We start from the raw sequence: 56,541 nt of genomic DNA, 5'->3' as shown, positions 1-56,541 counted from the left end.
GCGGGGTAGGCCCGCAAAGGCGCTCGCCAACCGCGCATCCGTTTCGCCGTCCAGGCGTGTCAGGTCGAGCCTTTTCCGCAATTCCTCGAGGACCCGTCCGCCGTCGCTCCGTACGGAACGGACGTCATGTGCCATGTCGGCATAGGCGCCGCCATTTTGCCGTTCCAGAAATTCGGCAAGCGATTCGTAGAGGGCGTCGCGAACGGGAGCGAGTTCCGTCTCGCTATGCTCACCCTCGAGTTCGGTCAGGCGGCGGGCAAGCAGCCGCAGGCGGCGGATGCGATAACCCAGGTCGAAGCCACGAAGGAATGCCTTTGCCCCTTCACTGGGGCCGCCGGTGAAGCCAATCGCTTCGCCATTGCCGCTTCGCGCGGCCAACGTCCGCTCGACCATCGCGCGAAGCCGACTGCGCCTCGCGGTCCCGTCGTCGCCGGTGGCCTCCGCCAGCATGGTCGCAATCATATCGACGACGCCCGCGATCTTCAGATGACCATAAGCGGCATAGCTGAACCCAGCCTTCGCGGCGGCGGCCGCTTGCGCTCGCACCCGCCAGGAGGCGAGACGGGCGGCGGTCGGGCGATCGAGGAAGAAGGTGCCGCCGAACAGTTGTTCGATCTCCTGCTCGACATTCTCGCGGATCGCGGCGACGATCGCCTGCATCCGGTCGATCCGCCCGGACCGGGCGGCGATCGCTTCCAGATTGTCGCGGATAGGCTGTTGTCGGGGAAGTTCGCTGATCGCGCCGATGATCGTCTGGGAGAAGCCGGGATGACCGCCGCCGCCGGGAAGGCGGAAATGCATGCCCGGAAAAGGGTCGATATAGACGAAACGCCGATCGACCTGCCGACGCGCCGGGCGGCGGCCGAGTGCGTCGATAGCGGGACGAAAGGGCGCGTTGACCAGCACCGAACCATCGATCAGCACCGCCTTGTCCGCTGCTCCGGCGGCATGATGGCGTGGCAGCACCCGGCGCAGAAAGGCGTCCCGCTCGGGCCAGGACTGATCGCGTGCTTCGAGGACGCGGTCGAGTTCGGCCACAGTGAACGGCGGGAAGGCCCCCGGAAAACTGGAGGTCGCGCGCGCGGCAAAGACGAGTTCGGGGACGGCCGCCAGCTTGCCGTCTCCGCTGTCGGTAAAGTCGACCACCATGCGATGCTCGGTCTCCACCACCTCGCCGGGCGAATGCAGCCGGAGCCGCTGCGGCTGGCCGGTAAAATCGGTAACGGTGACGAACAGGTCGAGCGGCTGGCCGGGCGGCAGAAGCCGCTTGCCCGCTGGCGCTGCGGCCATCCGGTCGAACGCCTCCAGCAACCGACCGGTAAAGTCGTCGGCGGCAAAGGGCGGCTCGAACCAGCGTGAGCGGATGAGATGGCCCAGCTTGCGGCGAACCTCCTCGCGGGTTTCCTCGTCCAGCCCCTCGATCTTGTCCCCGCTGCGCCCGGCGGCCATCCAGGCGATGGGGAGCGCCCACATCTTGGAAAAGCGCGACGTCGGCGCGGCATCCGGTGCGATCAGCGACTCGATGTCGGCTGCTTCCAGCCACAAATCGGTCAGGGGGTCGAGCGACTGGCCGGTGGACAATGCCTGCCCCAGAAAAATTCCGTTGATGCCACCCGCGCTTGCGCCCGCGATAATGTCGGCCAGGATGCGAACCCGCACGCCGCCGCGCGCTGCCATTTCGTCAAGCAATTCATGATAGACCGCATCGACGGCGGAGGCGGGTGGATCCCCCTCATGCGAGGCTCGGCTGGCGCGTACCACGCGCCAGATCTCCTTGGTGATGCCGTGCATGTAGACGGCCAGGCTGATCCCGCCATAACAGACCAGCGCCAGCCGCAACTCCTTTTCCCGCATCAGCGCGGTCCGATCCTCGCCCAGATGGGCAGGTGATCCGATGCCTTTCGAGAGGTCGGGCTGGCATGAACCCCGCATTCGGCAATGCGGAGATCGGGGGACACCATGATCCGGTCCAGCCGTCCGATCGGGCGACGCGCATGGAAGCTCGGACCGGTATCGGCCATGGTGAAGTCACGGCAGAAATCGCGCAGGCAGCCCGAACCGCGGGTCCACTCGTTCAGGTCACCCATCATCACCGTGGGGTGGCGATGCAGGCAACTCGCCAAATGGGACAGGATCGCCGCCGCCTGGCGTCGCCGCCATAGCCCGGACAGGTCCAGATGCATGCCGACGACGCGGATCACGCCGCCTGCGGTCCGCAAATCGGCCATCACGGCCCCGCGCGGCTCCAACGACGGAAGGTGGATCGCCTCGAAGTCGAGTATCTGGGTCGATTTGCGGACGAGGATCGTATTGCCGTGCCAGCCCAGGGACCTGGCCTTCATACCATAGACGATCGGCTTCCAGTCGCTGTGATCGTCGAGCATGTGAAGGGGAATCACACCCTCCCGGTCACCGAAGCGACGATCCGCTTCCTGGAGCGCAATAACGTCGGCATCGACTTCGCGCAGGACATCGAGGATGCGGTCGGGATTGCGGCGTCGATCGGCGCCGATCCCCTTCCGGATATTATAGCTGGCGACCTTGATCATTCCGCGAATGTAACGCACCCCAACGGCTTTGGTGCCACATGGATCAAGCGCGACCGGCGGGAAATGGTGCCGGTTGAGGGGCTCGAACCCCCGACCCCCTGATTACAAATCAGGTGCACTACCAACTGTGCTAAACCGGCATTGCCGTCCCCATGCGTCAAGATACGCCGAAGGTCCAGCCCTCCGTTCGCGCGATCAGCGGAGAAAGCCCGGCTGGGTGCCATAGATCATCGCGAACGGCCATCTTGCGTAGCCAAGCCGAGGTCAGGATCGCATCGGTGCTATGATCGTCGTAGCGGTCGAGGGGCCGATGCCGCTCGCTCCCCAAGGTCATAAGGGCGTCGTCCAGAGCTTCGGCGCTCCTGATCTTGCTTCGCCCGCGCGGTCGCCCGGCGTCGCGCGCGGCGATCGAGGTATAGATTTCGACGACCAGCGCTCCAGTGGAGGGGATGGGATCGAACGGCCAGATCGCGACATGGCTATCGATCCGCCGAAGCAGGCGCATCCCAGCGAAACTGGCCTTGGCGACCTGCGACGCGCCGATCGCATCATAGACGGTCGACGGTTTGCGACCGCCATCCGGCGCGATCTCGCATGCGCGCCAGTGAAGGAAGTCGGCCTTTCGCCCATCCGCAACCCCGAAATAGAAATGCCGCCCGCGCCGGGCCTCCAGAAAGCTGCGAGCGCCAAGGTCGGGATCGTCGCTGCTCTTATCGACATAATCCCATAGCGCGCGCGCATCCACGGTCGGCCGGTCGCCGGGCAGATGCGCACCACGGGAGACGAAAGGGGCGGAAAAGCTGAAATCGAAACCGATCAACAGCGGCTCGGCGGCGCGTTCCAGCAACCAGGCCGCGACGCCTTCACGCGACCAGGCTCGACCAGGCGGCATGACGAGTTCGGGCGGCGCCTGGCCACTCCCGCACATCGCCATGCGGATACCCGGATGGGACGTGCCATGCGCGCCGGACCAGTCGATCGCGACGAAGCCGGTAAAGCGGTCAGGCGCGATGGCTGTCTTCTCCATCCTGTTGGCGCAAAGCGCGCCGCCGCTCTTCCCACCATGCCATCCGTTCGGCGATGCGCTTTTCCAGCCCTCGCCCGGACGGCTCGTAAAAATTCTGGGGCGGCAGTTCGTCCGGCCAATAGTTGGCCCCCGAAAAGCCGCCGTCCGCATCGTGATCATATTGATAGTTCGCACCATAGCCGATCTGCTTCATCAGCTTGGTCGGGGCATTCAGGATATTGGTCGGCGGCATCAGCGATCCCGTTTCCTTAGCCGACCGCCAAGCCCGTTTCTGGGCCATGTATGCGGCATTCGATTTGGGCGCGGTTGCGAGATAGAGACAGGCCTGGACGATCGCCAATTCACCCTCCGGTGAGCCGAGAAAGTCATAGGCGTCCTTCGCGGCAAGGCATTGGCTCAAGGCCTGTGGATCGGCGAGCCCGATGTCCTCGACGGCGGCGCGTGTCAGCCGGCGCAGCACATAGAGCGGTTCCTCGCCCGCCGTCAGCATCCGCGCCAGGTAGTAAAGCGCGGCTTGCGGGTCCGACCCCCGGATCGACTTGTGAAGCGCAGAAATGAGGTTGTAATGCCCCTCCCGATCCTTGTCATAGACCGCGACCCGTCGCTGTAGGAACGCCGACAGTCCGGCGGCGTCGAGCGGTTCGGGTAGATCGACCGCAAACAGCGTCTCAGCCTGATTGAGTAGGAACCGTCCATCGCCATCAGCGCTGGCGAGCAAGGCTTCACGCGCCGCCGACTGGAGGGGTAGGGGGCGGGCCATCTCCGTCTCCGCCCTCGTCAGCAATTGCTCCAGCGCAGATTGACCGAGACGGTGCAGGATCAGGACCTGCGCACGGCTGAGCAACGCGGCGTTGAGTTCGAAGGAGGGATTCTCGGTTGTCGCGCCGACCAGCGTTACGGTGCCGTCCTCGACAAAGGGCAGAAACCCATCCTGTTGCGCGCGGTTGAAACGGTGAATCTCGTCTACGAACAACAGGGTGCGCTGTCCCAGTCGGGCATGGTCGCGAGCTTCGGCAAAGACCTTTTTCAAGTCCGCCACACCCGAAAACACAGCCGAAATCGACGAGAACCGCAAGCCTACTGCTGCGGCCAGAAGGCGGGCGATCGTGGTCTTTCCGGTGCCTGGTGGTCCCCACAGGATCATCGACGATAGACGCTGTGCCGCGACCATCCGTCCGATTGCTCCTTCCGGCCCGGTGAGATGATCCTGCCCAACGACATCGCTTAACTGGTTCGGCCGAAGCCGATCCGCCAGCGGCGCGTCCGGCGATAGGGGAGGAGCGACAGGGGCGGGGTCCATACCCGCAAAGAGATCGGCCATGCCCATCATGTAGGAGATCGAAGCTCGATCGTCACCAACCCGTCTTAAGATATATCTCAATCTATCTTGACTTAGGCCCTCTGCGATATATCTTGATGCTATCGCAATAGGAGATTTCATGCGACATCATCATTTGGGCCGGATGCACGGCCACAGGCATTCGGGATCGTCCGGCTTCGGCTGGGACGACCTAGACGTTGGGATGCAGGGTCCGCGCGGAGGGCGACGAGGCCCGTTTGGCGGCGACTGGTTTGCAGGCGGAGAACGTCCCGGCGGCGGGCGTCGCTCTCGGATGTTTGACGGAAGCGAGCTTCGCCTCGTCCTGCTCAAGCTGATCGCCGACGAGGCCCGGCATGGGTATGATCTGATCCGCGAGATCGAGGCCATGACCGGCGGCGCCTATGCACCGAGCCCGGGCGTCATCTATCCGACCATGACCCTTCTCGACGAGATGGGCTTCATCGCGGAGCAGCATTCCGAAGGGTCCAAGAAACGGTTCGCCGCGACTGACGAGGGCCGCGCGCACCTGACGGAGAATAGCGAACGGGTCGAGGCCCTGATCGCCCGTCTGCGGGCGTTGGGCGAGCATCGGGATCGCATCGACGCCGCGCCGATCCGCCGTGCGATGGGCAGTCTGAAGGTCGCCCTCGGCCAACGCTTCGCCCGGAGTGATCTGTCGCAGGAGAGTCTGCACGACATCGCCGCGATGATCGATGAACTTGCCCAGAAAGTGGAGCGCCTGAAATGAACCAGTCCGTCGCCCGCGTGCCGACCCACTCGGCCAGCCGCTATCTTCAGCAACTCGCCAAACATTGGTCGCACAAAATGGAGGTGGATTTTACACCGGAGGATGGGACGATCCTGTTTCCCAACGGCTCCAAGCTGGAAATGCGTGCCGACAGCGACACGCTCGACATCGTGCTGACGGTGCCGGAAGCTGAGGACATCGAGCGGGTGCGCGAAGTCGTTTCGAGCCATCTCGACCGCTTCGCCTTTCGCGAAGCACCGCTGACCTTCGACTGGCGCGAGGCTTAGGTCAGGAGTTTCCGGTAAAGAGCGCGCGATACGCCTCGAGCACCGCGTCGTTTACCTTGTCCCAGCGGTAATCGGCGACGCGGGCATGTCCCGCCTCGCTGAACCGGCGGCGCAACGCGGCATCGCTGGCAATCCGCTCCAGTGCGTCGGCATAGCCGCGAATGTCCCGTGCGCCGACCAGATAGCCCGTTTCCCCATTCACCACGAGATCCATCGCGCCCGTCGCATGGGCCGCGACCACGGGAACGCCCGCCGCCATCGCCTCTGTCGTGACATTGCCGAATGTTTCGGTGACGCTGGGGTTGAAGAAGATGTCCATCGACGCGACCGCCCGGCCCAGATCGTTGCCGGTCTGATAGCCCGCGAAGATCGCATCCGGGGTCGCCTTGGCGAACCAGTCCTGAGCGGGGCCCTTGCCGACCACCAGCACCTTGTGCGGAACCCCGCGCCGACGAAGCTCGGCCAGCGCATCCGCAAAGACGTCGAGGCCCTTTTCCTTGACCAGCCTTCCCAAAAAGCCGATCGCAACCTCGTCGTCCGCGATCCCCAGCGCACGCCGCCATTCGACACTGCGACGCGAGGGGCGGAACCGGTCATGGTCGATCCCGCGTGACCAAATACCCATGGGTGGCGTCACGCCCCATCCACGAAGTAGCGCGATCATGCTGGGGCTGGGGGCCACGACACGGTCGAACTTGTTATAGAAGCGCGTCAGCAACCGGATGATGGCGGGCTCGAGGAAGCCCAGCCCGTAATAGGCGGGATAGGTCTCGAACCGCGTATGGACCGAGGCGATCGACGCGACCCCATTTTCCCGCGCCCAGCGAACCGCGGCATGGCCCAGAAATTCCGGAGCGGAGACATGGACGATATTGGGCGCGAACGCTTCCAGATCGGCCCGGACCTTGGCCGGTAGCCCGCGCGCCAGCTTATAATCGGCCCGGAAGGGCAGCGGGATCGCGGGCACATCGACCAGGTCGCCGACAGGTGGGAATGCGGGCGTGGAAGAGGTCGGCGAATAGACGCGCACCGCCACTCCGCGATCGAGCAAATGCCCGACGAGCCGGTTCAGCGTCTGGTTCGCGCCGTCGCGCGTATAATTATAGTTGCCGCTGAACAGGGCGACGCGAAACGGGTCTGGGGTCATGGCGGTCGGCCCATAGCGGGCATGGCGCTCAAAAACTATCCCACTGCCTGTCCATGAACGATGTTCCATTTTCGTTCCACGGCTATTAGATGCACGTCATGGCCAAGGTTCAAAAGCGCTATGTCTGCCAATCCTGCGGATCGGTTTCCTCTCGCTGGCAGGGGCAATGCCCCGATTGCTCCGAATGGAACACGATGTTGGAAGAAGCGCCGGTGCAGGTCACGCCCTTTGCCGCGAAGCATAATCTTCAGGGCGGCGGCCGTGCGATCCAACTGGTCGGGCTGGATGCGGATATTCCGCTGCCCGATCGGATGGCCACGGGGATAGCCGAACTCGATCGTGCGCTGGGCGGAGGCTTTGTCGAGGGATCGGCAACACTGATCGGCGGCGATCCGGGCATCGGCAAATCGACGTTGCTGCTCCAGGCGGCGGCGAAGCTGGCGATGGCGGGAAAGCCTGTCGCCTATGTGTCGGGCGAAGAGGCGGCGGATCAGGTCCGGCTGCGCGCCCGGCGGCTGGGGCTGGGGCAAGCGCCGGTCCGGTTGGCGGCGGCGACATCGGTTCGCGACATCCTGACCACGCTATCGATCGGCACGCCGCCTGCGCTGCTTATCATCGATTCCATCCAGACGATGCACTCGGACCTGATCGAGGGTGCGCCCGGCACCGTCAGTCAGGTCCGAGCGTCGGGTCAGGAACTGATCCGCTTTGCGAAGGAACGTGGAACCGCCGTCGTGCTGGTCGGCCACGTTACCAAGGACGGATCGATCGCCGGTCCTCGGGTGCTGGAACATATGGTGGACACGGTCCTCGCCTTCGAGGGTGAGCGTAGCCATCAATATCGTATCCTGCGTGCGATCAAGAACCGTTTCGGCGGCACCGACGAGATCGGCGTGTTCGCCATGCAGACCGAGGGTTTGACCGAGGTCGGCAACCCGTCCTCTCTGTTCCTGACCAACCGGGAAGAGGGGGTGACCGGAGCCACCGTCTTCCCCGCGCTCGAGGGCACAAGGCCCGTGCTGGTGGAAATCCAGGCGCTGACCGTCCGGCTCGCATCGGGCGCGACACCGCGACGCGCGGTCGTGGGGTGGGACAATGGTCGCCTCGCCATGATCCTGGCAGTGCTGGAGGCGAGATGCGGGCTGAGCTTCTCCTCTGCGGAAGTCTATCTGAACATTGCGGGCGGCTATCGCGTGCAGGACCCCGCCGCCGATATGGCGGTGGCGGCGGCGCTGATATCCGCCCTGTCGGAGCGTCCAGTGCCGGCCGATGCGATCGTCTTCGGCGAGATCGCGTTGTCGGGTGAAATCCGCTCCGTCGCGCATGGGCCGCTGCGCTTGAAGGAGGCGGGCAAGCTCGGCTTCGAAAAGGCGATGGTCCCGCGCGCAATGGCTGGGGACGAAGGGGGGCTACGAATGACCGGGTTTCGGACCTTGGCCGAGTTCGTTGACCATATGCTGGGGCGGGGGTAGCGAAGAGGGGCGCGTGCCGCCATGTCCGTCCCTCGCCTGATGGCGAACATGGCCGCTCGTCATGCTTGGGATAAGGTATTGGACATAAAGCATTGACCGCCCTCGATATACTTGTCCTCATTGCGGTTTTCGGAGCAGCCATTCAGGGCTTCCTGCGTGGCTTCGTGACCGAGGTTCTGGCGCTATTCGCCTGGATCGCGATCGTCGCGGCGCTCAAATTATTCCATATTCCTTTGGCGCAAGCGCTGACGGGGGTCGTCGGGACGGTCTCGGGCGCGGCCGTTCTTGCCTTTGCCCTGATCGTCGCCGTTACCTATCTCGGCGGCCGCATGGTCGCCCGCGCGATCGGCAGCCGGACGCGGACCTCAATCCTCGGGCCGGTCGACCGGGCGCTCGGCTTCGGCTTCGGCGCGCTCAAGGGGCTGATCTTGGCCAGCCTCGTCTTCCTCGTGGTCGCGCTGATGATCGACACGGTCGGCGGCGGCCCGGCGCGGCGGCCCGAATGGATGGTGAAGAGCCGGACCTACAAGCTGCTCAACGCAACCAGTGCGGGCATTGCCGATTTTGTCGATCGTCGCCGTCGCGGCCTGCCGGTGTTCGGCGCGCCGACCCCCTCCACGGACAGCGGCCCCGCCAATGCCAGCGAGACCCCATCATGAACGCTCCCCTCTATAATGCCGAAATCCTGCGTCTCACCACGGCCATTCCCCATGATCGGCGTCTGGCCGACCCGATGGGCAGCATCGAGCGACGCTCACCCATTTGTGGTAGCCGGGTGACGGTCGACGTCAATCTGGATGCGGACGGGCGGGTGAGCGAGGTCGGGATGCTCGTCCGGGCCTGTGCCTTGGGCCAAGCGTCGGCGGCGTTGCTGTCGAACCATATCATTGGGCGTGACGCTCGCGAATTGGCGGCAGCGCGCGACGCTCTGGCCGGCTGGCTGGCGGGCACGCGGGGCGAAGCGCCCGAATGGCCCGGTCTGGATGTCTTCGCACCGGCTCTGACCTATAGCGCTCGTCACCCCTCGATCCGCCTTGCATTCGAGGCCGCGGCCGAGGCCGTCGACGAAGCCGCCGCAAAGGCCTGCGCCGATGCACGGTGAAATCTCGCTGTTGCGGGACGGGGCGATCCTGCTCGGCTTCGGACTGGCTTTTGTCCTCGTCTTCCGTCGGCTGGGCCTGGGCGCGACGCTGGGCTATCTCGTCGCGGGTGCGGCGGTGGGCCCCCATGTGCTGGGGCTGGTCGGCGACGCCGAGTCGAAGCTGGGTATCGCCGAGATCGGTATTACGCTTCTGCTGTTCATCGTCGGGCTGGAACTCAATCCGGCCCGGCTTTGGCGCATGAAGCATGAGATTTTCGGCCTAGGCTTGCTCCAGGTCGCGGCTTGCGGCCTGGCGATCAGCGGTATCGTGCTGCTTGCGCACTTCTCGATGGAGGCTGCCCTGGCGCTCGGCCTGCCGCTGGCCTTGTCTTCGACGGCGCAGGTGCTGCCGATGCTGCAATCCTCGGGCCGGTTGCGCACGCCCTTTGGCGAGCGGGCCTTTTCGATCCTGCTGTTTCAAGATCTTTCGATCGTCCCGCTGATCACCATCGTCGCCGCCATGTCGCGCAATCCCGCAGATCATGCCGGGCCGCCGGGATGGATCCTGGCGCTGGAGACGGTGGGAGCGATCGTCGGTCTGATCGTGGCGGGGCGGTTCCTCCTGAGGCCGCTGTTCCGCCTGATTGGCAATATGGGCGAGCGGGAGATGTTCGTCTTCGCCGGGCTGTTCACGGTCATTGCCAGTGCGGCAGTGATGGAGTTGCTGGGCCTATCCACCGCGCTGGGCGCTTTCATCGCGGGAGTAATGCTGGCCGATAGTCCGTATCGCCACGAGCTCGAGGCCGATGTGGAGCCGTTCCGCTCGATCCTGCTCGGCCTGTTCTTCCTGGCGGTGGGCATGATGCTCAACCTGCCGGCGATCATTGAGCGGCCGGTCTTCGTGGCGGTAATGGCGCTGGCCCTGATCGCGACCAAGACGCTGGTCATCTTTTTGATCGGGCTGGCCTTTCGGATGAACTGGCGCTCTGCCTTCGCTCTGGGTCTGCTGATGAGCCAGGGCGGTGAGTTCGGCTTCGTGCTGTTCGCGCAAGCGCAGGCGGGCTATCTGGTCGCACCGGAGGCGGCGAGCCTGTTCGGGGCGATCATCACCTTGTCCATGGCGACCACGCCGTTCCTGATGCGCGCGACCCGCCGTATTCGCGAAGAGCCGGTCATCATGCGCGGCGAAAAGCGGGAAGGGCCCGTCACCGACGGCGCCAACGCCCTGATCGTCGGCTATGGCCGCTTCGGCCAGACGGTGGCGCAGATGCTGATCGCCAGCGACATTCCGGTGACCCTGATCGACCGCGACATCGAGATGATCGACATCGCCGCCGAGTTCGGGGCGAAAGTCTATTATGGCGACGGTACCCGTCTGGACCTGTTACGACAGGCCGGCGCGGCGGAGGCGGAACTGATCCTGTTCTGCCTGGATGAAGACCAGATTTCGTTGGAGCTGCTGGAAAGCGTCCATGCGGCCTTTCCCAAGGCCTCGCTTTTCGTGCGTGCCTATGATCGCCGTGCGGTCTTGAGGTTAAAGGGCGGTCCGGCGTCCTATGTCGTCCGAGAGGTCCTCGAATCCGCGGTGAAGATGGCGCGGCTGGCGTTGGGAAGCCTGCAGATCGACGGCGCAGAGATCGATCGCGTCGAGACCATGTACCGTTCGCGAGACAAGGAACGACTGGCGGCGCAGGCGGCGTCCGGCGATCTGCGTGCCGCCAATGATCGGATCATCACGCAGGACGAACGAAAGGGCTGACCATGGGGTTGCTGGGAGTATTGGCGGCGCTGTCGGGTGCGATCGCGATCATGGCGGGGGCATTCGGCGCACACCGGGCGGAGGGGGTCGCGGTCGAGTGGTTGCGGACCGGCGGGCAGTATCAACTGATCCATGCCGTCGCCGCGCTCGTCGCGCTTCGGCTGGATACGCGCGGTGTGGCCTGGGCTTTCGTCATCGGTGCCGCCATTTTCGCGGGCACGCTTTACGCCATGGCGCTTGGTGCACCCCGTTGGCTGGGGGCGGTGACGCCGTTGGGCGGCACCATCCTGATCCTCGGCTGGCTGTGGCTGGCATGGACGCTTCGCGGCTGAGCGAAGCAAGCCGGGCTTCACCTGCACGAAGCGATGTTCTAGGGACCGGGTATGGCCGATCCATTCTATATCACCACCGCAATCCACTATCCCAATGGCCGTCCGCATATCGGCCATGCCTATGAAATGGTCGCGGCGGATGTCATCGCGCGTTTTCAGCGTCAGGCAGGGCGTGACGTGCTGTTCCAGACAGGAACCGACGAGCACGGCCTGAAAATGGCGCAGGCGGCGCGCGCGCGCGGCATTTCGACGCGCGAGTTCGCGAACGAAATGTCCAGCCATTTTCATGTGATGGCCGATCGTCTTGATATCTCGTACGATCGCTTCATCCGCACGGTCGACGCCGATCATTATGCGGCGAGCCAAGCGATCTGGAAGGCGATGCAGGACAAGGGTGACCTGTATCTCGACCGGTACGAAGGATGGTATTCGGTCCGCGACGAAGCTTTCTACGACGAGGCTGAACTGACGACCGGCGAAGACGGCACCAAGCTGTCGCCGCAAGGAACGCCGGTGGAATGGACGGCCGAGGAGACCTGGTTCTTCCGCCTGTCGAAATATCAGCAGCCTTTGCTCGACCTGTATCGCGACAATCCCGACTTCATCCGTCCGGAAAGCCGGCGGAACGAAGTGATGCGCTTTGTCGAGGGCGGGCTATCCGACCTGTCCGTCTCGCGCACGAGCTTCGACTGGGGCGTGCCGGTTCCCGACAGTCCTGGCCATGTCATGTATGTCTGGGTCGATGCGCTGACCAACTATCTGACCGGTACCGGTTATCCGAATAAGGACAGCGAATTGGCGCGCTTCTGGCCAGCCAATCTGCACCTGATCGGCAAGGACATCGTGCGCTTTCACACGGTCTATTGGCCCGCATTCCTGATGTCGGCGGACTTGCCCTTGCCGCAATCGGTCTTCGGCCACGGCTTCCTGCTGCACCGGGGCGAGAAGATGTCGAAGTCGGTCGGCAATGTCGTCGATCCGATGGGTCTGGCGGATGCGTTCGGCGTAGATGCCCTGCGTTACTTCTTCCTGCGCGAAGTCAGCTTCGGCCAGGACGGCTCCTATTCCGCAGAGGCGATCGTGACCCGCGTCAATGCGGAACTGGCGAACAGCTTCGGCAATCTGGCCCAACGGACATTGTCGTTCATTGCGAAGAACTTGGAGGGTGCTCTTCCCGAGCCGGGGCGCAGCGACCCCGCGGATGCGGTGTTGATCGAGGAAGTCGTGGTCGCCTGTGCCGGTTTGAAGTCGGCGTTCGAGGACCTGATGCTGAGCCAGGGGATCGAAGCCTGGATGCGCGGCGTCTATGCCTGCAACCAGTATATCGACCTGCAGGCACCGTGGTCGTTGCGCAAGACCGATCCCGAGCGGATGCATGCGGTATTGGGCACGCTGGTGCGCGCCATCCGAATGCTGGCGATCGCGATCTTGCCGGTCACGCCGCGTGGGGCAGGGCTCGTGCTCGATACGCTGGGCGTCGACGAGCGCGATCATGCCGCCATCGATGATGACGGCTGGTATGCGCGGCGAGCGGCGAGCGGCATCGCACTCTCGCCCCCTACGCCGGCTTTCCCGCGTCTGGAAATTCCCGCCGAGGCGGAAGCCTGATGCTCGCCGACAGTCACTGCCACCTCAATTACAAGGGACTGGTTGAGGACCAGGCTGCGATCTTGAGCCGCGCCCGGGACCGTGGGGTCACCGCGATGCTGAACATCTCGACGCGCGAAAGCGAATGGGATGCGGTGATCGCCACCGCCGAGCGCGAAGCAGATGTCTGGGCCACGATCGGCATTCACCCGCACGAAGCCGATGCGCATAGCCATGTCGACACCGCCAAGCTGGTCGAGCGAGCCGCGCATCCCCGCGTCGTCGGCATCGGCGAAAGCGGGCTGGACTATTATTACGACCATAGCGACCGCGAACGCCAACAGGCGAGCTTTCGCGCACATATCGCCGCCTGTCGGGAAACAGGCCTGCCGCTGGTGGTGCATACGCGTGATGCCGAGGAAGATACGGCTGCGATCCTTGCCGACGAGATGGGGAAGGGGGCCTTTCCCGGCGTCATCCACTGTTTCACCGCCAGTGGAGATTTTGCCGATAAGGCCCTGTCATTAGGCTTTTATATATCCATTTCGGGTATCGTGACATTCAAGAATGCCAAGGAGCTGCAGGCGACGGCGGCAAGGTTGCCGCTGGACCGATTGCTGGTCGAGACGGACGCGCCCTTCCTCGCGCCCGTGCCGCATCGTGGCAAAACCGGCGAGCCGTCTTTCGTGGCGGACACCGCCGCTTTTCTGGCTGACCTGCGAGGGGAATCGCTGGACGCACTGACCCGTGCGACCGCCGAGAATTTTCACCGTCTGTTCGCCAAGACCCTCGCGTGAAGATCCGGATCCTGGGCTGCGGAACCTCGTCGGGCGTTCCCCGGATCGGTAATGACTGGGGCCTGTGCGATCCGAGCGATCCGCGAAATAGACGGATGCGTTGCTCCGCCCTGATCGAGCATGCGGGGACCCGCATTCTCATCGATACGGGGCCCGATATGCGTGAACAATTGCTCGCGGCGAATATCGGTACGGTCGATGCGATCATCTGGACGCATGATCATGCCGACCATTGCCACGGCATCGACGATGTACGGCAGATTTATCACGCACTCGGACATCCCGTAGCCGGTTATGCGCGGCCGCGTACCGCGGAGGCGCTGGAACGTCGCTTCGGATATGTGTTTCAGGGCAAGACCGGCTATCCGCCGACCGCGACGATGACCACGTTGGGAGACGAACTCGTCATCGGGGACATCCGCATCCGATCGGTTGACCAGCCGCATGGGCGGCTATTTTCCGCCGGCCTACGCTTTGATTGCGGTGATAAAAGTGTCGGCTATGCCACGGATTTTCATGATTTAACACCGGAGATGGCTGAGCTGTATCGCGGCGTGGATTTGTGGATGGTCGACGCGCTTCGCCGCTATCCGCATCCGGCCCACGCCGATCTCCCGGCCGTTCTGACTTGGATCGAAGAGTTAGGGCCCCGAGAAAGCGTGCTGATCCATATGGATCAGTCGATGGATTATACCACTTTGTGTCAAGAACTCCCCAATGGCGTTCGGCCGGGCTATGACGGGATGGAAGTCGCGCCATGAGCGGCGATCAGGCCATGGACTTCCTCTATTATGGCCTGATCCTGTTGCTGCCGCTCAGCGCCTTGGTCGCGCGACGCATCCCGATCGGTCGGACGCTGCGCATGGGGCTGATCTGGGTTGGTATTTTCGGCGTCGCATTTCTCGTCATCGCGCAACGCGATCGGCTCGTGAGAATGATGCCAGCCAATGCGGCGCCAGACGGAACGGTCAGGATCGCGATCGGCGCCGACGGACATTTCTGGGTGGATGTCCGCATCAATGGCGTTGAGCGCCACATGCTGGTCGACAGCGGCGCGACGACGACCGCTTTGTCCGAGGCGACGGCCAAAGCCGCCGGGCTCGACTTGGGCGAAAGCCCGTTCGCCAGCATGGTGGAAACGGCCAATGGCAGAGTCATCGCCGACCATGTCACCGTCCAACATCTCGCCATCGGACCGATTACCTTGAACGATGTGGGGGCAATCGTATCGCCCAGTTTCGGTGATCAGGATGTGATCGGGATGAACGTCCTGCGTCGGCTTCGATCTTGGAAGGTGGAGCAAGGGGTGCTCATCCTCAACGCTCCTAAGCGACGTAGTTTTACATAATATATATTATCGAATGCAAGGAGCATGGATGGTGGACCGCCTTCTGACGATCATGAAACGCCTGCGCGATCCCCAGTCGGGTTGCGAATGGGACGTTGCACAAAGCTTCGAAAGCATTGCGCCCTACACGATCGAAGAAGCCTTTGAGGTCGCGGATGCGATCGCACGTGGCGACATGGCGGACCTCAAGGACGAGTTGGGCGACCTCCTCCTTCAAGTGGTGTTCCATGCGCAAATCGCGGAAGACACGGGACAATTTTCATTTGCGGACGTCGTCAATGCGATCAGCGACAAGATGGAGCGCCGCCATCCACATATCTTCGGCGACGTGGCCGAGGGCGGCCATCACCTATGGGAGCAGATCAAGGCGGAGGAGCGTCAGGCCAAAGCGGCGGGCGGTACGCTGGACGGTGTTGCCTTGGGACTGCCGGCTCTGATGCGGGCAGAGAAACTGCAAAAGCGCGCTGGACGTGTCGGTTTCGACTGGCCCGATGCCGAAGGTCCCCGTGCAAAGATCGACGAGGAAATGCGGGAAATCGCCGAAGCCACGCCCGACACGATCGGGGAAGAGTTTGGCGACCTGCTGTTTGCGGTGGTTAATTGGGCGCGCCACTGCGGCGTCGATGCCGAGGCGGCACTGCAGGCGGGCAATCGCAAGTTCGAGCGCCGGTTCCGCGCCATGGAACAGGAAGCGGGTGAAGGCTTCGCGGCGCTCGATCTGGAAGGCAAGGAAGACCTATGGCAGCGCGTCAAGCGCCGCGACGGCTGAACCGGTCATAATCAGGCGGCGAGAGGCGGACATCATAAACCGCCTGCTCGCCTTCGATCGTCTGATCCAGTACCTCGCCGTGCGCATGTAGCCAGGCGGCCCCGGCCCCATCGCCCGCATCCAGCGTGACGCGGTAACGACGATGCCCGGAAGTCAGGGCCGCCGCCACCTGCTCGACCAGATCGTCGATGCCCTCCCCCGTCATGGCCGAAACCGCGACAATATTTGAACGGCGCTCTGCCTCGACGAGCAGATCGTCGCGGAGATCGCCTTCAACAAGGTCGATCTTGTTCCAGGCCTCAAAACGCGGCGTTTCGGGATCGACGCCGATTTCGGTCAGCACCGCTTCGACATCCGCCCGCTGCGCCTCGCTATCCGGATGTGCGATGTCGCGGACATGGATCAGCAGGTCAGCGGATACGACCTCTTCCAGCGTCGCCTTGAACGCGGCGACGAGCTGGGTCGGCAGGTCGGATACGAAACCGACCGTGTCGGACAGGATCGCCTTATCGATCCCCGGCAGGCTGATCTGTCGCAATGTGGGATCCAGAGTTGCGAACAGTAGATCCTTCGCCATGACGTCAGCGCCCGTCAGGCGATTGAACAGCGTCGATTTTCCGGCATTTGTGTAGCCTACCAGCGCAATCACTGGCCATGGCGCGCGTTGCCGTCGGTCACGGTGAAGGCCGCGCGTCCGGCTTACCTGATCGAGTTCGCGCCGTAACCGCGCCATGCGGTCGCGGATCATCCGACGGTCGGCTTCGATCTGCGTTTCGCCAGGACCGCCCAGGAAACCGAAGCCACCCCGCTGACGCTCCAAGTGGGTCCAACTGCGAACCAGACGGCCCGCCTGATAGTCCAGATGCGCCAGTTCGACCTGGAGCCGCCCCTCCGCCGTCGCCGCACGCTCGCCAAAAATTTCCAAGATCAAACCGGTCCGGTCGATGACCTTGGCCTCAAGCGCGGTCTCCAGATTGCGCTGCTGTACGGGGGTGAGCGCGCCGTCGAAAACGACAAGCTGTGCCTCTTCCATCCGCACCTGTTGCGCGACCTGTTCGACTTGGCCGCTACCGATCAGGGTCGCGGGCTTAGGCGCGCGGACGCGTAGCGCGATACGCTCCACCACATCCAGACCGATCGCCATGGCGAGCCCCGCCGTCTCATCGAGGCGTGCATCGGCGTCCCGCGCCGCGTCGCCCTGATCCGGCAGGACGATGACGGTGCGGGCGCCACGCGTGAATTCACCGCGATCGCGATCGAAACCGGTGCTCAATCCTCGGCCGATCCTGCCTGCTCTTCGGCCAGGTTCAGCGGACGTGCCGGCTGAATGGTCGAAACGGCATGTTTGTAGACGAGTTGCGCCATACCTTCACGCTGGAGCAGCATGCAGAACAGGTCAAAACCCGCAATCTGCCCCTGCAACATCACGCCATTGATCAGGAACATGGTGACGGGGTCTTCCGACTTCCGCACCGCGTTCAGGAAGATTTCCTGCAAAAGTGGGTTCTTGCGCTGCTGTTCGTTGACGCCGTCTACGATCGCGGCGACATCCAGAGGACCGGACGGCATGATGGTGGAAATGGCGTGCTTGTAGATCAGCTGCGACTGCCCATCCCGGCGTAGCAGCACGGAGAAGTTGTCGAACCAGGTTACGATGCCCTGGAGCTTCACACCCTTGACGAGGAACATGGTAACGGGCGCCTTGGAACGGCGCAGCGCGTTGAGAAAGAGGTCCTGGAGCGAACCCGTCTTGTCGGCCATGGTCGAGCCCTTGTTCTTGGCGGGTCCGTGCCCGCGAATAGCGCCGTTTCCCGGCGTCGGAACCGCGCCCGTGGACCGGGCGCGGCCAATATCTATGGTTTCGGCACCCATTCGTCCAGAGGCGATGGGGTGGGCATGTCGATCATTCGTCGCGCGTCTCGCTGATCCCCAGCAGCTTCAACTTGCGATGGAGCGCCGAGCGCTCCATACCGATGAAGCTCGCCGTACGGGAAATGTTGCCCGAAAAGCGGCGGATCTGGACGCGCAGATATTCGCGTTCCCAACTCTCCCGCGCCTCGCGCAACGGCGCCCCCATGATCGCGGTGGCGCCCCCACCCCCCATGTCGGCCCCCTCGCCCAGTACCTCGGCGGGCAGAAGGTCGAGGTCGATCCGGCCAACCCGGTCCCCTGGCGCCAGGATAATGGTACGCTCGACGACGTTACGTAGCTGACGGACATTGCCCGGCCAATCATAGGACTGCATCGCCACCATCGCGTCAGGTGCGATTTCGGGCGTGCGGACGCGACGTTCGGTGGCGTAGTGCGCCATGAAGTGCTCGACGAGCGGCGGGATATCCTCGCGCCGCTCGGAGAGCGAAGGGATGGTGACGGGCACGACGTTGAGGCGATAGTAGAGGTCCTCGCGGAACCGCCCCTCGGCGATCTCCTGAGTCAGGTCGCGTGCCGTGGCCGAGACGACGCGGACATCGACCTTGACGACGCGCGTTCCCCCGACACGGGTGAAGCTCTGGTCGGTCAGCACGCGCAGGATGCGGGCCTGGGTCGCGATCGGCATGTCGGCGATCTCGTCGAGGAACAGCGTGCCGCCATGCGCTTGTTCGAGCAGTCCGGTTCGGACGAGGTCCCCCCCCTCCTCCACCCCGAACAATTCCTCGTCAACGCGTTCGGGCGTCATCCGCGCCGCGCTGACGACGACGAACGGCGCACTGGATCGATTGCTCCAGCCATGCAGAAGCCGCGCCGCTACCTCTTTGCCGACCCCGGCCGCCCCCATGATCAGCACGCGGCTGCCGGTGGCGGCCACCCGCTTCAGGGTAGCGCGGATGCCATTGATGGCGCTGGACGAACCAGTCAGATCGGTCTCGCGTCCAGCGCTGGCCCGCAGCGAGGCGTTCTCCCGCCGCAACCGCTCCGTCTCGGTCGCGCGACCCACCATCAGCAGCAGGCGTTCGGCCTCAAACGGCTTTTCGATAAAGTCCGCAGCGCCCTTGCGGATCGCGGCCACGGCCGTGTCCAGATTGCCATGGCCCGAAATCACCAGAACGGGGATCGAGGGATCGCGACGCTTGATCTCGTCCAGCAGTTCGAGGCCGTCCAGCTTGGAGCCTTGCAGCCAAACGTCGAGCAGCACGAGAGACGGACGGCGAACCGCCACCGCCTCCAGCGCGGAATCGCTGTCCGCCGCGACGCGGGCGTCATAGCCCTCATCCTCCAGCACGCCCGCGACGAGTTCGCGGATATCGAGTTCGTCATCGACGACGAGAATGTCCAAAGCCATGATTCTTTACGTCCGAGTACGAGTCAAAGCGGTGAGCTGGCCCTCCCCAGCCAGTTCGGGTTCGGCGCCACCCTGATCCAGCGCCGCCAGGGCGCCGGCATCGAACATCATCGAAACGATGGTGCCGCCGGTAGGATTGTCGGAAAAGCCGATCGTGCCGGCATGTTCCTCGATGATCTTGTTGACGATGGCCAAGCCCAGCCCCGTGCCCCGCGCCCGCGTCGTCATATAGGGTTCGATGATCCGATCGCGCTCGGGCGGCAGGCCGACGCCATTGTCCGCGACGGTGATCGTTACCATGCCGCCCTGCTGCCCCACGGTCATCATGACGTGCCCGCCCTTCATCCCCTCGGGGCGCGCCTCGATCGCCTCGACCGCGTTCTTGACGATGTTGGTCAGTGCCTGGCTCATCTGGCGACGGTCGCACACCATCATCGGTGCAGGATCGTCCTGATCCATTTCGAAGCGGATTTCGGAGTGCGCGACTTCGTGGAGGAACATGGCCTGGGCGCAGATGTCGGCAATCGCCTCTTCGCGGAATACCGGCTTCGGCATCCGGGCGAAGGATGAGAATTCATCGACCATGCGGCGCAGGTCGCCGACCTGGCGGACGATCGTCTCGGTGAGGCGTCCGAATGTCTGATCCTCGGGATCGATGACCTTGCCATAGCGGCGCTGAAGCCGTTCGGCCGCCAACTGGATGGGCGTCAGCGGGTTCTTGATCTCATGCGCGATACGACGCGCCACGTCGGACCAGGCGGCCCGGCGCTGGTCGAGCAGTTGCTGGGTGATGTCATCGAAGGTCAGGATCGGTCCGTCGGCGGTTTGTGCAATACGAACCGCCAGAGTTCGCATGTCGCCGTGTAGCGCCACCTGAACCGTCGCCTCACGGCGGCCTTGATCAAGCAGCGCATCGAGTTCGGGCGCGACCTCGACCAGCCGGTGGCCGATCAGCCCGCCCGGCTCGGTGCCCAGCAACATGTCGGCGGAACTGTTGGCGATGCGGACCTGCCGATTGGCGCCGATGGCGACGACGCCCGCGGACACGCCTGCCATCACCGCCTCGATCAGCGCGCGACGATTGTCGAGCTGCGCGTTCGCGGTCACCAGCTCGGTATTTTGCTGCTCCAATTGTCCCGTCATCTGGTTGAAGGCATTCGCCAGCGTACCGACCTCGTCACGGGTCCGGGGGTCGGGGACGCGCGCGGTCAGGTCACCGCCTGCGATGCGTCGCGCCGCGTCGACCAATTCGCCCACCGGGCGCACCAGGCGATCGGCAACCGCCAGCGCGATCCAGACGGCAATTCCGACGATCAGCAGGGCGACGAAGAACAGGGCGATGTTGAACTTGAGCTGGAGCGACCGTGCTCGTCCTTGAAGCGCCCGATACCCCTCGACCACATCCTCGGCGGCGAAATGCTGTTTGCTGAGGAACGCGGCATTCACGCTGGTCCCGACATACAGCATGATACCGCTGCTGTCGGGCAAGGGGGTGACCACCCAGACGCGTTGTTCGTTGATGCCGACCTCTGGGCGGTTCGAACGGCCGGCCTGGCCCATCATTTCCGGCGTCACCAGCTCACGAAAGCTGGCGTCGGTCGGCTGATTGAAGAAGTCGTAGAATTTAAAGCCTTGTTTGGGATCATAGGAGAAGAGCACCGCTTCCTCCATGTCCCGCACGATGGTCTGCTGAACCAGATAGTCGTGAAAGTCGCGCCGATTTTCGCGTAGCACGGGAAGATTGCGGCCCAGGTCCTGAGACATGGCGCGCCCGGCGAAGACCCAGCGGTTGATGATCTGCTGCTGCGATTGGCGGGCAATGTCCATCGCGTCGCTGAACGCCTTGCGCGCCCGATCCGAGATCCAGAATTCGGCGGACGACTGGAACATCATCGACGCGGTGACGACCGTGAGCAGGATCGGGACGCTGGCAGTGAGCGAGAAGATGGCGACCAGCCGGACATGCAGCCTTCCGCCCCCGCCCACGGCGGACTCCGCCGCACGTCGCATCGCGACCCGCCGGCCGAGCAGCATCAGCAACAAGATTGCCGGAACCAGGTTAAGCGCCAGCAGCCCCGCGATGACCGGCGGCGCAATCAGTCCCTGCGCATCGTGCCGCTGTTCGATGAACCAATAGGTCCCTGCCGCGATCGCCACCGCGCCGATGATGATCGCGATCTCCATCACCGGCGTCACCGCGAAGCGGGATCGCGGTGGTTCGGCAGGAACAGCAGGCTTTAAGAACGCCAACATCGTTGCAATCGTACAACGTGAAGCGTGACCTGCAAGCCACAATTCGTAAAAATTTGGTTGGTCAGTCGCCAGCCTCATCGCCACCGCTGGCCATGATGTTCAGCGTGTCCAGGCGTTTGCGCAGCGTGTTGCGATTGATCCCCATCGCACGGGCGGTGCGCAACTGATTGCCGCCGTGTCGGGCGAGCATCGCCTCGATCAGCGGCCGTTCGACTTCGCCGATGACCCGGTCATAGAGCGAGCCGTCATCCAGGATCGCTGGTCGCTCTACCGCAAGTCGCGCCAGGTAACTACGCACCGCCGTGGCGAGATCGCCTTCGTTCGATCCTGCCGCACTGCTATGAGACGGGCGAGCCTCGCCCATCATGGCGCGGATCGCGTCGGCATCGATAACCTCGTCGCGCGCCAGCACGGCGAGGCGACGCATCATATTCTCCAACTCGCGAACATTGCCGGGCCAATCATGCGCTACCAGTGCATCGATCGCCTGCATGTCGATCCGCCGCTTGGGCAGACCTTGCAGCGCCGCATTCTCCAGGAAGTGGCGCGCGAGCAGTGGAATATCCTGCCGCCGTTCGCGCAGGGCCGGCAAGGCGATCGGCACGACGTTCAGGCGATAGAACAGGTCCTCACGAAACTGGCCGGATGTAACCTGCTGAGCGAGATCCCGGTTGGTCGCCGCAACGATGCGAACGTCGGTGCGGATCGTCCGGGCGCCGCCCACAGTGGTGAATTCGCCCGACTGAAGAACGCGCAAAAGCCGGGTCTGGGCCTCCATCGGCATGTCGCCGATCTCGTCGAGAAACAGCGTGCCGCCCGCCGCCTGCTCGAACCGCCCGGCATTGCGTTGTGCAGCGCCCGTGAATGCGCCGCGTTCGTGGCCGAACAGTTCGGCCTCGATCAATTCGCGTGGGATGGCGGCCATGTTGATCGCCACAAAAGGCGCGGCGCGGCGTGGGCCGAGATCATGGATCGCGCGGGCGACCAGTTCCTTGCCTGTCCCCGACTCGCCCGAGATCAGCACCGTGAGGTCGGTCGAAACAACACGAGCGATGACGCGGTAGACGCTCTGCATCGCTTGCGACCGGCCGATCAATGGCAGGGCGCGGTCATCGTCCGCCAGCCCGTCCTCCACCAGCACGCCCCCTCGCGCCAGCGCGCCCGCTACCGCATTGGTCAGTGCGTCCAGATCGAAGGGCTTGGGTAGATACTCATACGCACCGACCTCCGCTGCACGAACGGCGGTGGTCAGCGTATTCTGGGCCGACAGGATGATGATCGGCAACGCCGGAAACCGATCGGCGACGCTGCGGATATGGTCGATGCCGTCGCCATCGGGAAGGATGACGTCGGTGACCAGAATGTCCGGCGCGCCGCCCGCCAATACGCGGTCCAGCCGGGCCAGCGTCTCCACCGCCGTGACCTCATGGCCCGCGCGGCGCAGCGCTTGACCCACCACGGTACGGATGGCGGCATCGTCATCGACGACCAGAACATGGCTCATAGGACGGCCCTGGGAAGCAAAAGGCGCAGGACCGTCATTTCGGGAGAACCCTCTCTTGCATATTGAACCATTCCGCTCATGTCGCGAACCAGCTTGTCGACGAGCGCGAGGCCCAGGCCCTGCCCTTCATGCCGGCCAGACACAAAGGGGTCGAACAAATGGTCGGCGATGTCGGGTGGAGCGCCTGGTCCATTGTCGATCACACAAATCTCGATCGGCAATGGCAGGCGCTCCTGTCCGTCGCCGATGCTGACCGACATGCCATGCCGATAGGCGGTGGTGAGGATGATCCGAGGATTGCGAACTGCACGCACCGCTTCGCGGGCGTTTTTCAGCAGGTTGATGACGATCTGTAACAGAGCGTCGCGATTGATCCGCGCGGGCGGCAGAGAGGGATCGAACCGCTCCTCGATCTGGATACCCCTTGCGAAACCCGCCAGCGCGACGCTTCGCGCATGGGTCAGCAGCGGATAGATATTCTCCGATGCGAGCGGCAAGGGTCTGGTATCGCTGAAATCCTGCATGCGATCGATCAAGGCGGCGATCCGATCAACCTCGGTCGTGATCAGCGTGGTCAACTCACCGCCATTCAACAATTGTGCCGCGCCTCTGATCCCCGACAAGGGGTTCTTGATCTCATGCGCCAGCATCGCGGCCGCACCCACCGCCGCCCTTGCACCGGCCGAGCGCTCCGAGGAATGGGCCAGACGGCGCGACGGGCCTGCGCTGTGCAGCGTGATCGCGCGCCAGCCCGGATGATCGGGAATCTGGGCCTCGACGAAATCCACGCGGATCTTGGGGCCTCGTGGGGTGGCGATGACCGTGTCGTAGACGGCGAACCCATGCCCGTCGCGGCTGCGCGGTGCATCCGGCGGCGGCAGGATCGCAGCCAGCGGCTGTCCGACCATCAGGCGCTCGGACAGGTTGAGCAACTGTTCCGCCAGACCGTTCGCGTGGGCGATCCGATCCTCCGGATCGACGACCACGACCGCAACCGGCAATGCGGCGAACAGCGCCCCAAAGCCCGGCCTGCCGTGGCGCGTCGGCTCAGGCTGCGGCTGCAAGCTCGATCTGCGGCATATAGAAGTCGTACAGCATCGCCTTTACGCGATCCGCGCTGGCTTCCTGATTGACCTTGTTCCGGAATTCCGCCGAGCCATGGAGGCCGCGCGTGTACCAGCCGATATGCTTGCGGGCCATGTTGACGCCCGTCTCGGTCCCATAATGATCGAGCATCGCATCATAATGCTCGGTCACGGCGCGATATTGCTCGTCGAGCGGCGGGTCCTCGCGCCGTTCGCCCGTTGCGAACCAGTGCATGACCTGCCCGAGCAGCCAGGGCCGCCCATAGGCGCCACGCCCGATCATCACCCCGTCCGCACCCGACTGGTCCAGCGCCATGTCCGCATCGTCGATCGAGCAAATATCGCCATTGGCGATGACCGGGATCGAGACCGCATCCTTGACCTGGCGGATAAAGGCCCAATCCGCCTGCCCCTTGTACATTTGATTGCGGGTCCGGCCATGGACGGTGATCATCTTGACACCAATATCCTCGGCGATCCGCGACAGTTCCGGAGCATTCAGGCTGTCATGGCACCAGCCCATCCGCATCTTGAGCGTCACGGGCACATCGACCGCCTCCACCGTCGCTCGAATGATCTCCGAGGCCAATTTCAGGTCGCGCATCAAAGCCGAGCCCGCATCGCCGTTGACGACCTTGCGGACCGGGCAGCCCATGTTGATGTCGATGATCGCCGCGCCGCGATCCGCGTTCAGCTTCGCTGCTTCGCCCATCTCGCGCGGGGTGCAACCGACGAGCTGCATCGACACCGGCTCTTCCAAAGGGTGCCATGCGGCCTTCTGGATCGACTGGCGCGTTTCGCGGATGGCGGCTTGGCTCGCGATCATCTCGGTGACGTTCAGCCCGGATCCGTAACGGCGAACCAGGGTCCGAAACGGCATGTCGGTGACACCGGTCATCGGTGCCAGGACCACGGGACTGTCGATCGTCACCGGACCGACCTGAATGGGGGCGAGATTACGCATCATACTGCCTGAAAAATGAGCAGCCTGTACGCGAACACGGGCCAGGAGGCAAGGTTGGCGGGCGTGGCGAAAAGCGGCTAGACACCGGGCATGAGCGAAAATGAAAAGGTCGCGGCCCTGATCGTCGCGGCGGGGGGCGGCAGCCGCATGGGCGGTGGCGTCCCGAAGCAGTTCCGCGATCTGGGCGGTCGGCCCATGCTCGCCTGGAGCCAAGCGGCATTGGTCCGCCACCCGGCGGTCGACCTCGTTCTGACCATGGTCGCGCCGGACCAGATAGAGACGGTCCGAGACATGCTGCCGGATGCCTGGTTCGAGGTCGGTGGGGTCAGCCGTCGCGAGTCGGTGGCGAACGGACTTCGCCACCTGGCGGTAGCGGGCGTCACGAAGGTGCTGATCCATGACGCCGCGCGTCCCTTTCTGTCCGCCGACGTGATCGATCGCGTGCTCGCCGGTTTGGGAGCAGCGGACGGTGCCATGCCGGTCCTGCCGGTGGCCGATACGCTGGCGAGGACGGATGACCGGGCGGACGGCCTCTATCTTGGCGATGTAGTGCCCCGCGATGGCGTCGTTCGGGTCCAGACCCCTCAGGGGTTCCACCTGCAATCGGTCATCGCCGCCCATGCCGCCTGGCCTGCCGATGCGGAGGCGACCGATGATACCCAGATGGTGCGACGTCTTGGCGGACGCGTCGCTTTGGTGCAGGGCGATGCCATGCTCGAGAAAATCACCTATCCCGACGACCTTGCCGGAGCCGATATGCGACTGTCATGGGAGACCCGGACCGCGATGGGCTTTGACGTCCACCGGCTGGAAGATGGCGAGGAATTGTGGCTGGGCGGGGTGCTGATCCCCCATCATCAGGGGTTGTCAGGGCATAGCGATGCCGATGTCGCGCTTCACGCCCTGACCGATGCGTTGCTCGGCACGATCGCGGCGGGCGATATCGGGACGCATTTTCCGCCCAGCGATCCGCAATGGAAGGGTGCGGAGTCGGGCCAGTTCCTGCAACATGCTGCCAAGCTGATCGCCGAAAAGGGTGGGCGGATCGATTTCGTCGACCTGACCATCATCTGCGAAGCCCCCAAGATCGGCCCGCATCGCGTCGCCATGGTCGAGCGTATCGCGGGGCTTCTGAATATCGAGGAGGGCCGCGTTAGTCTGAAGGCGACGACGACGGAACGTCTGGGCTTCACCGGACGCGGCGAGGGAATCGCCACCCAGGCGGTCGCGACGGTGCGGCTGCCCAGCGGAGCGACGGCATGAGGCGCTTCGGCCTGATCGTCGCCCTTCTGGGCTTGGCCGCCCCGGAAGTGGCCGGCGCCCAGCAGCGCGCCTGCATCACCGCGCCGGAAGCCGAGGCGATGACCCTCGTCGCCATGCCCGACATATTGCGCGAGACCGGGCGCGTCTGCGCGGGCCGTCTGCCCGCCACCAGCCTGATCCGGGGTGGCGGCACGCTGATCTCGAAATATGAAGGGGCGGCCGATCAGGCTTGGCCGGCCGCGCGCGCGGCGATCGTCAAGCTGTCCGACCCGGCGATCGACACGTTGCTACAGTCGGACTATGCCCGGCCGCTGCTGACCTCGCTGCTCGTCCCGTTCATTGTCGGGCGGATTGGGCTGGAGGATTGCGGAACGATCGACCGGCTGGTGACCCAGCTTGCCCCCCTCCCACCGCGCAACATGGCCTCGGTCGTCGTGACCGCGCTTCAATATCTCAAGACGGAAAAGGCGCGAGGACGGCAGGTGGCCGTGCCCGACCTGCCGCTCTGCGCCAACGGAAACCGCTGATGGACGTGCTCCTGCCCCGTGAACTGGTCGAACTCGCCGATCGGGTCGTCACCGAAAACCGTGCAGCCGGTCGCCGAGTCGCGCTCGCCGAGAGTTGCACCGGGGGGCTCGTCTCGGCTGCCCTGACCGAAATTCCGGGCTCGTCCGATGTGGTCGAGGCGGGGTTCGTGACCTATTCGAACCAGGCCAAGATCGGTCTGCTCAAGGTCAATCCCGAAGTCATCGAGACGTTCGGCGCGGTATCGACCGCCACCGCATGGGCCATGGCACAGGGTGCGTTGGCCGCCAGCGAAGCGGATGTGGCGGTGGCGATCACCGGCGTGGCGGGTCCGGGTGGCGGGACGGCGAAGAAGCCGGTCGGGACCGTCGTCTTCGCTCAGGCGCTACGTGACGGCGATCCCGAGGATGTGAAGGCCGAACGCCATGAGTTTGGCGATATCGGCCGGGGTGCGATTCGGCTTCAGGCGGCGCTGTTGGCGCTGGAACTGCTATTGCCGTAAAGCTTGGCGGCGCGATCCTCGAACGCGCCGATCATGCGGCGGAGCGCGGTGCCGAACACCTGCCCCGCCAGCATCTCGAACACCCGGTTTTTGAACGCGAAGTCGACGGTGAAGTCGACGGCGCACCCCTGCCCCTCCGGGCGGAAGCGCCAGTTGTTGCGCAAATATTTCAGCGGTCCGTCGAGATAATCGACGTCGATCGCTTCCGGCCGCGTCTTGGTGACTCGGCTGGTGAAGGTCTCACGCAGTCCTTTGAAGCCGACGATCATGTCGGCCACCGTCTCGGTGTCCGAGTCCGAGCGCACGCGCATCGCCGACACCCAGGGCAGGAATTCCGGATAGCGCGCAACGTCGGCGACGAGATCAAACATCTGCTCCGGCGTATAGGGCAGATGCCGTGTTTCGCTATGCTTGGGCATCAGCGCGTGGCAGCCAGCTTCGCCTCGCGCGCCGACCGCAGCCGCTCGAAATCGTCGCCCGCATGGTAGCTGGAACGCGTCAGCGGCGAACTGGCCACCAGCAGAAAGCCCTTGGCCCGGGCGATCGAAGCATAGGCGTCAAATGCCTTGGGCGTTACGAACTCCGCGACCTTGGCATGGCGCGGCGTCGGCTGGAGATACTGGCCCATGGTCAGGAAATCGATGTCGGCGGAGCGCATGTCGTCCATCACCTGATGGACCTCGAGCCGTTCTTCGCCCAGGCCCAGCATCACGCCCGACTTGGTGAAGATCGACGGATCGTGGCGCTTGACGCTCTCGAGCAGGCGAAGCGACGCATAATAGCGCGCACCCGGACGGATCGTCGGATAGAGCCGGGGAACCGTCTCCAGATTATGGTTGTAGACGTCAGGCCGCGCCTCGACGATCGACTCGATTGCAGCTTGCGCCTTGTTGCGGAAGTCCGGAGTCAGGATTTCGATCGTCGTGTCCGGCGTCGTTCGGCGCAGAGCCTGAATCACCTTCACGAACTGCGACGCGCCGCCATCGGGAAGGTCGTCGCGATCGACCGAGGTGACCACGATATGCTTCAGGCCCATCTGCGCCGCGGCGTCGGCCACATTCTGGGGCTCCATCGCGTCGACCTTGCGCGGCATGCCCGTCTTGACGTTGCAAAAGGCACAGGCACGTGTGCAGGTGTCGCCGAGGATCATGACGGTCGCATGCTTTTTCGACCAGCACTCCCCGATATTGGGGCAGGCCGCTTCTTCGCAGACCGTCGTCAAACTCTTCGCGCGCATCAACTCGCGGGTCGCGGCGAAACCGGCGCTGGTCGGAGCCTTGACGCGGATCCAATCGGGCTTACGCGCGCGCACCGGCGCGACCAACGGTGTCAACTCGTTCATGACCCGCGAAATAGCGATGCTGCTCGTCGGACACAATGCCCCCGGCGCCCTGACCTATATCAGGCACAGACACAATTTGATATGGAACCGAAACGGCCATGGTCGGGTTCGCCTGCTAGAGCGTGGTTTCCAAACTGGACAAGAGAGAGCAATGACCGACTTTAACGACCTCGTGGATGGCTATCAGCGCTTTCGGACCTCCGATTGGCGTCGCCAGCGCGACCGCTGGGCCGAACTGAAGGAAGGCCAGAGCCCCAAGGTGATGGTGATCGCGTGCTCGGACAGCCGCGTCGATCCGGCTCAGATCTTCGACACGCTGCCGGGTGAGATTTTCGTGGTGCGCAACGTCGCCAACCTCGTCCCGCCTTTCGAAACCGGCGGCGGCCATCACGGCGTGTCGGCCGCACTCGAATTCGCGGTGACGCAGCTCGAGGTGACCGATGTCGTTGTTATGGGGCATGGCGCATGCGGCGGTTGCAAGGCCGCTTTGACGCAAGGTTTCGCCCATGCGCCGCAGGGCGAAGGCGGCTTCATTTCGGACTGGGTGCATCTGCTCGACGGTGCGCGCGAGAAGGTTGTCGCCAAGCATGGCGACGGCCCGGATGCGATGCGCGAGATGGAACTGGAAGCGGTTCGTACGTCGATCGCCAATATGCGCACCTTCCCCTTCGTCACGAAGCGTGAAGATGCGGGCACGCTCAAGCTGCGCGGCGCCTATTTCGCGATTGCGGATGGCGTGCTGCACCTGATGGACGAAGAGGGCGAATTCAAGCCGGCGGCTGCTGCGGTCGCAACGGCGTAAATCAAAACGCCCGCGCGGGTGAAGACCTGCGCGGGCGGTATCTTTCGGGGGCGGGTGTCGATGATGACACCCGCCCCTTTTGTCATGGAGTTCAGTGGCTCGCCGCCACCACGACCTGATCGCCGTCCTTCTTGGGTTCGGCGGTCGTGCGCAGGTGGAGTTCGCGCATCTGGCGTGGCTCGGGCAAGCTCGGCGCGCCCATCAGCAAATCCTCGGCGCGCTGGTTCATCGGGAACAGCGAGATTTCACGCAGATTCTGCGCGCCGCAGATCAACATGACGATCCGGTCGACGCCGGCGGCCATCCCGCCATGCGGCGGAGCGCCATATTGGAACGCGCGGTACAGGCCGCCGAAGCGCTCCTCGACATCGGACTTGGACAGGCCGACAAGCTCGAATGCCTTCACCATGAGCTCTGGCGACTGGTTGCGGATCGAACCCGACGCGATCTCATAGCCGTTGCAGACCAGATCATATTGATAGGCCTTGATCGACAGCGGATCGGCGGTGGTCAACGCCTCCATGCCACCCTGCGGCATCGAGAAGGGGTTGTGGGCGAACTCGACCTTCTTCTCGTCCTCGTCCCACTCGTAGAAGGGGAAGTCGACGATCCAGCACAGCCGGAACGCACCTTCCTCGATCAGGCCAAGCTGTTCGGCGACGCGGGTGCGCGCCAGACCCGCCAGCTTTGCCGCCTGTTCCACCTTGCCTGCCGCGAAGAACAGACCGTCATCGGGGCCGAGGCCCAGCGCGGCATAGATCGCCTCCATGCCCTCGGTGCCATGGTTCTTGGCGATCGGGCCCCCGAACTCGCCGCCCTTGCGGGTGACATAGCCCAGGCCTGCATGACCTTCGGCGCGGGCCCACTCGTTCATCTCGTCGAAGAACTTGCGGCTCTTCTCGGCGGTGCCCGGTGCGGGGATCGCGCGGACCACGCCGCCCGAGCCGACGATCTTCTCGAACAGCCCGAAGCCAGAGGTCGTGAAATGCTCGGAGACGTCGGTGATGATCAGCGGGTTGCGCAGGTCGGGCTTGTCGTTGCCATATTTCAGCATCGACTCGGAATAGGGGATGCGCGGGAACTGGCCGATCGGGGTGACGGTACGGCCATCGGCGAACTTCTCGAAGATGCCGCCGATCACCGGCTCCATCGTCTCCCAAACCTCTTCCTGGGTGACGAAGCTCATTTCGAGGTCGAGCTGGTAGAATTCGCCGGGCAGACGATCGGCGCGCGGATCCTCGTCACGGAAACAGGGGGCAATCTGGAAATAGCGGTCGAAGCCCGCGACCATCAGCAGTTGCTTATATTGCTGCGGCGCCTGGGGCAGAGCGTAGAACTTGCCCGGATGGATGCGGCTGGGCACCAGGAAGTCGCGTGCGCCCTCGGGCGAGGATGCGGTCAGGATCGGGGTCGAATATTCGGTGAAGCCTGCCGTCTCCATGCGACGACGCATGTCCGAGATCACCTGGGTCCGACGCACGATATTGGCGTGCAGCGTCTCGCGGCGCAGGTCGAGGAAACGGTAGCGCAGGCGAATATCTTCCGGATATTCCTGCTCACCCGCGACCGGCATCGGCAGTTCCTCGGCGGCGGAAAGCACCGTGGCTCCGCGCGCGAACACCTCGATCTCGCCGGTCGCAAGGTTGGGGTTCACCGTGCCCGCCGACCGTGCCTTTACCACGCCGTCGATCGTCACGACCGATTCGACGCGCACGCTTTCCAGGATCGCGAGCGCGGGCGTATCGCTGTCCGCGACGATCTGGGTAATGCCATAATGGTCGCGCAGATCGACGAAGAGAACGCCGCCATGATCGCGCTTGCGATGGACCCAGCCGGACAGGCGGACCGTCTGGCCCACGGCTTCGGCCGTCAGCGCGGCGCAGTTATGAGTACGATAGGCGTGCATGGCGAACATTCTCTGAACGTCTGGGAAAGCCCAGCCGCTTCCCCGCCAGCCCCCCTTTTGTCAATCCCATTGTGCCCAAAGCGGGGTCGCTCGCGTTCCTCTTTGTCAAGCTGCACAGCTGCCGCTATGTGCAGATGATGCACGTCCATCCGTTGATTACCGACAGCGCCACGCTCGCCAACCTCTGCGCCCGCCTCTCGCAAGCCGACTATGTCATGGTCGATACCGAGTTCATGCGCGAGAGCACCTATTGGCCGGAACTCTGCCTGATCCAGATCGCCGACACCGAAGAGGCCGCCGCGATCGATCCCAACGCCCCGGGGCTCGACATGACGCCGCTGCTCGACCTGTTGGTTAACAATGACGAGGTGCTCAAGGTCTTCCATGCCGGTGGGCAGGACATCGAGATCATCTATAATCTGACCGGCAAGACCCCGCACCCACTGTTCGATACGCAGATCGCAGCGATGGCGCTGGGGCAAGGCGAGCAGATCGGCTATTCCAACCTCGTCGATAGCTGGCTGGGCATTCAGGTGGACAAGGGCGCACGCTTTACCGATTGGTCGCGCCGGCCGCTCGACCAACGCCAGGTCGACTATGCGATCGGCGACGTGACCCATTTGTCGGCAATCTTCCCCAAGATGCTCGAACGGCTGCGCAAGACCGGACGTGGGGCGTGGCTGGATCAGGAGATGGAGCGGCTGGCCGATCCGTCGCACTATGCGAACGATCCCGATTGCGCGTGGAAACGCGTTCGCGTCTCGGGACGCAAGCCGGACATGCTGGGCCGTCTCAAGGCTCTTGCGCGGTGGCGCGAACTGGAGGCACAGGCGAAGGATCTGCCTCGCGGCCGTATCGTCAAGGACGAGACGCTGGCCGATCTTGCCGGTCATCCGCCGCGCAAACAGGCGGACCTGGCCAAGGTTCGCGGGCTCTCGGCGACCTGGGCGAGCAACGACATTGGTAGCCGCCTGATGGACGCGCTCGACAATGCCGTGCCGCTCGGAGCCGACGAATTGCCCGCGCGCGATGATCGCAAGCCGGGCCTGGGCCGTGAAGGCGCGCTGGTGGCCGACCTGCTCAAGCTGTTGCTCAAGATTCGAGCGCGGGACATCGACGTGGCGCCGCGTCTGCTCGCACGGGCCGATGATCTGGAGATGCTGGCCGCAGGGGTACGGACCGGTCTTTCGGTGCTCGATGGCTGGCGGTTCGAGCAATTCGGTCGCGATGCACTCGATCTGGTCGAAGGGCGGCTGGGTTTCGTGGTCAAGGGCGGCAAGCTGAAGATGGTCCGCGATACCGAGGAGGCTGCGTGATGAAGGGGCTTGCCATCAGCGCGCTGATGGGTGTCGCGGCCTGCGCGCCGACGCCGAAGGCGGCCGATATATCGGCCGGGGCCAGCTGCGGCGATGCCGGGGTGGCGCCCTTGATTGGCAAGGTCTGGACCGATTCGATGCGTCCCGAGGCGTTAAAGCGATCGGGCTCACGAACCTTGCGGGTCATCGGTCCCGACACGGTCGTGACGATGGATTACCGTATCGACCGGCTGAATGTCGAGGTCGATGCCGAGCGCCGGATCCTCCGCGTCAGGTGCGGCTGATCCGGCTCGGCGTGCGCCCGAGGGCGGTGGCGAGTGCGTTGTGGCGGCGCTCCACCGCCTCGCCGTAAAAGCCCCGGTCCGCGTCGAGCATCGCCAGGCCGAGCATCGATCCCTCGACGATCAGTTCGGTCCGCTCCAAAGGTCCCGCCAGCCCGCCGCTTAGCCGCTGGCCGAGGCGGATCGCCAGGCCCCAGGCCGTTGCGCGCTTCAACTGTGCGGGGGTCGCCAGTTCCGCCAGTGGCGCCGGCACGTCCAGTCCCCCGCCAAGGCTGGTATGCAGCGCCTGCGCCAGCATCGCCCGGCCGGTTGCGTCGATCCCCACCCAATTGCCGTGTAACGCGATCTCGACCCCGCGCTCGGCCCGGAACTCCGGATTGGCGCGCCAGCCCACATCGGCCAGCAGGCACGATGCGTGGCGGAGCCGCGCATCACCAACGGCCTCCTCGTCGAATAGGGGCGCAATCCAGCGGTCCAGCAAATCGCCATGCTCTGGAAAACGCCCCAGCAACCGGCCCTCCTCGCGCGCGCCGACGATCAGAGGATCGAGCGCACGGGTACGGGCGTCCAGCGCGCCGAACAACAATCCCTCGCGCAAGCCGAAGGCGGAGACGACCGTCGTGCTGCTGCCCAGATGCTTGAGCAGGACGCTGAGCAAGGCGGTCGCGTCGCCCAGCGTGGCGGCGCGGCTTGAGGACAGGCCCTGCACCTCGCGTAGTCGCGCTTTGCCCAGATGGGGGATGGTGCGCGACAGGCGAAGGATATCGACCGGCGTCAGTTCGTAATGATGGATGATCGGCAAGGGATAATCGGCTAGCGTCATGTCCAGCCGCGCCAGCGCCCGCCACGACCCCCCGACCATGTAGAAGGGAAGGCCACGTCCCCGCCCTTCCCAGCCCGCCTCCTCGATGAGCCGCGCAATATGCCGCTCGAACGCCTTGCCGCCACGCTCGCGCAGGGCAGGAATGCGCAGCACGCCGAGTGGAAAGGACACCCGATCTTCGACGTTGCCGTCACGGACACGAACCAGTTCCAGACTGCCACCGCCCAGATCGCCGACAATGCCATCGGCATCCGGGATTGCGGATAGCACTCCCTCACCTGCCGCCTTGGCTTCCTGCTCGCCCGACAGCAGTTCGACTTTCAAGCCCAGCGCCTCGGCACAGGCGATCAAATCGCCGCCATTCGCCGCGTCACGGACGGCAGCCGTCGCCACGGTGCGCAGACCGGTCACGCCCATCTCCCGCGCCAGGCTGGCAAAGCGTGCCAGGGCGATTTGCGCCTTGGCCAGTGCGGCGGGGTCGATCGCACCGGTCGCGGCCAATCCGCGACCCAGACCGGCCATGACCTTTTCGTTGAACAGGATCGCGGGCAGTCGTGCCGGTCCCTGATACACGACCAGCCGGACCGAGTTGGACCCGATATCGATGATCGCCGTGCGTGGTGCGCGTGCTGCCGCCATCGTTCAGACCGCGCGCATCATCGTTGCCGCCGGAGCGACAGGGTCGGCACCGCCTTGCTGCTGTCGAGCGCGGCCCCGCGCCCCGAAAGGGATGGATTGGTCATGAAATACCGATGCAGGTTGAAGGGGCGATCCCCAGGCTGATCGCGCACATAGCTGCCGTCGGGCTCCAATTCCCAGCTCTGTTCATTGTCGAGCAGGTTGGCGACCATGACTTGGTCGAGGATCTGGTCGTGAACCGTCGGGTTCAGGATGGGGAGCATATATTCGACACGGCGATCGAAATTGCGCGGCATCCAATCGGCCGAGGAAATGAACAGCTTGGCCGCATCATGGGGCAGCGCCTTGCCATCGCCGAATGCCCAGATGCGGCTATGCTCCAGGAAGCGGCCGACCACCGACTTTACGCGGATATTCTCGGACATGCCCGGCACGCCGGGACGCAGGCAGCAGATGCCGCGAACGATCAGGTCGATCTCCACGCCGGCGCCGCTCGCATCATAGAGCTTCTCGATAACTAGCGGATCGACCAGCGAGTTGACCTTGGCCCAGAGGCTGCCCGGACGACCGGCCCGCGCATGGGCAATCTCCGCATCGATCAGCGCCATCAAATTGGGCCGCAGGTCGCGTGGGGACAGGCTGACCCGGCTCATCGCGGCCGGTTCGACATAGCCGGTGATGTAATTGAACATCTGCGCCGCATCCCGCCCGATCAGCGGATCAGCGGTGAAAAAGCTGATGTCGGTATAGATGCGCGCCGTCACTGGGTGGTAATTGCCCGTGCCGAAGTGGCAATAGGTGCGGAAGTCGCTTCCCTCGCGCCGGACGACCATCGACACCTTGGCATGGGTCTTCCAGTCGATGAAGCCATAGACGACCTGTACGCCCGCCCGCTCCAGCGCGGAGGCCCAATAAAGATTCTGCTCTTCGTCGAAGCGGGCCTTCAGCTCGACGATGGCGGTAACGGACTTGCCTGCTTCGGCCGCCGCGATCAGGGCGTTGATAACGGCCGACTGCTTGCCCGCGCGGTACAGTGTCTGCTTGATCGCCACCACGTCCGGATCGACCGCGGCCTGCTTCAAAAAGGCGATCACCACCTCGAACGTCTCATAGGGATGGTGGACGACGATGTCCTTCGCCTTGATCGCGGCAAAGCAATCCCCCGCGAATTCGCGAATCCGCTCGGGGAAGCGCGGGGCATAAGGCGGGAATTTCAGGTCGGGGCGATTCTCGTCGACCAGCATGTCGAGATCGCCGATGCCGAGCAGGTTGCCGCTCTCGGTGATGATCGCGTCCGATCCGCCGAGTTCGCCTCGCAGCACATCGGCCAGCTCGTCGGGCATGCCGGTTTCTAGCTCCAGCCGGATGACCCGCCCGCGCCGACGCCGCTTGATGGCATTGGCAAAGTAACGGACCAGATCCTCCGCCTCTTCCTCGATTTCGATATCGCTGTCGCGCAGGACGCGGAAGGTCGCTGCGCCGTTGACGATATATCCCGGAAACAGCAGCCCGGAGAAGCGGCGCAAGATCGTCTCGATCGCGACATAGCGGGCCCCCTCGCCCGGCAGGCGGACGAAGCGCGGCATGGTCGCGGGGATCATCACCAACTCGCGGATCGGCGCTTTGTCCGACACGCGGGTCAGGTCGAAGATCATCGACAAGCCCTTGTTGGGGATGAACGGAAAGGGATGCGCCGGGTCCAGTGCCTGGGGCGTCAGGATCGGGAAAATCTGGTCACGGACATGCGTTTCCAGCCAGGCGCTGGCCTCCGGGTCGATCGCGTCCCGCCGCAGGACGAAGATGCCTGCCTCATCGAGCAGGATGCGCAGATCGCCCCAGACTTCCTGCTGGCTGGCCATCAGGCGATCGGCCTCGGCGATGATCCCGCTGAGCTGCTGTGCCGGGGTGAGGCCGTCGACCGAGCGCTGTTCGACGTCCTGTGCCTGCTGCCCCTTCAGCCCGGCGACGCGGACCATGAAGAACTCGTCCAGGTTCGATCCGGAAATCGACAGGAAGCGCAATCGTTCGAGCAAGGGATGCGCGGTGTTGCACGCCTCCTCCAGCACGCGCCGGTTGAAGGCGAGCCAAGAGAGTTCGCGATTGAAATACCGCCCGTTCGGCTCCGCTGCGAAATGATCGTCGTCCGGCTCGGACATTTGCGCGATATGGGCAGGACGGGTCATCGTTACTCGCTTGCGGCTTACGGCTCGGCGATCAGGCCGGCCGCGGTCAGGGTGGATCGTGCCAAGGGAATGGACAAGCGCGCACGCCGTTCCATCGCCCCCTGATCCAGCATATCCACTGCTCGCATGACAGAAAGGTGACTACGTTCGATTCGAAGCGTCAGCCACTCGATCAGATCAGGACGGGCATCAAGCCCGCGCCGTTGAAACAAAAGCTCAAACAGCGCCGCGACCAATTCGTCATCTGGTGCGGCAATCTCTGCCAGACTGCTGTTCGCGAGTCGCGAGCGAAGGTCGGGCAGCTTGACCTGCCAGCGCGGCGGCGGCGCATCCGCGACGATCAGCAGCGGTCGGCGCTCCGCCTGGGCATTGTTCCACGCGTGGAAGATCTGGACCTCGGGCACACGCTCGGCATCGTCGATGATCGTGCCGCCACTTCGCGCTGCGAATATCCGTGCGAGCAGCGACCGTCCCGACTTTCGCGGTCCGGTCAGGATCGAGGCCATGGTCGGCCACGCCTCCCACTGGTCGAGCATCTTCGCCGCCATCCGGTTCGAATCGGTCAGCAGAAAGGCATCTGATCGGGGGTCCGCCGGCCATTGCAGCGGCAGCGCCATCTGGTTCATCCGGTCGTCACATTATCCGATTGAGGCGCGGGCGCGGGCTGTGGAGCCGCGCGCCGGATGCGCAAAGTGGTGCCCGAGCCGGACACCTGCAAACCGCGTTGTTCCAACGCACGGCGAAGCTGCTCTGGATCACCGTCATAGGTGACCGCCATCAGCGAAACGCCACCCAGCGCCAGACTGGTCGTACCGGCGCGGACGACGCCCGGGATGGACCGGATCAGGCTTTCGGCATTGGCCACCGCGCTGGCGCTGGGCGCGTCATATTGCAGCGTGACGGCGATTCCCGCGCCGGTCGAGGCGATGGCGGAATCCAGCCCCGTGATCGGCTCCTCGCCCGGCGTGGTATCGTCGATCACCGCTTCCTCGGGCTTGGGCGGCGGGTTCAGCGTCGCATCCGGGTGCAGCGTACCGCTCGCCAGCGCACGCTGGTACATGCCGTCCAGGCGTCCCACGCCGGTATCGAGCAGCTGGTTGATACTATCGGTGCTGCCGACGCGCAGGGTCACCGTGCCGATCAGGGCGTTGTCGGGGCCATGCCGCGCCTCGAAGACGCCGATCACCGGGCCGCCGGGCCATTGGCGATAGAGGCGAACCACCGGGATCAGAATATCCGATGCGCCATATTGGTCGAGGATCGTTCGCCACCAGCCGCGCGACCGCCGCCCGATCTGCCCGGCGTTCAACAAGAGCGGATCCGTGCCGGTGCCAGACGGCCGGATATAGTCGATCGAGCTGTTGCCCGTCCGAAAGCGGGCCCAGGCCTGTTGCCAGGGGGTGCGCGCTTCGAACATCTGGGACACACCACCCGAAATTTGGAGGGGCATGACCAGCATCGGCGGCGACCGGTCGGCATAGGCGGAAACGCCCAGCACCCCCGCTGCGCGAACCCGATCGAACAGCACACCCAGTCGGGCGACATAGCGATTCGGGCCGATTTGCTCGTTCTCGACGACGATACCGCTGACGAGCGAATCGAGCAGGCCGTCGGACGCCCCGACCCCGCCACGACCCAGGCGCTGTGCCAGAACGGCCCAGGCCTTGCGCTGCGCGATCCGCCAGCCGCCCAGCCGTGCCGCCTCGGCCGTCTTGCCCGCGACGTCGACGGAAACGCCGGTCACCTCATAAGCGCCACCACTGTCGATCGGCGCGACGCCGCGTGGCTGACCCTCGATCTGGGCGAGCACCGCGCCGCCACCGACGCCTAAGCCGGCAAGAGCGGCCAGACCGAATATAATGGATGGCAATCGCAAACGCATCGCGGCCTTTTGGCGAAGCAGGCGTGGAAATCCAAGCGCGATATAGCTAACGGGCAAACATGACCGACATTAGCACGCCGTCCACCACTCCATCGCCCGCCGGTTCGGGCGCGTCCTACACCTATGCCGATGCGGGCGTTTCGATTGCCGCAGGCAATGCGCTGGTCCGTGCGATCGGCCCGCTGGCCAAGGCGACGCGGCGGCCGGGTGCCGATGCGGACCTGGGTGGTTTTGGCGGCTTCTTCGACCTCAAGGCGGCTGGCTTTTCCGATCCGTTGCTCGTTGCGGCCAATGACGGCGTGGGCACCAAGCTGAAGCTCGCGATCGAACATGACCGCCATGACGGGGTTGGTATCGACCTGGTCGCCATGTGCGCCAACGACCTGGTCGTTCAGGGCGCCGAGCCCTTGTTCTTCCTCGATTATTACGCGACCGCCAAGCTGGAAGGCGATGTGCCGGAGCGTGTCATCGCTTCGATCGCGGAGGGATGTCGTATCGCCGGATGCGCCTTGATCGGTGGTGAAACCGCTGAGATGCCAGGCATGTATGCTCCGGGCGATTACGATCTGGCGGGCTTCTGCGTCGGTGCCGTCGAGCGGACGGAAGTCCTGACCGGCGCGACGATCGCCGATGGTGACGTGATCCTGGGCCTGGCTTCATCGGGGGTGCATTCGAACGGCTTTTCGCTCGTTCGTCGTCTGGCCAGCGACAAGCAATGGAAGCTCGATCGGCCCGCGCTGTTCGATCAGGAACGGTTGCTGATCGAGGCGCTGATGGCCCCGACTCGGATTTATGTCCGCTCGCTGCTCCCCTCGATCAAGGCGGGGACGATCAAGGGGCTCGCCCATATCACGGGCGGCGGCCTGCTCGAGAACATTCCGCGTGTCCTGCCGGTCGGCGCCCATGCCGTGGTCGACGCCGACGGCTGGGAGCAACCGCGCCTCATGGCCTTCCTCCAGGCGCAGGGCGGGATCGAACCCGAGGAAATGGCCCGCACCTTCAACTGCGGGATCGGTATGGCGGTGATCGTCGCTGCCGAACAGGCGGACACGCTGGCACAGACGCTGCGCGAGGCCGGCGAGACGGTCGTGACGATCGGTCGCGTCGAAGCTGGGCAGCGTGGCTGCACTGTCAAGGGCTCGGCCGGTACCTGGAGCGCCAAAGCGGACTGGACGGCCACCCATAATGGCTGACACGCCGGTAAAGGTCGGCGTCCTGATCTCGGGTCGCGGCTCCAACATGCAGTCCCTGGTCATGGCGTCGCGGGCACCGGACGCGGCCTATAGCGTGGCCCTGGTCGCCTCCGACAAGCCGGAGGCGGCCGGATTGGCCTGGGCGGCGGATCAGGGCATTGCGACCTTTGCCCTTTCGCCCAAGGGTATCGGCAAAGCCGCTTATGAAGCAGCGATCGATGCGGCGCTACGCGATGCGGGTGTCGAGGTGATCGCGCTCGCGGGTTACATGCGGCTATTGTCCGGTGATTTCGTCACCAAATGGAGCGGTCGGATCGTCAACATCCATCCGTCGTTATTGCCCCTCTATAAGGGGCTCGATACCCATGCTCGGGCGATCGCCGCGGGCGACGACAAGGCGGGATGCTCGGTCCATATCGTGACCGAGGAATTGGATGACGGCGAAGTGCTGGGCCAAGCCGAGGTGCCGATCTTGCCCGGTGACGATGCCGATACTTTGGCGGCGCGCGTGCTGACCGAAGAGCATGGGCTATATCCCCGAATCTTGACGGAGTTTGTGCGTCGATGACCGATCACCTGACCCGCATTCGCGACATCGCCATGTTGCTGCCCGGCACGGCGGAGCAAAGCGCCGATGGCGAGGCCCGTTTCTTGGTCGAAGGCGAGACTTTCGCCAAGCTGGTGGGGGACGGTACGGTGCTGAACATCTGCACCGCCGATCCCAGCAACGCGCCTTGCTGGGCCGAGATCCGGCTGGACGACGAGACGGACTGGACGCTGGTTGAGGATCGGATCGCACGAAGCTGGGAGCTGGTCGCCCCGACGCAATTGCTGGAGGCGGGCGGGCGATGAGCGACAAGACCGGGGACGCATCGTCTCCGGGCGCCCGGTCGCGGCGGCGGCTGTTGACGCTGGCGGAGTTCGTGGCGGTTGCGGGCCTTTTGGTCGCCGCGCTGACCCTGTATCTCAACTGGTCGCAGCGCCGTAGCGACGCGGCCGACAAGGCGGCGACGGCTAGCGCCCAGCGACATGAGCGCGGTCGGCTGGATTTGTTGTCCAGTGTCGAACAGGGTGGGCGACGGATCGCGTTGCGCGATCCCCGACATGATCTTTCGGACATGACGATCGATTTTCCCAAGGGCTCGAGCATCGAACGACAAACGCCCCTCTCCGCCCCCGCGATCGAGGCGGAGCCGATTGCGGGCCCCCTACTCGCGCTGACCGATGGCGGCGCGGATGATCGCGAAGGGCGGCTGCCGGTGCTCATCACCGCCAGATATTGGGATGGGGATACGGCCCGAACCGCTACGGGGCTTTACGACATCGTCTGGCGGACCGAGGGTCGGGTGCTGCGCGGGCGAACGCTTCGCCTGGAGGGGCTTCGTCTGCGGGATCGGAACGGCACGCCGGCAAAGCTTGCGGCGGCCTGGGCGAGCGCCCGCCCGTGATCGTTCAGATCGCGCGGGCGTAGATGGCGTCGTCGAACACGGCGGTCCCGACCTGGAAACGCCGCGCCCCCACGACTTGGAACCCTTCCCGCTCGTAAAAGGCGCGAGCAACATGATTGATGCCCAGCACCCCGAGCAGCATCCGACGCCGACCCAAAGCGCGCGCGTCATCGACAGCTCTTGCCATCAAGCCGTGGCCGAGCCCGGTGCCGCGAGCAGGCAGGAGCGTATAGATGCGACGCAGCTCGATATCGCGCGCATCGGTTTCGACGGGAAGATCCGGCGGGGTCAGCAGTGTATAGCCGATCGGCGCGGCGCCATCGCGATGTTCGGCAAGCGTCGCCACGCAGTGCGGATCGGCGATCCATTGCTCGAACCGCGTCGGCGAGCTGTTCCGCGAACAGTGGCGGATCATGTCGGGACCGGCGATGACCCCGACGAACGTTTCCAGGAAGGTCGCGGCCGCGACGAGCGACAAGACGGGCGCATCGCCCGCATCCGCCCGCCGCAGCCGCCATTCCATCAGCCGACGATTTCTTCCGGCTTGAAGAAATAGGCGATCTCGATCGCCGCATTCTCGTCCGAGTCCGAACCATGGACCGTGTTCGCCTCGATCGACTCCGCCAATTCCTTGCGGATCGTGCCCGGCTCGGCATTGGCGGGGTTGGTCGCACCCATGATGTCACGGTTGCGCTGCATGGCGTTCTCGCCTTCCAGCACCTGCACGACGACCGGGCCCGAAATCATGAATTCGACCAGATCGTTGAAGAAGGGGCGCTCCTTATGGACCGCATAGAAGCCCTCGGCCTGCTCGCGGGTCATCTGGATACGCTTCGAAGCAACGACGCGCAGGCCGGCTTCCTCCAGCATCTTGGTGACGGCGCCGGTCAGGTTGCGACGGGTCGCATCGGGCTTGATGATCGAAAAGGTACGGTTCGCGGCCATGATGGTCACGCAGCTCCTGATAGGGGGTTGGCTGGAAGTGGCGTCGCCCTAATCGGGGCTTGGGCGCATTGCAACGCCTTATGCGGCGGTCGACGTCCCGGATGAGGCCCGTTCGGCCGATTTGGCAACCAAGCCATGCTAAAAAGCCGCCAGTCCCATTGGGATCGGCGGCTTTTCGGAAGGATCATGGTGGATCGGAAGCTGCTGCGTTTCAGCTATAATAGCTGGAATAGCGATTATAGTAGCGCATCTCGTCGCCTGCTCCGGCACGGCGCTGCACCTTGAGATCGACCATGGTCATCAGGATGCCGCCGATTTGCGCGTCCGCCATCGACAGATGGTCCAGCGCCAGCCGCACCGCCGGAGCGGGCGTCTTGCGCCAGCGTACCGCCAGCAACGCGACATCGGCCATCGAGGCGATAGCGCGCGAATCCGCGATTGCCAGCAGCGGTGCGGTGTCGAGGATGACCAGATCGAAGCGCTCGCGCAGTTGTTCGACCAGGTGCTGCATCGCGCTGGAGGCGATCAGATCGTACGAGGTGTCGGCATTGGTCGGCCGCTGCGGCAACAGGAAAGCGCCGCTTGCGCTGTCGCGGACCAGGACCTGATCCAGCGTCGCTTCACCACGCAGAAGATCGGCGAGACCATATTGAATCGCCCCTTCCATCTGACGGCTGGTCGCCTGACGGCGAAGATCGCAATCGACCAGGACGGTCGTGATGCCAGCCAGCGCCGAAGAGCGTGCGAGCGAGAAGGAAGTCGAGGTCTTGCCCTCGCCCGGAAGCGCGGAGGAGATCGCGACGACCTTCACCGATTGCTCCTCGCGTCCGACCTTCAATGCGGTGCGGATCGAGCGATAGGCCTCGCTGAAGACGCTTCCGGGATGCTCGACCAAATGATGGCTGATCGTGGCAGGGGTCGGCGACTTGATCCGGTGACGATCGAGCGTTCGAAGATCGGGGATCGAGGCCAGCACCGGCAGGCCCAGCGCGCGTTCGACCTGACGGCGGGTGGTGAAGCCGTTCTCCGCCATTTCCAGGCCGGCGAGGACAAGCGCCCCGGCGAGCAGCGCCGCCAACAGGCCGCCACCGCCATAGACGATCTTCTTCGGGCTATCGGGCTTTTGCGGCACGAACGCCCGCGCGATGATATAAGCCGCGCTCCGCTCGGTGCCCTGGCGGGCAATCGCCTGCTGATACCGCTCGAGCAGCGCTTCGTAGAGGCTCTTGAGCGTCGTCGCCTTGCGCTCTAGTTCGCCCAGGCGGACCGATGCGGCATTGCCCTGAAGCAACTGCCCCTTTTGTGCGCCGAGCGACGAGACGATCGAGGAAGTGCGGCGACGTGCCACATCGGCCTCGGCGGCCAGGCTCTGGCGGACCCGCGCGGTTTCCGATGCGATCTGGCGGCGTGTCTCACGCAGCTTCTCGTTGGTCTCGATCACCTGCGGATGGCGTTCGCCATAACGTTCCGAAAGCGAGGCCTGCTGAGCGCTCAGCGCCGCTTCCTCGGTGCGCAACTGCTGCAGCACCGGGGAGGTCACCGCCGACCCTGCGCCGGCACTGCTCGCGCTGCGGGCGGTGTTCCGTGCCTCCGCTACGGCCTGCTGGGCCTGCGCATCGGCCAGTTGCTGGTTGAGCACCGCGATCGACTGCTGCGCGTTTGTGCTTTCATTCTGAATGTCGACGAGGTTGGTCGCCGCACGGAAACGGGCCACCTCGGTCTCGGCTCCTAGCAACTCGCCTCGCGCGCTGGCGATACGCGAGCTGAGCAGACCAATTTCCTTATTCCGCTCGTCGCGCTTCTGAATCTGCTGACGGTTCAGATACTCGTCCATCACCGTGTTGACGATCTTCGCCGCCATGGCGGGATCGGTCGACAGGAAGCTGACGTCGATGGCATAGGAGGTGCCGTCGCGCTTGGCGCTCAAACCGCCGGTCAATGCACCGATCGCGTTATTGCGTGCCGTCGTCGGGTCGACCGGATCGGTGCCGACGAAGTCCGGGTTCTTCGCCAGACCCAGGCGGTCCACGACGCGCCCCAGCGTCTCGGGCGACAGGATCTGCGTGACTTCCGTATCGACGGACGACGAATCGGTGGTCAGGGGTTGTAGGCGCTGGTCTTGCTGCGCATTGACGATTTCCTCGTTGGTGCGCTCGATACCGACCTGCCCTTCGGCACTGTAGCGCGGGGTGGCCAGCTTGTAGCTGACGGCGGTTAGCGCGAGGACGATGACCATCGTGATCGCGATGGGAATGATGCGCCGACGGACCGCGTTCATGACGGCGCCGATGTCGATTATCTTGGCCGAATCCTGTTCGACAGGCACCAGCGGGTTCATATTTTTGTCTCCGTCCCGACCATTTGACATCCTGCGCGGCGGTTAAAGCGTCCGGTTGTTTACCGGTGTCCTTCCCTCCGACGCAAGGCAATGCGCATCGTCCTCCGGAACGCCACCGATCCGGGATAGGACAAGCGCGCTCGTACAGGCCTCACCGTCTTCGGGCAAATTATGCTGCACTGCAACTGTCCCATAACCGACAGTATTTGCGGGTTACGCGCCGGTCTATATAGGGTACCGCAACGATGGCGTTCCGTATTCCGCGGCGCGCCGGGCGATGAAGATCGCCCTTGCCATGGGAGGTTGCGAGATGGCTTTGAATGGCAAACCCGCTGATACCCGGTCTCGTCCACGGGTGCTCGCAGTCGCATCGCAAGGTGGCCATTGGGAGCAGATGATGTTGCTCCGCAGCATGCTCGATACCCATGCGACCCGCTTCGCGACGACGGAGGCCGAGCTTTTGGAGAAGGCGGGTATCAAGGACGGGATCGTCCTGCCCGACTGTAACCGCAACGAACCGTTGCAGAGCCTGAAGTGCCTGATCCGGTCCTTCACGACGGTTCTGTCGCTCCGTCCCGCCGTCATCATTTCGACCGGTGCGGCACCGGGCTTTTTCTGCCTGCTCGCCGGCCGCCTGATCGGGGCGCGCACCGTATGGATCGACAGCGTTGCGAATGTCGAGCAACTGTCCAAAAGTGGGACATTGGCGCGATTTGTCGCGACGGAATGGCTGACCCAATGGGCGCATCTCGCCAAGCCCAACGGGCCGCATCATGCAGGAGCGGTCCTGTGATCTTCGTCACCGTCGGGACGCAGCTTCCCTTCGACCGGCTGATCGAGGCGATCGATGCCATCGCACCGTCGCTGAACGAACCGATTTTTGCACAGACCGGCAAATCGACCTATGTGCCCCGCAATATCGAGTGGAGCCCCCGCATCCGGCCGCTGGATGTCGATGCCTATTTTGCGAATGCGCGCGTGGTGGTGGCTCATGCCGGGATCGGCACGATACTGACGTGTCAGAGGGTCGGTCGCCCAGCCATCCTCTTTCCACGCCTTGCGGCGCATGGCGAGCATCGCAACGACCATCAGATGGCCACAGTGTCCCAGCTTGAGGGACGTCCGGGGCTTTATGTCGCACGAACCGCCGAAGACTTGCACGCGCTGCTGGCCCGCGATCTCGCTCCGCCGCCCGGCAACGACGTCGTCCCGCCCGGACGCCAGCAATTGATGCAACATCTCGACGCCATTATTCGCCATAGCGGAAAGCGGTGATGGCGGACGGAGCGAAGGACATGGCCCTGACCCGGCGCGGTCTGCTGCTGAGTGGCGGTGCGGCGGCGCTTACCATCGGAATGCCGAGTGCGGCAGCCGATGACCTGAGCTTGCGCAACCTGACGCGCGGCATTCGCTTCGGTGCCGCCATCGACGCAGAGGATCTGCGGGACCCCGCGATGCGCGAACTGTTTCGTCGCCATTGTTCATCGCTGACCCCGCGCAACGCGTTGAAATGGGTGGGTACGGAAAAGCAGCCGGGACAGGTCCAGTTCGTCGACGCGGATAAGATCGCGGCCTTCGCCAGGGAAATCGGCGCCGGGCTCTATGGTCATACGTTGATCTGGTACCGCGTTCCAGGCTGGGTCGATGCGATCACCGATCCGACCGAGCTTCGCAGCGCGATGAACCGGCATATCGATCAGACGGTCGGTCATTTCGCCGGGCAGGTCTATGCCTGGGACGTGGTCAACGAAGTCATGGAATATGACGCCGCGCAGTGGCGGGCATCGGTCTTCTACCGTCTCCTCGGCAAAGACCATGTGCGCGAGGCATTCGAGCGGGCGCATCGTGCCGACCCCAAGGCCATTTTGGTCATTAACGAAACCCATCTGGAAAAGGCGGGCGCCAATTATGACGCGCGCCGGGCGATGATGCTGGACATTCTGCGCGAGCTTCGCGCGGCCAATGCGCCGATCCACGCGATCGGGCTCCAGGCGCATTTCCGTCCCGGCTTCGACCGCCTCGACGCTCCCGCGCTAACCGCGTTCCTGCGCGAGACCAGGAAGTTGGGATTGGGCACATATATCACCGAGATGGACGGGTCGTGCAAATTCGCGCACCGACTGCCCACGCCGGATCCGGACGTCTATGGACGCACCTTTGCTGACCTCGTTCGAACGGTGTCCGCGTCGGGAACGCTGAAAGGGGTGACCACCTGGGGGCTGCGCGAGAAGTTCAGCAAGGCGGAGGCCGCGCAGGGTCATGGCTGCCGCGCCCGCGCCCTGCTGTACGATGAGAATATGATGCCCCTCCCCGCGCTCGATGCGCTGGCCGGGGCGCTGCGCTCGGCGGGATCAGGCCGATGAGTGGACCGCAGAACCATAATGGCCGCCGCGTGGCGATCTTCGTCGAACGCTTCCTCCCGCCCAGCCAGGCCTTCGTGCTGGCGCAGGCGCGCGGCTATGAGCGCTATTCGCCGGAATTCCTCGTCGGAAAGCGTATGGGCGAGGGACATGGCGGGGAAAGCGATCTGCCCGTCCATGTGATAGCGAACTCTCCGCTGATGAAGGCGGGCTCGCTTCTGCTGAAAATCCCACGGGTCGCGGTGCCGGGGCTGTTTCCGCCACTGGCGCGGGCCGACCTGATCCATGCTCATTTCGGCAAGAACGGCTATGTCCTTTCGCCGCTGGCGCGTGCCTTGGGCAAGCCGCTCGTGACGACCTTTCACGGCTTCGATGCCACCTATCGCGGTGATCCCAAGAAACCGGGCGGCTTCAACCAGGTCCGCTTCTTTGCCAAAGGGCGGGCCCAGATGGCTCGGGCAGGCGGTTACCATATTGCCGTGTCCGACTTTATTCGCGATCGGCTGCTTGATCTGGGCTACCCCTCGACGTCGATCCATCGCCATTATATCGGCGTCGATCGTGGGCTGTTCCGGCCCGATCCCCGCCCCCGCATTCCCGGTCGGGTGGTTTCGATCGCCCGCTTCGTGGAGTATAAGGGCTATCGCTACATGATCGATGCGCTGGCCCGCGTGGCCGCACAGGGTATTCCGGTCGACTATGTGATGATCGGCGACGGCCCCGAAGCCGCCGCGACGCTCGCACATGCGCGCGCCAGCCTGCCCCGCGTGACCCATCATCCGCGCCTCAGCCAAGAGGCGATCCGCGACGAACTGGGTCAGGCGCAGCTTTATCTGCATGGGAGCGTCACGCTGGACAATGGTCATGCCGAGGCATTCGGCATCGCCAATCTGGAAGCCCAGGCGGTGGGAACGCCCGTGGTCGCCTTTCGCTCGGGAGGCGTCGGCGAAGCCGTCGAGCAAGGACGTACAGGCCTGCTGGCAGAGGAGCGGGACGTGGCGGCGATGGCCGACGCGGTCGCCTCTCTGCTCTCCGATGGCGAGCGCTGGCGGTCTTTTCACGAGCGCGCGCCCGAATGGGTGGCCGAACGTTTCGACCTGATGGCACAGACGCGTCAGCTCGAAGACTATTATGACCGCGTCCTCGACGACTATCGGAGGAAATGACAGTGGCGCGCACCAGCGGAGCCAAGCCCAAATGGGGGCTCAATCGCCTCAAGAAGCTGCGTAACGTCTTCGTCGAGGCGAAGCGTTTTTGGTATGTCCGTTTCTGGGGAATGGACATTCATCCGACCGCGCAATTCTCGCTATCGGCGAAGTTCGACCGGACGAACCCCAAAGGGCTGCATATCGGCGAAGAGAGCTATGTCGCGTTCGACGCGGCGATCCTGACCCACGACCTGACGCGTGGGCTGTATCTCGATACCTGGATCGGACGCCGCTGCTTCATCGGCGCGCGCAGCATCATCCTGCCTGGCATTCGCATCGGCGACGAATGCGTGATCGGATCGGGCTCGGTGGTGACCAAGGACGTACCGCCCAATTCGTTGGTTGCCGGCAATCCCGCACGCGTCATTCGCAGCAACCTGCGTATCGTCGCCCGTTATGGACGGATCGGCGCTGACGATGTGCCCGCGCCGGATCAGCCGGAATGAATTTTCGTGTCGCGCGACATCGCTTCGCCATCGCGGTCACGGGTCCGCTTATGCTAATGCTGCATCGCGATATGGTTTCGAGGGCAAACGGGGAAGTAGGATGAAACTGTCGGTCCTCATCAACAATTACAATTACGCCAGGTATTTGCGCGCCTGCATCGACAGTGTCTTGTCGCAAAACGAGTTGGGGGCGGAGATCATCGTGGTCGATGACGGGTCGACCGACGACTCCCGTGCCGTAATTGCCAGCTATGGTGATGCGGTGACCCCGGTGTTCAAGCCCAATGGCGGCCAGGCCTCCAGCTTCAATGCTGGCTTCGCCGCCTCGACCGGCGACGTGCTGATGATGCTCGACGCGGACGATTTCTTCCTGCCCGGAAAGCTGGCCCGGATTGCGGACATTTACACCCAGCGTCAGGTCGGCTGGTGCTTCGATCGCGTCACGAACGACGAGGCCGGGCTGGTGCCCGCCGAGATCGCGATCACGCCGATCGACAAGCGCGAGACGATGCGCGCGGGTGGCTTTCCTACCCTGCCCGTCCCTACCTCCGGTCTGACCTTCCATCGGTCGATCCTGTCGCAAATCCTGCCGATGCCGCTGGCCGACGACGTGGTGTTGAGCGACAATTACCTGAAGTTCGCGGCCGCCTATCTGGCGCCGGGCGTGCTCGTCGAGACCCCGCTCACCTACCAGCGGCTGCACGAAAGCAACCGCTACACCAACACCGATCGCGCCAAGTCGCTGAAGCCGCAGATCATGATGGCGACCGGCCTGCACCTCGCACGCCGCTTCGACGGGCTGGGCCGGATGGGCAAGAGCCTCGTCACCGGGGGTATCGCCGATGCACATCTCGGCATGACCGACACGCTGGCCGAGATTGATCGCGTCGCGCGCGAAGCACGGGGCATGGGCTGGACTCGCCAGAATCTGACCACGCAGGTGATCCGCAAACGGATCACGGGCGCCGCCCGCTCGCTGCTCGGGCGATGACCGGCATGTCCGCTGACCGCGCGCCCATTCACATCACGCTGGGTGTTCTGACCTTCCGCCGTCCGGAGGGGATCGACAAGCTGCTTGGCGTCATGCGCAACCAGCATCGCGATCCGGCGCGGCCCTGGCGGCTCAGCATCGTTGTGGTGGACAATGATGCGTCGGGCAGCAGCCGGGATGCGGTGATGGCCCATGCCGGTCATCCCGAATATGACCTTCATTATGTCGTCGAGCCGCAGCAGGGCATTCCGATCGCTCGCAACCGGGCGATGGACAGCGCGCCGGAGGGGACGAAGCTTTTCTGCTTCCTTGACGATGACGAATGGCCGGTCGATGGCTGGCTGGATTCGATGCTTCGTACCCGCGAGGCGACCGGCGCGGATTGTATATATGGTCCGATCGAGCCCGTCTTCGAAGGGCCGGTGGACGACTGGCTGCGTCGCAGCCGTCTCTATGATCGCAAGCGCTATGCCGAAGGCGAAAGGTTGAATTTCGCGGCTTCGAACAACGTGATGTTTGATCTCGCCCGATTCCGTGAACTCGATCTACGCTTCGATGCGCGGATGCGTTTCACGGGCGGCAGTGATTACCTGTTCTTTAATCAGGCGTGGCGCCGGGGTGTCCGGATTCATTGGTCGGATCAGGCGCTGGTCTATGACATGTTCCCGGTCAATCGTCTGACGATGAAATGGCAGCGTCAGAGGCAGTATCGTCTTGGCAATACCTTCGCCGTCGCGACCCGTATCGAGGGATCGGGTGCAGAGAAGGCGAAGCAGCTCGCCCGTGGGGTAGTGCGCATGGGACTGGGCGCCGCGATGTCGCCTGCGATGCTCGTCTCCCCTTATTGGGGTGGGCGCGCCATGGTCCACCTTCTGCGCGGGGCCGGGCTTACCATGGGCATATTGGGCCATTCCTATCAGGAATATGCCCCGTCGAAGCTGAAGAAATAGGCCCTATCTTGAGCGGGGGCGGTAACGCCGCCCCCTAAATTGCGTCGAAACGACCATATCCGAGACGTGCGGGTCGGACGTCACCGTCGTGAGTTACGCCAGCCGTCCTCCAGCGTAGTCCTTACCGGACTTGCGCATAGCGTATAGCGACGGCCTTGCGGGCCCGCCCTAACCCGCGATCGTCAGTAAGCGTTGCGGTGGAGCAGGACCTGGAACGTCTGCAGCACGATGCGAATATCGCGCCAGATCGACCAATGCTCCAGATATTCGAGGTCGGCCTGCAGGCGATTGCGAAGATCGTCCTCGATCAGGGTAGCACCACGATAGCCGCGAACCTGCGCCAAGCCGGTGAGGCCGGGCTTGACCGAATGGCGTTGCCAATAACGACCGTCGACTTCCCAAAACAGCTTCTCGGCCGCGCGCGAACCCAGCGCATGCGGGCGCGGGCCGACGATGCTCATATCACCCTTCAGCACATTGATGATCTGGGGGAGCTCGTCCATGCTGGTCATGCGAATGAACCGGCCGACACGCGTAATGCGGTCGTCGTCGCGCGAGGCGGAACGATGCCCTGCGCCGTCGCTGCCCTCGACATACATGCTGCGGAACTTGAGGATGTGGAACATCTCGTTCCCCCACCCGATACGCACTTGGCGGAATAGGATGGGCCCTGCGCTGTCGAGGCGAACCGCCAGCGCGATCAGCCCCAGGACCGGCGCGAGCAGGAACAGCGCGAGTCCGGAGACCGCGATGTCGAACATCCGCTTCAGAAAACGATCGAACAGGCCGAGGGGACCGACAGCGACGATCATGGTCGGCGTGTCGGCGCAAGTGGAGATGCCGAGTGGCGCTAGCTGGCTTAGCTCGGGCACGAAGATCTCGCTCTGCACACCCGTGCCCTTGAGAGCATTTGCCCAGGCGATCCGGGTATCGGGCGCGCAGGCCACCACGACACGATCCGCGCTGGCGACCAGCCGTGCGAGACGGTCGTACATGATCGGGTCATGAAGATTGGGGTCGAAGCGGTCACCCGTCTCGACCACCTGTGCGAAGTCACCCTGCGGGATTGGCGAACGGCCATCATGGAGCAGCATGACAGTGAAAGGGTTACCGCCGATAACCTGTGCCATATTCCGGACGAATGCATAGCGGGCGGAGGCGATCAGGACCGTCCCGATCAGTGCGCCCAAGGCGATGACAACGCGGGGAAAATCTTCACTCGCCTGAAAAACGAATGCGACCAAGATGACCGCGCACACTGCCAGCAGCAACGCCTTCGTACCTTGCGATGCAGCATGGCGAGGGATGGTCAGGTTTTCCTGATCATAGGCCCGGATGGAAAAGGATGTCAGGAAGTAAGCTGACAATAATGTCACAATCGCGAGGGTCCAACGGGTGTGGCCCAGCATGACAAACCGGAAATAGGCGGCACCAGCAAAACCTGCGGCAACGCAGGTTAAATCTATCAGGATCAGGGCAATGAGCGCCCTAAAGCGCAAAATAGAAGCTGGAATACTCAAGCGCCTTACCTTTTGTATCGGCGCCTTGCTATGGAATCTTCCCATATCCATGTTAGCCGACCTGCCCTGATTTCTTTGGTTGAGACAGAATGTAGCGTCTGTGCCGCTTGCGGAACAGATATTTTGCATCGCAACAGCGTCTCACCGTGGAATAGGTACGAAAGGCTGAATTTTTGGCAACGTGCCGTTCATCCAGCGTCCACCAAGGGCAGGACGCCCGGCCATCTTGGTTAAGGTGAAAAAGTCAAGATTGCATCGCACTGCAGCATCAATTATTTTTCGGCGCGATGGGACAGGACACCGACGCTTCGCCATCAAAGTCCCGCACTTGGGCAAATCGCCTGTCTTTCCTATCATGAATGGGGTTGTCGTGGATCGACCGGGGCGGCTAGTCGCAGAGACGTACCGGTCCCGATCGGGCTCCTCCCACTGCTATGGGGTTTGAAGAATGAAGATCGCTGTTTTCGGCCTCGGCTATGTGGGCATGTCCAATGCCGTTCTTCTGGCGCAACACAACCAAGTCGTGGCGGTCGATATTTCGGAGGAACGAGTCGCTCAGGTCAATGCGCGCACCTCGCCGATCATCGATACCGAGTTGGAGGAGTTCCTCGCCAACCGTACGCTGGATCTGTCCGCGACGACCGATGCCGCAGAGGCGCTGGCGGATGCCCGATATGTCATCGTCGCGACGCCGACCAACTATGATGTCGAGACCAACAAGTTCAATACGGGCTCCGTAGAGGCGGTGATTGCGCTGGCCAAGGCCCATGCGCCCGAAGCCACAGTCGTCGTCAAGTCGACCATTCCGGTCGGCTTCGTGGACGACGTTCGCGCGCGGCTCGGTACCGACCAGGTGATCTTCAGCCCGGAATTTCTTCGCGAAGGCCGTGCACTGTACGACAATCTCCACCCATCGCGCGTGGTCGTCGGTGAGCGCTCGGAACGCGCGCGTATCTTCGCGGACCTTTTGATCCAGGGCGCGGAGAAAAAGGATGCGCCGGTGCTGTTCACCGACGCGCGCGAGGCGGAGGCGATCAAGCTGTTCGCCAATACCTATCTTGCGATGCGCGTCGCCTTCTTCAACGAACTGGACAGCTATGCCATCGCGGGCGGCATGGACACGCGGCAGATCATCGAGGGCGTCGGCCTGGATCCACGGGTCGGCACGCATTACAACAATCCGAGCTTCGGTTATGGTGGCTATTGCCTGCCCAAGGACACCAAGCAGCTACTCGCCAACTATTCCGAAGTGCCGCAGAACCTGATCCGCGCAATCGTCGACGCCAACCGCACCCGCAAGGACTTCCTGGCCGATCAGATCATCGCGCGCGGCCCCCGCAAAATGGGCGTGTATCGCCTGACCATGAAGGCGGGATCGGACAATTTCCGCCAGTCCTCGATCCAGGGGATCATGAAACGGGTGAAGGCCAAGGGAATCGAGGTCATCGTCTATGAGCCCGCGCTGGAGGAAGATCAGTTCTTCGGCTCGCGCGTGCTGCGTGACCTGGAGGCGTTCAAGGCGGAATGCGACGTTATCATCGCGAACCGCAATGCCCCGGAACTGGCCGATTGCGCCGAAAAGCTGTTCACTCGGGATATCTTCGGTTCCGACTGACCTGCTCGCCCAGGCGTGACGGGATAGCGGTTCGGTCTTCGCAGAAAGGCCGAACCGTTTTCGTATTTTCGTGCCCGCCCCCGCGGTCGTGAATCCGAAACGCGAGTCCGCCGTCCAATTGGCCCCTATGCACAGTTGATTTGCCGCGCATGAACGATATGAGACGTTGCAACATGTCATCGAGCGATAGGCCGCTATTGGCTGTATCGCATTGTCTGGAGTTCTCATGTCCGCTGCCCGTCTTCGCCGCCATATGTCTGCTTTCGGATTTGCCATGGCGTGGTGCGCCATTCCGGCGCTCGCCGACGCGCAGGAAACGGATGCGCGCGACGATGCCGAGACGCGCACCGACATCGTGGTGCTCGGTACGCGGAGCACGATCGATCGCACCCTGTCGTCCGATCCCGCGACAGAGCGCATGTCCCAGTCCAGCCGCTCGCTCGAGCAGGATGTGCTGCAAGCCGCTGGAACCTACCGCCTGAGCGACGCGCTGGAATTGGTCAGCGGGTTCAGCCAGCAGAATAATCGTGGTGGGGTGCTCGACAATTTCGCGATACGCGGGTTTCTGGGCACACCCGATGGCGGCGCGGAATTCTATGTCGATGGCTTCGTCGCCAATCGAGGCATGGCCCCTCCCCGTGACCCGGCGACCGTGGAACGGATCGAGGTGTTGAAAGGGCCGGCCGGCGCTGTTTTCGGGGACATCGATCCGGGTGGGCGCGTCAACATCGTGTCCAAGGTGCCGCGCTTCACACCGTCCGCTCGTGCTACCGTCACCTATGGCTCGTTCGACACCCGGCGCGCGGAGATCGACGCCACCGGCCCCCTGTCGGAAACCGTCGCCGCTCGCATCGTCTTCGCGGCGGAGGATAGCGACGGTTGGCGTGACACGGTGGAGCTTCGCCGGCGGGTGGTGTCGCCATCATTGACCTGGCGTCCCAGCGACGCGGTGCGACTGACCTATCTGGCGGAGTTCATGCAGTTCGACACGCCTTTCGATCGGGGCATCCCGGCGGTCGGCGACGATGCGAACGCCCTGCCCCGGTCGAACTATTATGGCGAGCCTTCGAACGGCCTCACCCGCTTCCGCAACGAGCGTCACCAGTTGACGGGCTTGGCGCAACTGGGTGACGGATGGACGCTCAATGGCGGGGTGGTGTGGCGTACCGGTTCGCTCAAGGGGTTCTCTGCGGACCAGTCGCGGATCGTGGGGACGCAGGTCTGGCGGCAACGTCGCTCGCGCGATTTCGTGATCGACGATCTCTCCGCGCGGCTGGAACTGGCCGGGCAGATCGGACGTCATCAGGTCAGCCTGGGGCTCAAGGGTTACCGCATGACCTATGGCGAGCGGTGGATGCGCCGCAATCCGTCGGCGGCCTTTCCCTATGCCGTCGATTTATATGAGCCGGCATCGGGCTATGGCGGGTCCGCCGCCCCGCTCCTGCCCTTTACCAACAATGACGAGAACCGCTGGGCGGGCACGATCTATGCCCAGGATATGTGGGCCGTCACGGACCGGCTGACGCTGGTCGGGGGCGCGCGCATCGATCCCTATCGGCAAAAGATCGTCAACAACCGGACAGGCGGTGTCGGGGAGATCGTCGAGCAGCCGGTAAAGTTCCGAGCCGGTGCACGTTACGCGGCGACCGATCACATTTCGGTCCATGCCAATTGGGGCGAATCGTTCCTGCTCAACTCGGGTACCGGCCGCACCGGCGAGGGGTTCCAGCCCGAAGAGGCGCGCGGATATGAGGTCGGGCTTGCCGGGCGCTGGAACGGCTTCGACTTGGGATTGACCTGGTTCAATATCTCCAAGGCCAATATCCTGACGACCGACCCCGTCGATCCCGGCTTCAATGCGCCCGTTGGCCAGTTGAACAGTCGGGGCGTCGAGGCGGATGCGTCGCTCCGCCTGGGGCGGCGGTGGCAAGTGGTGGCCAATTACGCTTGGGTCGATGCCCGCAATGACGACAAGAGCTTCGCCACGCCCGCCGTCCTGGGCGTGCCCGAACATTCAGGTACTATCCTAGTCGTACATCGCCTGCCCCTCGCCGGGCGTGAGTGGCAGGTTAGCGCTGGCGTCGCTTATGTCGGGGATCGTGCCGGATCCCTCGACGCCCGCCCGTTGGTCCTGCCCGATTATATCAAAGCCAAGGCGGCGATCGAGGCACCCGTGACCGATACTTTGCGCTTCCGGTTGGAGGCCGATAACCTGTTCGATTATCGCTATGCGGCGAGTTCCTATAGCCGTTTATGGATTTACCCCGGTGCACCTCGGACGGTGCGGGCTTCCCTGCGCTTTGAAATTTAAATCCCAGGTGGATGGCCGCTCTCCGAACGGAGAGCGGCGATGGAGCCTTTACGCAGGCTGGTGAACAGGCGGCAGGCGCAGCCGCATTGGCTGCGACAGCCAGCCGATGACGATCCCGCGCATTGGCTGCCAAAAGGCCGAGAGGGTCAGAAGCGCGGATCCTATGACGAAAGCCGTAAACGCCGCGCCCAGTTCGACCGCACCGGCACTGAGGAGCAGGGAATAGAGGGCGTAGAGCACATAAACGAGGCTGGAGACCAGCAAGGCACGCCGGTCCACCGCCAACGCGATCCCCGCGAACAGCAGGTACAGCGCAAGGACGATCACCGCCGTGCCCGCGCCGATGTCGCTATTGAATACGCCCAATAGCTGAAAGATCGGGTGTGCGATCATCGGCGCGGCGGCCAGATGCAGCCAGAAGGCGACGTCGGCCCGACGGGTC

55 protein-coding genes and 1 tRNA gene (2 of these 56 cut by a window edge) are annotated in these 56,541 nt (G+C 63.9%); 31 read left to right on the top strand and 25 right to left on the bottom strand.

What is annotated here, in order from left to right:
* From NZL82_RS09685 to NZL82_RS09665, 5 genes are all read right to left on the bottom strand, one after another.
* Positions 1 to 1,854 carry the 5' portion of a patatin-like protein gene (locus tag NZL82_RS09685; RefSeq protein ID WP_261269548.1) on the bottom strand. It extends 429 nt beyond the left edge of the window, so 1,854 of the gene's 2,283 nt are visible here — the first part of the coding sequence; its start codon is at positions 1,852 to 1,854; the stop codon falls past the left edge of the window.
* Entirely contained in the window at positions 1,854 to 2,549 is a 696-nt protein-coding gene (locus NZL82_RS09680; RefSeq protein WP_261269547.1) for an endonuclease/exonuclease/phosphatase family protein, read from the bottom strand. Before NZL82_RS09680 ends, NZL82_RS09685 begins: the two co-directional genes overlap by 1 nt.
* Before the next feature lie 64 nt (positions 2,550 to 2,613).
* Positions 2,614 to 2,689: transfer RNA gene (locus tag NZL82_RS09675), tRNA-Thr, on the bottom strand.
* A 17-nt stretch (positions 2,690 to 2,706) separates the two neighbouring features.
* A complete protein-coding gene (locus tag NZL82_RS09670) occupies positions 2,707 to 3,576 on the bottom strand; it encodes a hypothetical protein (protein ID WP_261269546.1) in 870 nt (289 codons plus the stop codon).
* Positions 3,551 to 4,897, bottom strand: coding sequence for a replication-associated recombination protein A (locus tag NZL82_RS09665; protein WP_261269545.1), 1,347 nt, complete (start codon positions 4,895 to 4,897; stop codon positions 3,551 to 3,553). Before NZL82_RS09665 ends, NZL82_RS09670 begins: the two co-directional genes overlap by 26 nt.
* 202 nt (positions 4,898 to 5,099) lie before the next feature.
* On the opposite strand from NZL82_RS09665, the gene NZL82_RS09660 reads away from it, so the two are divergent.
* Both NZL82_RS09660 and NZL82_RS09655 read left to right on the top strand, forming a co-directional pair.
* Positions 5,100 to 5,645, top strand: a complete 546-nt coding sequence (locus NZL82_RS09660; protein WP_261269544.1) for a PadR family transcriptional regulator — start codon at positions 5,100 to 5,102, stop codon at positions 5,643 to 5,645.
* Complete coding sequence (locus tag NZL82_RS09655) at positions 5,642 to 5,932, top strand: DUF2218 domain-containing protein (RefSeq protein WP_261269543.1); 291 nt, start codon at positions 5,642 to 5,644, stop codon at positions 5,930 to 5,932. The genes NZL82_RS09660 and NZL82_RS09655 overlap by 4 nt, the downstream gene beginning before the upstream one ends.
* 1 nt (position 5,933) lies before the next feature.
* On the opposite strand, the gene NZL82_RS09650 is transcribed toward NZL82_RS09655, so the two are convergent.
* Positions 5,934 to 7,079, bottom strand: a complete 1,146-nt coding sequence (locus NZL82_RS09650; protein WP_261269542.1) for a glycosyltransferase family 1 protein — start codon at positions 7,077 to 7,079, stop codon at positions 5,934 to 5,936.
* Between the two features lie 98 nt (positions 7,080 to 7,177).
* Here NZL82_RS09650 and radA point away from each other — a divergent pair, with 98 nt between their 5' ends.
* The 10 genes from radA (at position 7,178) to mazG (ending at position 16,224) form a co-directional block, all read left to right on the top strand.
* Positions 7,178 to 8,551, top strand: coding sequence for a DNA repair protein RadA (gene radA / locus NZL82_RS09645; protein ID WP_261269606.1), 1,374 nt, complete (start codon positions 7,178 to 7,180; stop codon positions 8,549 to 8,551).
* Between the two features lie 92 nt (positions 8,552 to 8,643).
* A complete protein-coding gene (locus tag NZL82_RS09640; protein ID WP_261269541.1) occupies positions 8,644 to 9,210 on the top strand; it encodes a CvpA family protein in 567 nt (188 codons plus the stop codon).
* On the top strand, positions 9,207 to 9,653 hold the full coding sequence (locus NZL82_RS09635; RefSeq protein ID WP_261269540.1) for an iron-sulfur cluster assembly scaffold protein: 447 nt from the start codon (positions 9,207 to 9,209) through the stop codon (positions 9,651 to 9,653). The genes NZL82_RS09640 and NZL82_RS09635 overlap by 4 nt, the downstream gene beginning before the upstream one ends.
* Entirely contained in the window at positions 9,643 to 11,391 is a 1,749-nt protein-coding gene (locus NZL82_RS09630) for a cation:proton antiporter (RefSeq protein WP_261269539.1), read from the top strand. Before NZL82_RS09635 ends, NZL82_RS09630 begins: the two co-directional genes overlap by 11 nt.
* A gap of 2 nt (positions 11,392 to 11,393) precedes the next feature.
* Entirely contained in the window at positions 11,394 to 11,723 is a 330-nt protein-coding gene (locus tag NZL82_RS09625) for a DUF423 domain-containing protein (protein ID WP_261269538.1), read from the top strand.
* Between the two features lie 51 nt (positions 11,724 to 11,774).
* The gene (gene metG, locus NZL82_RS09620) at positions 11,775 to 13,331 is read left to right on the top strand and encodes a methionine--tRNA ligase (protein ID WP_261269537.1); all 1,557 of its coding nucleotides are present in this window, start codon (positions 11,775 to 11,777) and stop codon (positions 13,329 to 13,331) included.
* On the top strand, positions 13,331 to 14,107 hold the full coding sequence (locus NZL82_RS09615; RefSeq protein ID WP_261269536.1) for a TatD family hydrolase: 777 nt from the start codon (positions 13,331 to 13,333) through the stop codon (positions 14,105 to 14,107). The genes metG and NZL82_RS09615 overlap by 1 nt, the downstream gene beginning before the upstream one ends.
* On the top strand, positions 14,104 to 14,868 hold the full coding sequence (locus NZL82_RS09610; protein ID WP_261269535.1) for an MBL fold metallo-hydrolase: 765 nt from the start codon (positions 14,104 to 14,106) through the stop codon (positions 14,866 to 14,868). The genes NZL82_RS09615 and NZL82_RS09610 overlap by 4 nt, the downstream gene beginning before the upstream one ends.
* 101 nt (positions 14,869 to 14,969) lie before the next feature.
* Entirely contained in the window at positions 14,970 to 15,455 is a 486-nt protein-coding gene (locus NZL82_RS09605; RefSeq protein WP_261269534.1) for a TIGR02281 family clan AA aspartic protease, read from the top strand.
* Positions 15,456 to 15,483: 28 nt separating this feature from the next.
* Entirely contained in the window at positions 15,484 to 16,224 is a 741-nt protein-coding gene (mazG, locus tag NZL82_RS09600; protein WP_261269533.1) for a nucleoside triphosphate pyrophosphohydrolase, read from the top strand.
* Here the strand turns inward: mazG and hflX are convergent.
* The 7 genes from hflX to dusB form a co-directional block, all read right to left on the bottom strand.
* Entirely contained in the window at positions 16,205 to 17,497 is a 1,293-nt protein-coding gene (gene hflX, locus NZL82_RS09595) for a GTPase HflX (RefSeq protein WP_261269532.1), read from the bottom strand. The genes mazG and hflX overlap by 20 nt on opposite strands.
* Positions 17,494 to 18,096 carry an RNA chaperone Hfq gene (gene hfq / locus NZL82_RS09590; RefSeq protein WP_261269531.1) on the bottom strand — a complete coding sequence of 201 codons (603 nt, stop codon included), beginning with the start codon at positions 18,094 to 18,096 and terminating at the stop codon, positions 17,494 to 17,496. Before hfq ends, hflX begins: the two co-directional genes overlap by 4 nt.
* 31 nt (positions 18,097 to 18,127) lie before the next feature.
* Positions 18,128 to 19,504, bottom strand: a complete 1,377-nt coding sequence (locus NZL82_RS09585; RefSeq protein ID WP_261269530.1) for a sigma-54 dependent transcriptional regulator — start codon at positions 19,502 to 19,504, stop codon at positions 18,128 to 18,130.
* 6 nt (positions 19,505 to 19,510) lie between these two features.
* Positions 19,511 to 21,757 carry an ATP-binding protein gene (locus NZL82_RS09580; RefSeq protein WP_261269529.1) on the bottom strand — a complete coding sequence of 749 codons (2,247 nt, stop codon included), beginning with the start codon at positions 21,755 to 21,757 and terminating at the stop codon, positions 19,511 to 19,513.
* Positions 21,758 to 21,818: 61 nt separating this feature from the next.
* Positions 21,819 to 23,261, bottom strand: a complete 1,443-nt coding sequence (gene ntrC, locus NZL82_RS09575) for a nitrogen regulation protein NR(I) (RefSeq protein WP_261269528.1) — start codon at positions 23,259 to 23,261, stop codon at positions 21,819 to 21,821.
* On the bottom strand, positions 23,258 to 24,325 hold the full coding sequence (locus NZL82_RS09570) for a nitrogen regulation protein NR(II) (RefSeq protein WP_261269527.1): 1,068 nt from the start codon (positions 24,323 to 24,325) through the stop codon (positions 23,258 to 23,260). Before NZL82_RS09570 ends, ntrC begins: the two co-directional genes overlap by 4 nt.
* Positions 24,309 to 25,310 (bottom strand): tRNA dihydrouridine synthase DusB, encoded by a 1,002-nt coding sequence (gene dusB, locus NZL82_RS09565; RefSeq protein ID WP_261269526.1) that lies wholly within the window; start codon positions 25,308 to 25,310, stop codon positions 24,309 to 24,311. The genes NZL82_RS09570 and dusB overlap by 17 nt, the downstream gene beginning before the upstream one ends.
* Positions 25,311 to 25,400: 90 nt before the next feature.
* Here dusB and NZL82_RS09560 point away from each other — a divergent pair, with 90 nt between their 5' ends.
* The 3 genes from NZL82_RS09560 to NZL82_RS09550 are packed head-to-tail and all read left to right on the top strand — an operon-like array spanning position 25,401 to position 27,600.
* Positions 25,401 to 26,573 (top strand): bifunctional 2-C-methyl-D-erythritol 4-phosphate cytidylyltransferase/2-C-methyl-D-erythritol 2,4-cyclodiphosphate synthase, encoded by a 1,173-nt coding sequence (locus NZL82_RS09560; protein WP_261269525.1) that lies wholly within the window; start codon positions 25,401 to 25,403, stop codon positions 26,571 to 26,573.
* The gene (locus NZL82_RS09555; RefSeq protein WP_261269524.1) at positions 26,570 to 27,100 is read left to right on the top strand and encodes a hypothetical protein; all 531 of its coding nucleotides are present in this window, start codon (positions 26,570 to 26,572) and stop codon (positions 27,098 to 27,100) included. Before NZL82_RS09560 ends, NZL82_RS09555 begins: the two co-directional genes overlap by 4 nt.
* Positions 27,100 to 27,600, top strand: a complete 501-nt coding sequence (locus tag NZL82_RS09550) for a CinA family protein (protein WP_261269523.1) — start codon at positions 27,100 to 27,102, stop codon at positions 27,598 to 27,600. The genes NZL82_RS09555 and NZL82_RS09550 overlap by 1 nt, the downstream gene beginning before the upstream one ends.
* Here the strand turns inward: NZL82_RS09550 and NZL82_RS09545 are convergent.
* Entirely contained in the window at positions 27,561 to 28,019 is a 459-nt protein-coding gene (locus tag NZL82_RS09545) for a type II toxin-antitoxin system RatA family toxin (protein WP_261269522.1), read from the bottom strand. The two genes, NZL82_RS09550 and NZL82_RS09545, sit on opposite strands and share 40 nt — an antisense overlap.
* Positions 28,019 to 28,942, bottom strand: a complete 924-nt coding sequence (gene lipA, locus NZL82_RS09540) for a lipoyl synthase (protein WP_261269521.1) — start codon at positions 28,940 to 28,942, stop codon at positions 28,019 to 28,021. The genes NZL82_RS09545 and lipA overlap by 1 nt, the downstream gene beginning before the upstream one ends.
* 151 nt (positions 28,943 to 29,093) lie before the next feature.
* Here lipA and NZL82_RS09535 point away from each other — a divergent pair, with 151 nt between their 5' ends.
* Positions 29,094 to 29,744, top strand: coding sequence for a carbonic anhydrase (locus NZL82_RS09535; protein WP_261269520.1), 651 nt, complete (start codon positions 29,094 to 29,096; stop codon positions 29,742 to 29,744).
* 91 nt (positions 29,745 to 29,835) lie between these two features.
* Here NZL82_RS09535 and aspS read toward each other — a convergent pair whose 3' ends face one another.
* On the bottom strand, positions 29,836 to 31,650 hold the full coding sequence (gene aspS, locus NZL82_RS09530; protein WP_261269519.1) for an aspartate--tRNA ligase: 1,815 nt from the start codon (positions 31,648 to 31,650) through the stop codon (positions 29,836 to 29,838).
* A gap of 137 nt (positions 31,651 to 31,787) precedes the next feature.
* Here aspS and rnd point away from each other — a divergent pair, with 137 nt between their 5' ends.
* Positions 31,788 to 32,966, top strand: coding sequence for a ribonuclease D (gene rnd, locus NZL82_RS09525; RefSeq protein WP_261269518.1), 1,179 nt, complete (start codon positions 31,788 to 31,790; stop codon positions 32,964 to 32,966).
* The gene (locus NZL82_RS09520) at positions 32,966 to 33,250 is read left to right on the top strand and encodes an I78 family peptidase inhibitor (RefSeq protein ID WP_261269517.1); all 285 of its coding nucleotides are present in this window, start codon (positions 32,966 to 32,968) and stop codon (positions 33,248 to 33,250) included. Before rnd ends, NZL82_RS09520 begins: the two co-directional genes overlap by 1 nt.
* On the opposite strand, the gene NZL82_RS09515 is transcribed toward NZL82_RS09520, so the two are convergent.
* From NZL82_RS09515 to NZL82_RS09500, 4 genes are read right to left on the bottom strand one after another with little or no spacing between them, the layout of a single operon-like run.
* Positions 33,237 to 34,709: a Ppx/GppA family phosphatase gene (locus NZL82_RS09515; protein WP_261269516.1), complete on the bottom strand. Its 1,473-nt coding sequence runs from the start codon at positions 34,707 to 34,709 to the stop codon at positions 33,237 to 33,239. The two genes, NZL82_RS09520 and NZL82_RS09515, sit on opposite strands and share 14 nt — an antisense overlap.
* A 17-nt stretch (positions 34,710 to 34,726) precedes the next feature.
* Positions 34,727 to 36,892: an RNA degradosome polyphosphate kinase gene (locus NZL82_RS09510; protein WP_405051357.1), complete on the bottom strand. Its 2,166-nt coding sequence runs from the start codon at positions 36,890 to 36,892 to the stop codon at positions 34,727 to 34,729.
* 17 nt (positions 36,893 to 36,909) lie between these two features.
* Positions 36,910 to 37,518 (bottom strand): HdaA/DnaA family protein, encoded by a 609-nt coding sequence (locus tag NZL82_RS09505; RefSeq protein ID WP_261269515.1) that lies wholly within the window; start codon positions 37,516 to 37,518, stop codon positions 36,910 to 36,912.
* On the bottom strand, positions 37,515 to 38,774 hold the full coding sequence (locus NZL82_RS09500; protein WP_261269514.1) for a heavy-metal-associated domain-containing protein: 1,260 nt from the start codon (positions 38,772 to 38,774) through the stop codon (positions 37,515 to 37,517). The genes NZL82_RS09505 and NZL82_RS09500 overlap by 4 nt, the downstream gene beginning before the upstream one ends.
* A gap of 59 nt (positions 38,775 to 38,833) precedes the next feature.
* Between NZL82_RS09500 and purM the strand changes: the two genes are divergently transcribed.
* From purM to NZL82_RS09480, 4 genes are read left to right on the top strand one after another with little or no spacing between them, the layout of a single operon-like run.
* The gene (gene purM / locus NZL82_RS09495; protein WP_261269513.1) at positions 38,834 to 39,967 is read left to right on the top strand and encodes a phosphoribosylformylglycinamidine cyclo-ligase; all 1,134 of its coding nucleotides are present in this window, start codon (positions 38,834 to 38,836) and stop codon (positions 39,965 to 39,967) included.
* The gene (gene purN, locus NZL82_RS09490) at positions 39,960 to 40,535 is read left to right on the top strand and encodes a phosphoribosylglycinamide formyltransferase (protein ID WP_261269512.1); all 576 of its coding nucleotides are present in this window, start codon (positions 39,960 to 39,962) and stop codon (positions 40,533 to 40,535) included. The genes purM and purN overlap by 8 nt, the downstream gene beginning before the upstream one ends.
* A complete protein-coding gene (locus NZL82_RS09485; RefSeq protein ID WP_261269511.1) occupies positions 40,532 to 40,819 on the top strand; it encodes an MmcQ/YjbR family DNA-binding protein in 288 nt (95 codons plus the stop codon). The genes purN and NZL82_RS09485 overlap by 4 nt, the downstream gene beginning before the upstream one ends.
* Positions 40,816 to 41,415 carry a hypothetical protein gene (locus tag NZL82_RS09480; protein WP_261269510.1) on the top strand — a complete coding sequence of 200 codons (600 nt, stop codon included), beginning with the start codon at positions 40,816 to 40,818 and terminating at the stop codon, positions 41,413 to 41,415. Before NZL82_RS09485 ends, NZL82_RS09480 begins: the two co-directional genes overlap by 4 nt.
* A gap of 4 nt (positions 41,416 to 41,419) precedes the next feature.
* Here the strand turns inward: NZL82_RS09480 and NZL82_RS09475 are convergent, their stop codons facing one another.
* From NZL82_RS09475 to NZL82_RS09465, 3 genes are all read right to left on the bottom strand, one after another.
* Complete coding sequence (locus NZL82_RS09475) at positions 41,420 to 41,938, bottom strand: GNAT family N-acetyltransferase (protein WP_261269509.1); 519 nt, start codon at positions 41,936 to 41,938, stop codon at positions 41,420 to 41,422.
* On the bottom strand, positions 41,938 to 42,360 hold the full coding sequence (gene ndk / locus NZL82_RS09470; protein WP_042482585.1) for a nucleoside-diphosphate kinase: 423 nt from the start codon (positions 42,358 to 42,360) through the stop codon (positions 41,938 to 41,940). The genes NZL82_RS09475 and ndk overlap by 1 nt, the downstream gene beginning before the upstream one ends.
* A 211-nt stretch (positions 42,361 to 42,571) precedes the next feature.
* Complete coding sequence (locus NZL82_RS09465) at positions 42,572 to 44,698, bottom strand: polysaccharide biosynthesis tyrosine autokinase (protein ID WP_261269508.1); 2,127 nt, start codon at positions 44,696 to 44,698, stop codon at positions 42,572 to 42,574.
* A gap of 355 nt (positions 44,699 to 45,053) precedes the next feature.
* On the opposite strand from NZL82_RS09465, the gene NZL82_RS09460 reads away from it, so the two are divergent.
* From NZL82_RS09460 to NZL82_RS09430, 7 genes are all read left to right on the top strand, one after another.
* Entirely contained in the window at positions 45,054 to 45,491 is a 438-nt protein-coding gene (locus NZL82_RS09460; protein ID WP_261269507.1) for a glucuronosyltransferase, read from the top strand.
* Complete coding sequence (locus NZL82_RS09455; RefSeq protein ID WP_261269506.1) at positions 45,488 to 45,973, top strand: glycosyltransferase; 486 nt, start codon at positions 45,488 to 45,490, stop codon at positions 45,971 to 45,973. The genes NZL82_RS09460 and NZL82_RS09455 overlap by 4 nt, the downstream gene beginning before the upstream one ends.
* 20 nt (positions 45,974 to 45,993) lie before the next feature.
* A complete protein-coding gene (locus NZL82_RS09450) occupies positions 45,994 to 47,061 on the top strand; it encodes an endo-1,4-beta-xylanase (protein WP_261269505.1) in 1,068 nt (355 codons plus the stop codon).
* Entirely contained in the window at positions 47,058 to 48,224 is a 1,167-nt protein-coding gene (locus NZL82_RS09445; protein ID WP_261269504.1) for a glycosyltransferase, read from the top strand. Before NZL82_RS09450 ends, NZL82_RS09445 begins: the two co-directional genes overlap by 4 nt.
* 2 nt (positions 48,225 to 48,226) lie before the next feature.
* Entirely contained in the window at positions 48,227 to 48,712 is a 486-nt protein-coding gene (locus tag NZL82_RS19785) for an acyltransferase (RefSeq protein ID WP_314732882.1), read from the top strand.
* 100 nt (positions 48,713 to 48,812) lie between these two features.
* Entirely contained in the window at positions 48,813 to 49,703 is an 891-nt protein-coding gene (locus tag NZL82_RS09435; protein WP_261269503.1) for a glycosyltransferase family A protein, read from the top strand.
* A 5-nt stretch (positions 49,704 to 49,708) separates the two neighbouring features.
* Positions 49,709 to 50,653 carry a glycosyltransferase family 2 protein gene (locus NZL82_RS09430; RefSeq protein ID WP_261269502.1) on the top strand — a complete coding sequence of 315 codons (945 nt, stop codon included), beginning with the start codon at positions 49,709 to 49,711 and terminating at the stop codon, positions 50,651 to 50,653.
* Positions 50,654 to 50,835: 182 nt separating this feature from the next.
* Here NZL82_RS09430 and NZL82_RS09425 read toward each other — a convergent pair whose 3' ends face one another.
* Positions 50,836 to 52,173 carry an exopolysaccharide biosynthesis polyprenyl glycosylphosphotransferase gene (locus NZL82_RS09425; protein ID WP_261269501.1) on the bottom strand — a complete coding sequence of 446 codons (1,338 nt, stop codon included), beginning with the start codon at positions 52,171 to 52,173 and terminating at the stop codon, positions 50,836 to 50,838.
* A gap of 448 nt (positions 52,174 to 52,621) precedes the next feature.
* On the opposite strand from NZL82_RS09425, the gene NZL82_RS09420 reads away from it, so the two are divergent.
* Together NZL82_RS09420 and NZL82_RS09415 are read left to right on the top strand one after the other, a co-directional pair.
* Entirely contained in the window at positions 52,622 to 53,788 is a 1,167-nt protein-coding gene (locus NZL82_RS09420) for a nucleotide sugar dehydrogenase (RefSeq protein WP_261269500.1), read from the top strand.
* Positions 53,789 to 54,041: 253 nt separating this feature from the next.
* Positions 54,042 to 56,099 (top strand): TonB-dependent siderophore receptor, encoded by a 2,058-nt coding sequence (locus NZL82_RS09415; protein ID WP_261269499.1) that lies wholly within the window; start codon positions 54,042 to 54,044, stop codon positions 56,097 to 56,099.
* A gap of 48 nt (positions 56,100 to 56,147) precedes the next feature.
* Here NZL82_RS09415 and NZL82_RS09410 read toward each other — a convergent pair whose 3' ends face one another.
* Positions 56,148 to 56,541: the 3' end of a hypothetical protein gene (locus NZL82_RS09410; protein ID WP_261269498.1), read on the bottom strand. It continues 635 nt past the right edge of the window; 394 of the gene's 1,029 nt are visible here — the last part of the coding sequence; its start codon lies beyond the right edge, outside the window; its stop codon occupies positions 56,148 to 56,150.

Source organism: Sphingomonas sp. LC-1, from assembly GCF_025371035.1.
Taxonomy (GTDB): Bacteria; Pseudomonadota; Alphaproteobacteria; order Sphingomonadales; family Sphingomonadaceae; genus Sphingomonas; species Sphingomonas sanguinis_E.
This window is presented reverse-complemented; position numbering and strand designations above follow the sequence as displayed.

Bases quoted from the DNA above. Each gene is read 5' to 3' on its own strand.
- NZL82_RS09680 (WP_261269547.1), bottom strand. From the start codon at position 2,549: ATGATCAAGGTCGCCAGCTATAATATCCGGAAGGGGATCGGCGCCGAT.
- NZL82_RS09670 (WP_261269546.1), bottom strand. From the start codon at position 3,576: ATGGAGAAGACAGCCATCGCGCCTGACCGCTTTACCGGCTTCGTCGCG.
- NZL82_RS09665 (WP_261269545.1), bottom strand. From the start codon at position 4,897: ATGGCCGATCTCTTTGCGGGTATGGACCCCGCCCCTGTCGCTCCTCCC.
- NZL82_RS09660 (WP_261269544.1), top strand. From the start codon at position 5,100: ATGCAGGGTCCGCGCGGAGGGCGACGAGGCCCGTTTGGCGGCGACTGG.
- NZL82_RS09655 (WP_261269543.1), top strand. From the start codon at position 5,642: ATGAACCAGTCCGTCGCCCGCGTGCCGACCCACTCGGCCAGCCGCTAT.
- NZL82_RS09650 (WP_261269542.1), bottom strand. From the start codon at position 7,079: ATGACCCCAGACCCGTTTCGCGTCGCCCTGTTCAGCGGCAACTATAAT.
- radA (WP_261269606.1), top strand. From the start codon at position 7,178: ATGGCCAAGGTTCAAAAGCGCTATGTCTGCCAATCCTGCGGATCGGTT.
- NZL82_RS09635 (WP_261269540.1), top strand. From the start codon at position 9,207: ATGAACGCTCCCCTCTATAATGCCGAAATCCTGCGTCTCACCACGGCC.
- NZL82_RS09630 (WP_261269539.1), top strand. From the start codon at position 9,643: ATGCACGGTGAAATCTCGCTGTTGCGGGACGGGGCGATCCTGCTCGGC.
- NZL82_RS09625 (WP_261269538.1), top strand. From the start codon at position 11,394: ATGGGGTTGCTGGGAGTATTGGCGGCGCTGTCGGGTGCGATCGCGATC.
- metG (WP_261269537.1), top strand. From the start codon at position 11,775: ATGGCCGATCCATTCTATATCACCACCGCAATCCACTATCCCAATGGC.
- NZL82_RS09615 (WP_261269536.1), top strand. From the start codon at position 13,331: ATGCTCGCCGACAGTCACTGCCACCTCAATTACAAGGGACTGGTTGAG.
- NZL82_RS09605 (WP_261269534.1), top strand. From the start codon at position 14,970: ATGGGGCTGATCTGGGTTGGTATTTTCGGCGTCGCATTTCTCGTCATC.
- mazG (WP_261269533.1), top strand. From the start codon at position 15,484: ATGGTGGACCGCCTTCTGACGATCATGAAACGCCTGCGCGATCCCCAG.
- hfq (WP_261269531.1), bottom strand. From the start codon at position 18,096: ATGGGTGCCGAAACCATAGATATTGGCCGCGCCCGGTCCACGGGCGCG.
- NZL82_RS09585 (WP_261269530.1), bottom strand. From the start codon at position 19,504: ATGGCTTTGGACATTCTCGTCGTCGATGACGAACTCGATATCCGCGAA.
- NZL82_RS09580 (WP_261269529.1), bottom strand. From the start codon at position 21,757: ATGTTGGCGTTCTTAAAGCCTGCTGTTCCTGCCGAACCACCGCGATCC.
- ntrC (WP_261269528.1), bottom strand. From the start codon at position 23,261: ATGAGCCATGTTCTGGTCGTCGATGACGATGCCGCCATCCGTACCGTG.
- dusB (WP_261269526.1), bottom strand. From the start codon at position 25,310: ATGCGTAATCTCGCCCCCATTCAGGTCGGTCCGGTGACGATCGACAGT.
- NZL82_RS09560 (WP_261269525.1), top strand. From the start codon at position 25,401: ATGAGCGAAAATGAAAAGGTCGCGGCCCTGATCGTCGCGGCGGGGGGC.
- NZL82_RS09555 (WP_261269524.1), top strand. From the start codon at position 26,570: ATGAGGCGCTTCGGCCTGATCGTCGCCCTTCTGGGCTTGGCCGCCCCG.
- NZL82_RS09550 (WP_261269523.1), top strand. From the start codon at position 27,100: ATGGACGTGCTCCTGCCCCGTGAACTGGTCGAACTCGCCGATCGGGTC.
- NZL82_RS09545 (WP_261269522.1), bottom strand. From the start codon at position 28,019: ATGCCCAAGCATAGCGAAACACGGCATCTGCCCTATACGCCGGAGCAG.
- lipA (WP_261269521.1), bottom strand. From the start codon at position 28,942: ATGAACGAGTTGACACCGTTGGTCGCGCCGGTGCGCGCGCGTAAGCCC.
- NZL82_RS09535 (WP_261269520.1), top strand. From the start codon at position 29,094: ATGACCGACTTTAACGACCTCGTGGATGGCTATCAGCGCTTTCGGACC.
- aspS (WP_261269519.1), bottom strand. From the start codon at position 31,650: ATGCACGCCTATCGTACTCATAACTGCGCCGCGCTGACGGCCGAAGCC.
- rnd (WP_261269518.1), top strand. From the start codon at position 31,788: ATGCACGTCCATCCGTTGATTACCGACAGCGCCACGCTCGCCAACCTC.
- NZL82_RS09520 (WP_261269517.1), top strand. From the start codon at position 32,966: ATGAAGGGGCTTGCCATCAGCGCGCTGATGGGTGTCGCGGCCTGCGCG.
- NZL82_RS09515 (WP_261269516.1), bottom strand. From the start codon at position 34,709: ATGGCGGCAGCACGCGCACCACGCACGGCGATCATCGATATCGGGTCC.
- NZL82_RS09510 (WP_405051357.1), bottom strand. From the start codon at position 36,892: ATGACCCGTCCTGCCCATATCGCGCAAATGTCCGAGCCGGACGACGAT.
- NZL82_RS09505 (WP_261269515.1), bottom strand. From the start codon at position 37,518: ATGAACCAGATGGCGCTGCCGCTGCAATGGCCGGCGGACCCCCGATCA.
- NZL82_RS09500 (WP_261269514.1), bottom strand. From the start codon at position 38,774: ATGCGTTTGCGATTGCCATCCATTATATTCGGTCTGGCCGCTCTTGCC.
- purM (WP_261269513.1), top strand. From the start codon at position 38,834: ATGACCGACATTAGCACGCCGTCCACCACTCCATCGCCCGCCGGTTCG.
- purN (WP_261269512.1), top strand. From the start codon at position 39,960: ATGGCTGACACGCCGGTAAAGGTCGGCGTCCTGATCTCGGGTCGCGGC.
- NZL82_RS09485 (WP_261269511.1), top strand. From the start codon at position 40,532: ATGACCGATCACCTGACCCGCATTCGCGACATCGCCATGTTGCTGCCC.
- NZL82_RS09480 (WP_261269510.1), top strand. From the start codon at position 40,816: ATGAGCGACAAGACCGGGGACGCATCGTCTCCGGGCGCCCGGTCGCGG.
- NZL82_RS09475 (WP_261269509.1), bottom strand. From the start codon at position 41,938: ATGGAATGGCGGCTGCGGCGGGCGGATGCGGGCGATGCGCCCGTCTTG.
- ndk (WP_042482585.1), bottom strand. From the start codon at position 42,360: ATGGCCGCGAACCGTACCTTTTCGATCATCAAGCCCGATGCGACCCGT.
- NZL82_RS09465 (WP_261269508.1), bottom strand. From the start codon at position 44,698: ATGAACCCGCTGGTGCCTGTCGAACAGGATTCGGCCAAGATAATCGAC.
- NZL82_RS09450 (WP_261269505.1), top strand. From the start codon at position 45,994: ATGGCCCTGACCCGGCGCGGTCTGCTGCTGAGTGGCGGTGCGGCGGCG.
- NZL82_RS09445 (WP_261269504.1), top strand. From the start codon at position 47,058: ATGAGTGGACCGCAGAACCATAATGGCCGCCGCGTGGCGATCTTCGTC.
- NZL82_RS09435 (WP_261269503.1), top strand. From the start codon at position 48,813: ATGAAACTGTCGGTCCTCATCAACAATTACAATTACGCCAGGTATTTG.
- NZL82_RS09430 (WP_261269502.1), top strand. From the start codon at position 49,709: ATGTCCGCTGACCGCGCGCCCATTCACATCACGCTGGGTGTTCTGACC.
- NZL82_RS09420 (WP_261269500.1), top strand. From the start codon at position 52,622: ATGAAGATCGCTGTTTTCGGCCTCGGCTATGTGGGCATGTCCAATGCC.
- NZL82_RS09415 (WP_261269499.1), top strand. From the start codon at position 54,042: ATGTCTGCTTTCGGATTTGCCATGGCGTGGTGCGCCATTCCGGCGCTC.